At 73.4% G+C, this 49,919-nt stretch carries 49 protein-coding genes and 2 pseudogenes; 22 read left to right on the forward strand and 29 right to left on the reverse strand.

The window, feature by feature from the left end; genetic code table 11:
• Positions 1–281: 281 nt before the first annotated feature.
• From ABZ659_RS23195 to ABZ659_RS23210, 4 genes and pseudogenes are all read left to right on the forward strand, one after another.
• Positions 282–692: a hypothetical protein gene (locus ABZ659_RS23195; protein WP_360223272.1), complete on the forward strand. Its 411-nt coding sequence runs from the start codon at positions 282–284 to the stop codon at positions 690–692.
• 66 nt (positions 693–758) lie between these two features.
• Complete coding sequence (locus ABZ659_RS23200) at positions 759–3,095, forward strand: FHA domain-containing protein (protein WP_360223275.1); 2,337 nt, start codon at positions 759–761, stop codon at positions 3,093–3,095.
• 3 nt (positions 3,096–3,098) lie between these two features.
• Positions 3,099–3,596: pseudogene (locus tag ABZ659_RS23205) on the forward strand (hypothetical protein); the annotation flags it as partial.
• 515 nt (positions 3,597–4,111) lie between these two features.
• Positions 4,112–5,086 carry a serine/threonine-protein kinase gene (locus tag ABZ659_RS23210; protein WP_360223278.1) on the forward strand — a complete coding sequence of 325 codons (975 nt, stop codon included), beginning with the start codon at positions 4,112–4,114 and terminating at the stop codon, positions 5,084–5,086.
• A gap of 9 nt (positions 5,087–5,095) precedes the next feature.
• On the opposite strand, the gene ABZ659_RS23215 is transcribed toward ABZ659_RS23210, so the two are convergent.
• Complete coding sequence (locus ABZ659_RS23215; RefSeq protein WP_360223281.1) at positions 5,096–6,370, reverse strand: streptophobe family protein; 1,275 nt, start codon at positions 6,368–6,370, stop codon at positions 5,096–5,098.
• A gap of 164 nt (positions 6,371–6,534) precedes the next feature.
• Between ABZ659_RS23215 and ABZ659_RS23220 the strand changes: the two genes are divergently transcribed.
• Both ABZ659_RS23220 and ABZ659_RS23225 read left to right on the forward strand, forming a co-directional pair.
• A complete protein-coding gene (locus tag ABZ659_RS23220) occupies positions 6,535–7,707 on the forward strand; it encodes a DUF6777 domain-containing protein (RefSeq protein ID WP_360223284.1) in 1,173 nt (390 codons plus the stop codon).
• A 172-nt stretch (positions 7,708–7,879) separates the two neighbouring features.
• Positions 7,880–8,344 (forward strand): ATP-binding protein, encoded by a 465-nt coding sequence (locus tag ABZ659_RS23225; RefSeq protein WP_360223287.1) that lies wholly within the window; start codon positions 7,880–7,882, stop codon positions 8,342–8,344.
• Between the two features lie 38 nt (positions 8,345–8,382).
• On the opposite strand, the gene ABZ659_RS23230 is transcribed toward ABZ659_RS23225, so the two are convergent.
• Entirely contained in the window at positions 8,383–9,270 is an 888-nt protein-coding gene (locus ABZ659_RS23230) for an RNA polymerase sigma factor SigF (RefSeq protein ID WP_360223290.1), read from the reverse strand.
• 333 nt (positions 9,271–9,603) lie between these two features.
• Here ABZ659_RS23230 and ABZ659_RS23235 point away from each other — a divergent pair, with 333 nt between their 5' ends.
• Positions 9,604–10,077 (forward strand): helix-turn-helix transcriptional regulator, encoded by a 474-nt coding sequence (locus ABZ659_RS23235; protein WP_360223423.1) that lies wholly within the window; start codon positions 9,604–9,606, stop codon positions 10,075–10,077.
• 60 nt (positions 10,078–10,137) lie between these two features.
• Here ABZ659_RS23235 and ABZ659_RS23240 read toward each other — a convergent pair whose 3' ends face one another.
• Together ABZ659_RS23240 and ABZ659_RS23245 are read right to left on the reverse strand one after the other, a co-directional pair.
• Positions 10,138–10,740, reverse strand: coding sequence for an ATP-dependent Clp protease proteolytic subunit (locus ABZ659_RS23240; RefSeq protein ID WP_360223293.1), 603 nt, complete (start codon positions 10,738–10,740; stop codon positions 10,138–10,140).
• A gap of 2 nt (positions 10,741–10,742) precedes the next feature.
• The gene (locus tag ABZ659_RS23245) at positions 10,743–11,396 is read right to left on the reverse strand and encodes an ATP-dependent Clp protease proteolytic subunit (protein WP_360223296.1); all 654 of its coding nucleotides are present in this window, start codon (positions 11,394–11,396) and stop codon (positions 10,743–10,745) included.
• Between the two features lie 224 nt (positions 11,397–11,620).
• Between ABZ659_RS23245 and ABZ659_RS23250 the strand changes: the two genes are divergently transcribed.
• A complete protein-coding gene (locus ABZ659_RS23250; RefSeq protein WP_360223299.1) occupies positions 11,621–12,103 on the forward strand; it encodes a VOC family protein in 483 nt (160 codons plus the stop codon).
• An 18-nt stretch (positions 12,104–12,121) separates the two neighbouring features.
• On the opposite strand, the gene ABZ659_RS23255 is transcribed toward ABZ659_RS23250, so the two are convergent.
• Positions 12,122–12,667: an NUDIX domain-containing protein gene (locus ABZ659_RS23255; protein WP_360223302.1), complete on the reverse strand. Its 546-nt coding sequence runs from the start codon at positions 12,665–12,667 to the stop codon at positions 12,122–12,124.
• Positions 12,668–13,063: 396 nt separating this feature from the next.
• Between ABZ659_RS23255 and ABZ659_RS23260 the strand changes: the two genes are divergently transcribed.
• The 6 genes from ABZ659_RS23260 to ABZ659_RS23285 all read left to right on the forward strand — a co-directional run bounded on the left by ABZ659_RS23260 (position 13,064) and on the right by ABZ659_RS23285 (position 17,733).
• The gene (locus ABZ659_RS23260) at positions 13,064–13,948 is read left to right on the forward strand and encodes an AraC family transcriptional regulator (protein ID WP_360223305.1); all 885 of its coding nucleotides are present in this window, start codon (positions 13,064–13,066) and stop codon (positions 13,946–13,948) included.
• Positions 13,945–14,079 (forward strand): hypothetical protein, encoded by a 135-nt coding sequence (locus tag ABZ659_RS23265; RefSeq protein ID WP_360223308.1) that lies wholly within the window; start codon positions 13,945–13,947, stop codon positions 14,077–14,079. Before ABZ659_RS23260 ends, ABZ659_RS23265 begins: the two co-directional genes overlap by 4 nt.
• Positions 14,080–14,111: 32 nt before the next feature.
• Positions 14,112–14,816, forward strand: coding sequence for a ribonuclease H (locus ABZ659_RS23270; RefSeq protein ID WP_360223311.1), 705 nt, complete (start codon positions 14,112–14,114; stop codon positions 14,814–14,816).
• A 99-nt stretch (positions 14,817–14,915) separates the two neighbouring features.
• A complete protein-coding gene (locus ABZ659_RS23275; protein ID WP_360223314.1) occupies positions 14,916–16,157 on the forward strand; it encodes an FAD-dependent monooxygenase in 1,242 nt (413 codons plus the stop codon).
• A 4-nt stretch (positions 16,158–16,161) separates the two neighbouring features.
• Positions 16,162–17,145 carry an aldo/keto reductase gene (locus tag ABZ659_RS23280; RefSeq protein ID WP_360223317.1) on the forward strand — a complete coding sequence of 328 codons (984 nt, stop codon included), beginning with the start codon at positions 16,162–16,164 and terminating at the stop codon, positions 17,143–17,145.
• Positions 17,146–17,235: 90 nt separating this feature from the next.
• Positions 17,236–17,733 (forward strand): DUF6328 family protein, encoded by a 498-nt coding sequence (locus ABZ659_RS23285; protein WP_360223320.1) that lies wholly within the window; start codon positions 17,236–17,238, stop codon positions 17,731–17,733.
• Positions 17,734–17,750: 17 nt separating this feature from the next.
• Here ABZ659_RS23285 and ABZ659_RS23290 read toward each other — a convergent pair whose 3' ends face one another.
• The 9 genes from ABZ659_RS23290 to ABZ659_RS23330 all read right to left on the reverse strand — a co-directional run bounded on the left by ABZ659_RS23290 (position 17,751) and on the right by ABZ659_RS23330 (position 28,003).
• Positions 17,751–18,176: an SsgA family sporulation/cell division regulator gene (locus tag ABZ659_RS23290; RefSeq protein WP_360223426.1), complete on the reverse strand. Its 426-nt coding sequence runs from the start codon at positions 18,174–18,176 to the stop codon at positions 17,751–17,753.
• 75 nt (positions 18,177–18,251) lie between these two features.
• Positions 18,252–19,238: an LLM class F420-dependent oxidoreductase gene (locus ABZ659_RS23295; RefSeq protein WP_360223323.1), complete on the reverse strand. Its 987-nt coding sequence runs from the start codon at positions 19,236–19,238 to the stop codon at positions 18,252–18,254.
• Positions 19,239–19,278: 40 nt separating this feature from the next.
• Complete coding sequence (locus tag ABZ659_RS23300) at positions 19,279–20,910, reverse strand: serine/threonine-protein kinase (protein ID WP_360223326.1); 1,632 nt, start codon at positions 20,908–20,910, stop codon at positions 19,279–19,281.
• A 129-nt stretch (positions 20,911–21,039) separates the two neighbouring features.
• A complete protein-coding gene (locus tag ABZ659_RS23305) occupies positions 21,040–22,002 on the reverse strand; it encodes a threonine/serine dehydratase (protein ID WP_360223329.1) in 963 nt (320 codons plus the stop codon).
• 18 nt (positions 22,003–22,020) lie between these two features.
• Positions 22,021–22,698, reverse strand: coding sequence for an AIM24 family protein (locus ABZ659_RS23310; protein WP_360223332.1), 678 nt, complete (start codon positions 22,696–22,698; stop codon positions 22,021–22,023).
• A gap of 49 nt (positions 22,699–22,747) precedes the next feature.
• Positions 22,748–24,082 (reverse strand): CAP domain-containing protein, encoded by a 1,335-nt coding sequence (locus ABZ659_RS23315; protein WP_360223336.1) that lies wholly within the window; start codon positions 24,080–24,082, stop codon positions 22,748–22,750.
• A 401-nt stretch (positions 24,083–24,483) separates the two neighbouring features.
• Positions 24,484–24,843: a UBP-type zinc finger domain-containing protein gene (locus tag ABZ659_RS23320; protein ID WP_360223339.1), complete on the reverse strand. Its 360-nt coding sequence runs from the start codon at positions 24,841–24,843 to the stop codon at positions 24,484–24,486.
• Positions 24,840–26,330, reverse strand: a complete 1,491-nt coding sequence (locus ABZ659_RS23325) for an ATP-binding protein (protein WP_360223342.1) — start codon at positions 26,328–26,330, stop codon at positions 24,840–24,842. The genes ABZ659_RS23320 and ABZ659_RS23325 overlap by 4 nt, the downstream gene beginning before the upstream one ends.
• Complete coding sequence (locus ABZ659_RS23330; RefSeq protein ID WP_360223345.1) at positions 26,327–28,003, reverse strand: FAD-dependent oxidoreductase; 1,677 nt, start codon at positions 28,001–28,003, stop codon at positions 26,327–26,329. The genes ABZ659_RS23325 and ABZ659_RS23330 overlap by 4 nt, the downstream gene beginning before the upstream one ends.
• A 163-nt stretch (positions 28,004–28,166) precedes the next feature.
• On the opposite strand from ABZ659_RS23330, the gene ABZ659_RS23335 reads away from it, so the two are divergent.
• Positions 28,167–29,042 (forward strand): universal stress protein, encoded by an 876-nt coding sequence (locus tag ABZ659_RS23335; protein WP_360223348.1) that lies wholly within the window; start codon positions 28,167–28,169, stop codon positions 29,040–29,042.
• A gap of 15 nt (positions 29,043–29,057) precedes the next feature.
• Here ABZ659_RS23335 and ABZ659_RS23340 read toward each other — a convergent pair whose 3' ends face one another.
• The 3 genes from ABZ659_RS23340 to ABZ659_RS23350 form a co-directional block, all read right to left on the reverse strand.
• Positions 29,058–30,278 carry a DUF4032 domain-containing protein gene (locus ABZ659_RS23340; RefSeq protein WP_360223351.1) on the reverse strand — a complete coding sequence of 407 codons (1,221 nt, stop codon included), beginning with the start codon at positions 30,276–30,278 and terminating at the stop codon, positions 29,058–29,060.
• Positions 30,279–30,287: 9 nt separating this feature from the next.
• Complete coding sequence (locus tag ABZ659_RS23345) at positions 30,288–31,085, reverse strand: MBL fold metallo-hydrolase (RefSeq protein WP_360223354.1); 798 nt, start codon at positions 31,083–31,085, stop codon at positions 30,288–30,290.
• A gap of 66 nt (positions 31,086–31,151) precedes the next feature.
• Positions 31,152–31,790: an alpha-ketoglutarate-dependent dioxygenase AlkB gene (locus ABZ659_RS23350; RefSeq protein WP_360223357.1), complete on the reverse strand. Its 639-nt coding sequence runs from the start codon at positions 31,788–31,790 to the stop codon at positions 31,152–31,154.
• A gap of 124 nt (positions 31,791–31,914) precedes the next feature.
• Here ABZ659_RS23350 and ABZ659_RS23355 point away from each other — a divergent pair, with 124 nt between their 5' ends.
• Both ABZ659_RS23355 and ABZ659_RS23360 read left to right on the forward strand, forming a co-directional pair.
• Positions 31,915–32,580, forward strand: a complete 666-nt coding sequence (locus tag ABZ659_RS23355) for a TetR/AcrR family transcriptional regulator (RefSeq protein ID WP_360223360.1) — start codon at positions 31,915–31,917, stop codon at positions 32,578–32,580.
• Positions 32,556–34,229 (forward strand): FAD-binding dehydrogenase, encoded by a 1,674-nt coding sequence (locus tag ABZ659_RS23360; RefSeq protein ID WP_360223363.1) that lies wholly within the window; start codon positions 32,556–32,558, stop codon positions 34,227–34,229. Before ABZ659_RS23355 ends, ABZ659_RS23360 begins: the two co-directional genes overlap by 25 nt.
• 31 nt (positions 34,230–34,260) lie before the next feature.
• Here ABZ659_RS23360 and ABZ659_RS23365 read toward each other — a convergent pair whose 3' ends face one another.
• Entirely contained in the window at positions 34,261–34,611 is a 351-nt protein-coding gene (locus ABZ659_RS23365) for a DUF488 family protein (RefSeq protein ID WP_360223366.1), read from the reverse strand.
• A 101-nt stretch (positions 34,612–34,712) separates the two neighbouring features.
• Here ABZ659_RS23365 and ABZ659_RS23370 point away from each other — a divergent pair.
• Positions 34,713–35,057, forward strand: a pseudogene (locus ABZ659_RS23370) (DUF6098 family protein); the annotation flags it as partial.
• Positions 35,058–35,159: 102 nt separating this feature from the next.
• Here the strand turns inward: ABZ659_RS23370 and ABZ659_RS23375 are convergent.
• The gene (locus ABZ659_RS23375) at positions 35,160–36,065 is read right to left on the reverse strand and encodes a LysR family transcriptional regulator ArgP (RefSeq protein WP_360223369.1); all 906 of its coding nucleotides are present in this window, start codon (positions 36,063–36,065) and stop codon (positions 35,160–35,162) included.
• A gap of 89 nt (positions 36,066–36,154) precedes the next feature.
• Here ABZ659_RS23375 and ABZ659_RS23380 point away from each other — a divergent pair, with 89 nt between their 5' ends.
• A complete protein-coding gene (locus ABZ659_RS23380; RefSeq protein WP_360223372.1) occupies positions 36,155–36,766 on the forward strand; it encodes a LysE/ArgO family amino acid transporter in 612 nt (203 codons plus the stop codon).
• Positions 36,767–36,781: 15 nt separating this feature from the next.
• Here the strand turns inward: ABZ659_RS23380 and ABZ659_RS23385 are convergent, their stop codons facing one another.
• Positions 36,782–37,237 (reverse strand): cyclic nucleotide-binding domain-containing protein, encoded by a 456-nt coding sequence (locus ABZ659_RS23385; protein ID WP_360223375.1) that lies wholly within the window; start codon positions 37,235–37,237, stop codon positions 36,782–36,784.
• Positions 37,238–37,529: 292 nt separating this feature from the next.
• Positions 37,530–37,748 carry a hypothetical protein gene (locus tag ABZ659_RS23390; protein ID WP_360223378.1) on the reverse strand — a complete coding sequence of 73 codons (219 nt, stop codon included), beginning with the start codon at positions 37,746–37,748 and terminating at the stop codon, positions 37,530–37,532.
• Positions 37,749–37,890: 142 nt separating this feature from the next.
• Between ABZ659_RS23390 and ABZ659_RS23395 the strand changes: the two genes are divergently transcribed.
• Together ABZ659_RS23395 and ABZ659_RS23400 are read left to right on the forward strand one after the other, a co-directional pair.
• Positions 37,891–38,331: an ATP-binding protein gene (locus ABZ659_RS23395; protein WP_360223381.1), complete on the forward strand. Its 441-nt coding sequence runs from the start codon at positions 37,891–37,893 to the stop codon at positions 38,329–38,331.
• Between the two features lie 251 nt (positions 38,332–38,582).
• Positions 38,583–39,416, forward strand: a complete 834-nt coding sequence (locus ABZ659_RS23400) for an RNA polymerase sigma factor SigF (RefSeq protein ID WP_360223384.1) — start codon at positions 38,583–38,585, stop codon at positions 39,414–39,416.
• A gap of 66 nt (positions 39,417–39,482) precedes the next feature.
• Here ABZ659_RS23400 and ABZ659_RS23405 read toward each other — a convergent pair whose 3' ends face one another.
• From ABZ659_RS23405 to ABZ659_RS23420, 4 genes are all read right to left on the reverse strand, one after another.
• A complete protein-coding gene (locus tag ABZ659_RS23405; RefSeq protein WP_360223387.1) occupies positions 39,483–40,859 on the reverse strand; it encodes an NAD(P)/FAD-dependent oxidoreductase in 1,377 nt (458 codons plus the stop codon).
• An 81-nt stretch (positions 40,860–40,940) separates the two neighbouring features.
• Positions 40,941–41,342, reverse strand: coding sequence for an STAS domain-containing protein (locus tag ABZ659_RS23410; RefSeq protein ID WP_360223390.1), 402 nt, complete (start codon positions 41,340–41,342; stop codon positions 40,941–40,943).
• A gap of 107 nt (positions 41,343–41,449) precedes the next feature.
• Entirely contained in the window at positions 41,450–41,884 is a 435-nt protein-coding gene (locus ABZ659_RS23415; protein ID WP_360223393.1) for an ATP-binding protein, read from the reverse strand.
• Between the two features lie 157 nt (positions 41,885–42,041).
• Positions 42,042–43,949 carry an AMP-dependent synthetase/ligase gene (locus ABZ659_RS23420; protein WP_360223396.1) on the reverse strand — a complete coding sequence of 636 codons (1,908 nt, stop codon included), beginning with the start codon at positions 43,947–43,949 and terminating at the stop codon, positions 42,042–42,044.
• 166 nt (positions 43,950–44,115) lie between these two features.
• On the opposite strand from ABZ659_RS23420, the gene ABZ659_RS23425 reads away from it, so the two are divergent.
• A complete protein-coding gene (locus tag ABZ659_RS23425) occupies positions 44,116–44,349 on the forward strand; it encodes a DUF6480 family protein (protein ID WP_360223399.1) in 234 nt (77 codons plus the stop codon).
• Positions 44,350–44,396: 47 nt separating this feature from the next.
• Here ABZ659_RS23425 and ABZ659_RS23430 read toward each other — a convergent pair whose 3' ends face one another.
• The 4 genes from ABZ659_RS23430 to ABZ659_RS23445 form a co-directional block, all read right to left on the reverse strand.
• Complete coding sequence (locus ABZ659_RS23430) at positions 44,397–45,485, reverse strand: glutamate--cysteine ligase (protein ID WP_360223402.1); 1,089 nt, start codon at positions 45,483–45,485, stop codon at positions 44,397–44,399.
• Between the two features lie 49 nt (positions 45,486–45,534).
• Positions 45,535–47,760, reverse strand: a complete 2,226-nt coding sequence (gene glgB / locus ABZ659_RS23435) for a 1,4-alpha-glucan branching enzyme (protein WP_360223405.1) — start codon at positions 47,758–47,760, stop codon at positions 45,535–45,537.
• A gap of 4 nt (positions 47,761–47,764) precedes the next feature.
• Complete coding sequence (locus tag ABZ659_RS23440; protein ID WP_360223408.1) at positions 47,765–49,195, reverse strand: maltokinase; 1,431 nt, start codon at positions 49,193–49,195, stop codon at positions 47,765–47,767.
• Positions 49,196–49,223: 28 nt separating this feature from the next.
• On the reverse strand, positions 49,224–49,919 hold a 696-nt coding region (locus ABZ659_RS23445; RefSeq protein ID WP_360223411.1), incomplete at its 5' end, for an alpha-glucosidase C-terminal domain-containing protein.

The raw sequence follows: 49,919 nt of genomic DNA on the forward strand, positions 1-49,919 counted from the left end.
GCAGTGACGGCAAGCACGTGACGAGGACCGGGGGCCACCTCCCGCGCTTCGACTCCGCCCGTGCCCTGATGCGGCTCATCGCCGAGCACGTCCGGGGCCTCGGCGGCGCTCCGTCTCTTTCTGGCCAACCGGGCCCCGGAATATGCCAGGAGAGTGGCCGGAATGGCGTGGTGACACTGGTTCAAGAGTGAAGATACTCAACGTCAGGGACGGTTCACGCAACGGAGTCGTACGGAGGAGAGGCACCACCCGCAGCGACTGACGCATCGGGGGAGGCGAACGTGCACGACGAATTCCTGTGCCACGTCACCGCGTACGGCATCTGTGACGGGCGCCGCATCGGCGTACCGCTGGGCACCTACCGGGCACCCACCCTGGCCCTGGCCCTGTGGTGGCTGCGCGACCGCGCCATCTGGATCGCCGAGCGGCTCGACCCGCACCCCGAGCGGGAGGTGTTTCCGCCCGGCGCGCTGGTCCCGGTCGCCGCCGGGGTCGCCGACGTGCCCGCGCTGCTGCGCGCCTGGAGCGCCGACGTGGCCCAGCAGGAGCTGGTCGCCGACGAGTTGGCCACCGGACGGCTGGTGAGGATCGCCACCAGCGACGACACCACCGAGTACGAACTCCTCGCGGAGTCGGTGGACGCGCTGCGGATGCAGCGCACCATCCCGGCGCTGGTGATGCCGGTCGGCTGAGCCCGGCCGTGGTGGGGCATTCGAGTGACCGGGCAGCCAAGAGGACGAATCGGTAGAATTCCAGGCATGGCGAAGCCCGCCGGTACGACGGCACCCGAACTCGTCCTGGAGACCGATACGGGCGCGACGGTGATCACCCCCACCCGCGACTACCACGTCGGTCGTGACCCCCTCAGCGACATCGTCCTCGACGACGCCCGGGTCTCCTGGCACCACGCGGTGCTCCGGCCCGAGGGCGATCACTGGACGCTGGCGGACGAGCACAGTACGAACGGCACCTACGCCGACGGCCGCCGGGTCGACGCGTCCGGCGTCGGCCCCGGCAGCGTGATCCGCTTCGGCAACGCCACCGACGGCCCGCGCGCCGTCGTGCTCGGACCTCCCGCGCCCCCCGTGGAACGCCCCTCCGCGGTCCACGAACCCGCCCTCACCCACACCTTCCGCAGACCCACCAGCGTCCGCCCCCTGCCCACCCGCACCATCCGCATCGGCCGCGGCCCCGACAACGACCTGGTCGTGGACGACCTGATCGTCTCCCGCCACCACGCCGAACTGCACACCCAACCCGACGGCACCTACGAGATCGTCGACCTCGGCAGCCACAACGGCACCTACCTCAACGGCGTGCGGGTCGAGGAGCACGCCGTCGTCCGGCAGGGCGACATCGTCGGCGTCGGCCACTCCGACTTCTGCCTCGTCGGCGACCAGCTCCAGGAGTACGTCGACACCGGCGAGGTCTCCCTCGACGTGCAGGACCTCACCGTCGCCGTCGAGCGCGGGAGCAAGGTCCTGCTGGACCACGTGTCGTTCCCGGTGGGGGAGAAGTGCCTGCTGGCCGTGGTCGGCCCGAGCGGCGCGGGCAAGTCCACCCTGCTCAACGCCCTCACCGGGCAGCGCCCCGCCGACCACGGCACCGTCCTGTACGACGGCCGCGACCTCTACCACGACTACGCCGAACTGCGGCAGCGCATCGGCCTCGTCCCGCAGGACGACATCCTGCACGCCCAGCTCACCGTCCACGCCGCCCTGTCCTACGCCGCCGAACTGCGCTTCCCGCAGGACACCGCCAAGGCCGAGCGCCGGGACCGCGTCGACGAGGTGATCCGCGAACTGGGCCTGGAACAGCGCGCCCGGCAACCCGTACACAGCCTCTCCGGCGGCCAGCGCAAGCGCGTCAGCGTCGCCCTGGAGCTGCTGACGAAACCGTCCCTGCTCTTCCTCGACGAGCCGACCTCCGGACTCGACCCCGGCATGGACCGCTCCGTGATGCACATGCTGCGCGGCCTCGCCGACGACGGCCGCACCGTCATCGTCGTCACCCACAGCGTCCTCAGCCTCGACGTCTGCGACCGGCTCCTCGTCCTCGCACCCGGCGGCAAGGTCGCCTTCTACGGCCCGCCCGACGACGCCCTGTCCTTCTTCGGCTTCACCCAGTGGCCGGAGGCCTTCGAGGCGTTCGAACACGACCAGGACCGGGACTGGGCCGGGCAGTACCGGGGCTCTGCGCAGCACCGCAAGTACGTCACCGCCTCCGCGCAGCCCCAGGTCCCCCGTGAGGGGCCCGTCCTCGTCGGCCCGCCGCCCCGGCCGCGCGGCTGGACCGGACAGCTGCGGACCCTCGTACGCCGGTACACCGCCGCGCTCAGCGCCGACCGCACCTTCCTCGCCATCATGGTCGCGCTGCCGTTCGTGATGGGCGCCATGGCCCGCGCCCTCGCGGGCGGCGAACTGACCCGGCGCACGGCGATGAACGCGCTGCTCATCCTCTGCGTCGGCGGCGTCCTCACCGGCGCGGCCAACGCGGTCCGCGAGATCGTCAAGGAACGCGTGATCTACCAGCGTGAACGCGCCGTCGGCCTGTCCAGATCGGCGTACCTGATGTCCAAGGTGGTCGTGCTCGGCACCGTCACCGTGCTCCAGGCGGTCGTCCTCACCCTGGTCGCGCTGCTCGGCGTGGACCTCGACGCGCCCGGCGGCGAGGGCGTGGTGATGCCGCCCCTTGTCGAGATCACCGTCGCGGTGGCCCTGCTGGCCTTCACGGCCATGATGCTCGGGCTGCTCATCTCCGCGCTGGTGCGCAAGGAGGAGGTGACGATGCCACTGCTGGTGCTGCTCGCCATCGTGCAGGTGGTGTTCTGCGGCGCGCTGCTGCCCCTGGACGGCGTGCCGGGGCTCCAGCAACTGGCCTGGCTGGTGCCCTCGCGGTGGGCGCTCGGCGCGATGGCGGGCACGATCGACATCGCCCGGATCGTACCCACCGACATCACCGACGACCCGATGTTCCGGCACGCCGCGGACGTGTGGCTGCTGAACGTGGGGATGCTCGTCGTGCTGTCGGTGCTCTTCGGCCTCGTGGTGTCCCGGCTGCTGCGCCGCCAGGAACCCCACGTGATGCGGAAGTAGCCGATGAGCACCCCCGGATTCCGGCCCACGCACGTCGTCCCGCGGGACGGGATGCCCGCCTGGGAGGCGCCCGACCCGGCCCGGCCGACCGTGTCCCTCGACCCGTTGCTGCCGGTCGTCCTGGCCGAGCGGCGCGGCGAGTGGGGGCGGGTGGAGTGCGCCAACGGCTGGTCCGCCTGGGTCGACGGCCGCTGTCTGGTCGCCGTACCCGACGACCCGCCCACCACGGGCGGTCCGCTCGCCGCCGACGCCGACCCGCGGCCCCTGCTCGCCCGCGCCGAACGGGCGCTGGCCGGGTACCGGGCCGCGGTGGAGGACCTCGCGGCGGGCCGCCTCGACGGCGAGTCCTTCCAGCACCGCACCAACGGACTGCGCCTCGGCGTGGTGGCCGACGGCGGGTCCCTCTGGCTCTACGACGCCGACGAGGGCCGCTGGCTCTACAGCGACGGCACCCGCCTGAGCACGTACGCCACCGACGACGCCCCACGCGCGGCCGCCGAGCCCCGCGCCGCGACCGACGAGGCGGCCCCGCGCATCGCCCCGGAGCCCCGGGGAGCGACCGGTGCGCTCCCGCCCACCCCGGCGGAGCCCTCGCCGACCCCGGCGGAGCCCTCGCCGACCCCGGCGGAGCCCTCGCCCACCCCGGCGGAGCCCCCGCCGACCACCGTGAAGCCCCGGGGCGCCACCGCTGGGCCCCCGTCCACGACGGTGGAGCCTCGGGATGGAACCGCTGGTCGTCCGCCTGCCACCGTCCAGCCCTCGCCCACGACGGTGGAGCCTCGGGATGGAACCGCTGGTCGTCCGCCTGCCACCGTCCAGCCCTCGCCCACGACGGTGGAGCCTCGGGACGGAACCGCTGGTCGTCCGCCTGCCACCGTCCAGCCCTCGCCCACGACGGTGGAGCCTCGGGACGGAACCGCTGGTCCTCCGCCCACCACCGCGCAGCCCCCGCCCGCCCCTGATGAGGACCCCCGCTACGCTCCCACCCGGGTCGTGCGCCCCGACGGTGACCGCTGATGACGGCGGAGCAGCCGCTCCCGCTGGCCGGGCGGCACACGGACCTCGTCGGCCGCCAGGTCGCCGGTTACCGCATCGAGGAGGAGATCGGCCACGGCGGCATGGCCGTCGTCTACCGCGCCCGCGACCTGCGCCTGGACCGCACCGTCGCGCTCAAGCTGCTCGCCCCCGAACTCGCCCGCAACACCACCTTCCGGCTGCGCTTCACCCGGGAGTCGAGGGTCGCCGCCGCACTGGACCACCCGCACATCGTGCCGGTCTTCGAGGCGGGCGAGACGGAGGGCCTGCTCTACATCGCCATGCGCTACGTCCCCGGCAGCGACCTGCGCCACCTCCTCGACCGCGACGGCCCGCTGCCGCCCGGCACCGCCCTGCGCATCGCCGCCCAGATCGCCTCCGCGCTCGACGCCGCCCACGAACACGGCCTCGTGCACCGGGACGTCAAACCGGGCAACGTCCTGGTCGCCCGCGGCACCGACAGCGACCACCCCGAGCACGTCTACCTCACCGACTTCGGCCTGACCAAGAAGTCCCTGTCGCTGACCGGCCTCACCACCGTCGGCCAGTTCGTCGGGACCCTCGACTACGTCGCCCCCGAGCAGATCTCCGGCCGCCCCGTCGACGGCCGCTGCGACGTCTACGCCCTCGCCTGCGTCGTCCACGAACTCCTCACCGGGCACCCGCCCTTCCGCCGCGACGACGACATGGCCCTGCTCTGGGCCCACCAGTACGACGACCCGCCCCCGCTGACCACCGCCCGCCCCGACCTGCCCGACGCCGTCGACCCCGTCTTCGCCCGCGCCCTGGCCAAGACCCCCGACGACCGCTACGACTCCTGCCTCGCCTTCGTCACCGCCCTGCGCGACGCGGCCCGCTCGGCCCCGCGGCCCGCCAGCCACCCCCCGACCCGGCTCGACACCGGCGCCGTACCCCCGCGCTGGGCGGAGCCGGTGTTCCGGCGGCGCGCGTACTGACCCCACGCCTCAGGGGCGTACCGTGGGGACCTCGCCGCGGCGGCGGCCCAGCAGCCGGGCCAGGAAGGCGCCGAGGAAGCCGGTCACCAGGCCCCACAGCAGGGCGAGCCCCAGGGCCGACCACAGGCGGGGGCGCAGGAACAGGTCTCCGGCGAGGCCGCCGCCCAGGTCGCCGATGCCGAGGACCGACAGGCCGTAGTGGGCGGAGATCCGGCAGACCAGGCAGACCATCAGCACCGTCAGCGCCAGCGCGACCGCCATGTGCAGCGCGTGCTGCCAGGGCCGGATCCGGGCCGGTGAGCGCGCCGCCAGCAGGAACGCCGCCGCCAGCAGCAGCACCGCGTCGGCGACCAGCAGCCACCACACCCGGCCGTCGTGCTCGGAGAGCGTACGGAGGTTGAGTTCCGCGATGTCCGGCACCCGCAGCACCTGGTCGAGGACGTGCGGCATCGGCAGCCCGAACGGCCCCTCCACCCGCCCGTTCCAGGTGGCGCCGAGCCCGATCGTCAGCGCCAGCCACACCAGGTTCGGCAGCCCCAGCAGGATCACCGCGAACGTCTCGGCGACATGGCCGCGCGTCGCCGCGACCACCAGCCCGATGACGACGCCCAGCACGACGTAGGCGAGCAGCAGCGCCACCATGGCGTACGCGGCAGGGCGCACCGACTCCTCGAACCGCAGCAGCCGCGGCGGCAGCGGGGTACGGGAGACCAGCAGCGCCAGCACCAGCACCCCCGCCAGCCACAGCAGCCCGAACAGCAGCGTCACCGGCACGTTGGTGGTGAACCCGACCTCGGGACGGATGCCGAACAGGTCACCGAGGTCACCGAGCCTGTCGTCACCCAGGTCGATCTGGAAGGTCTGCCGCGCGGCGAGCGCCAGCGCCAGCACCCCCAGCAGCCACAGCACCGCGATCCGGCCCGCCCACCCGGCCAGTTCCCCGGTGGCCGCGACCGCCCGGTGCCGCAGCGGCCGGACGAAACCGGCGGCGATCACCAGCGCGCCGGTCAGGGCGACCGACAGCGGCAGCACGGTCAGCCCCGCGTCGGTGCCCGCGATGCCCCCGGCGTCCCCGGACAGCTCCACACTGCCGCCGACCGCGGTGACCACCGTCGCCGCGACCACCCGGGGGAACGCCCCGTCCGGCAGGTCCGTCGCGCCCGCCGCCCACAGCCCGAGCGCGGCGACCACCCCCATGGCGAGCAGTCCCGCCAGCGTGGTGAGGAGGGCCTCGGCCCAGCCGTGCCGGGCCACGGCCTGGTCGGAAGGGGTTCGCGCGATCACGGTTGCCACGCTAAGCAGGCTCCGCCCACTCCGCCCGCCCGGAGGTCCGTCCGGAGGTCCGTCGGCGTCGGCTTGCGGGCGGCCCGGCACCGGGGCAGACAATGGACTGGAGGGGGCGGGGTTGGTCCGGGGCCCTGTGCCCCTCGTCGGGAAGAAGTAGCTGAGTGAGCGTCGAACCGCCGTCGTCCGGCCGCCCCACGGGTCCCCCCTCCGGTCCGCTGTCCGGCGGCTCCGGGCAGCCGCCCTCCGGACCGCCAGCCCCGCCCCCGGGCGGCGGCTCCAGCACCCCGCAGCCACCCGGACCCGGGCGCCCGTGGTGGCGCTCCGTCCCCCGGGTCGCCGCCGTCACCGCCGCGGTGGTGGCCGCCGTGATCATCGCCGTCGTCCTCACCCGCCCCGGTGGCGGTTCGGGCGGCGGCTCCGGCAGCGCCACCGGCGACGAGGGCGAGATCTTCCTGCAGTCCGCGGGCAAGGCGGGCCCCGACCCGTTCACCGACTCCAGCGCCACCGACAGCTCCGTGCCGCCCGTCACCCCGTCCGCCACCACCGAGTCCGCCCCGGCCAACACCGTGCGGGGCGTCGACGGTGACGCCCCCGGCCTCTACGGCGGCACCCGGGACACGGCCAGCTGCGACGTGGAGAAGCAGATCACGTTCCTCCGCGAGGACGAGGCGCGGAACCGGGCCTTCGCCGAGGTCGCCGGGGTGAAGCCCACCGAGGTCCCCGCCTACCTGCGCTCCCTCACCCCGGTGCAGCTGCGCATGGACACCCGCGTCACCAACCACGGCTACCAGGACGGCAAGGCCACCAGCTACCAGGCCGTCCTGCAGACCGGTACCGCGATCCTCGTCAACGACCGCGGCCTGCCCCGGGTGCGCTGCGCCTGCGGCAACCCGCTCACCGACCCGGTGCCGCAGCGCACCACCCCGAAGCCGACCGGCGACTCCTGGCCGTCGTACCGGTCCTCGAACGTCGTCGTGGTGGAGCCCGCGCCCGAGCCCGTCGAGGTGTTCACGCTGTACGACCCCGACAGCGGCGACTGGTTCGGCCGCCACCGGGGCGACACCGGCGCCGAGGACCGCCCCACCGAGCCCCCGAAGGACTCGGCCACCCCGTCGACCACCCCGACCACCCCCACCGCGCCGCCGTCCACCCCGACGCCACCGTCGACCGGCACGACCGGACCGGGGACCCCGGAGACGTCCGGGGAACCGGTGCCGCCGGAGACCACGACGCAGGAGCCGCCGCCGGGCAGCGACACCCCCACCACCTCGGGATCCACCCCCGACAGCCCTGACAACCCCGACACGCCGACGAGCGCCGACCCGGGAGTGTGACGACCGTGTCACCCGGTCCGGGACTGGGGGGCGCGACTCGGGGTATGCGGACTGGTGCAACATCGTCCGGCAAGGCCGGAACCGTCGGCCCGCGGAACTCGCGGGCGGCGGGAACTCAGCAGCACGTTCAGCAAGCTCCGACAGCTTCGCAGGCTCCGAAGAGAGAACACGCATGATCGACCACCGGGACGGGGCAGTGGTATCGACTGGGTTCGACGTACCGGTGGAACCACTGTGGCGCGCGGCGCACTTCACCGGTGAGCCCGGCAGCATCGCCGAGGCACGCGCGTTCGCCGCGCTCTTCCTCGAACAACTCAGGACGGAGTGGTGCGCCGACATAGGCGAGCGCTGCGAGGGCACCGCGCTGCTCGTGGTCAGCGAGCTGGTCACCAACGCCGACCGGCACAGCAACGGCCCGTACATCCTGGAGCTGGAGGGCACCGACAGCGCGGTGGCGGTGTCGGTGTACGACAGCAGCGACGCGGTGCCGCTGCGCTATCCGCGCGACCCCGAGCGCGTCGGACGGCACGGTCTGGAGATCGTGCACGCGGTGGCCGAGGAGGTCGCGGTCGAGCGCGTGCCGGTCGGCAAGCGCGTGCGCGCCGTGCTGCGGCTCGACGGCGACCCGGTGCCGTAGGGGACGGCCCGCCGGGCCGTCCCCTACGGCACCGGGGGTCAGGCGCAGCCCAGTTCGCCGAGCATCCCCTCGCGCAGTCGCACGATGATCCGCTTCAGCAGCCGGGACACGTGCATCTGGGAGCAGCCGAGCTGCTCACCGATCTCGGCCTGGGTGGCCTCCTCCACGAACCTCATGTGCAGGATGCGCCGGTCCCGTTCGTCGAGTTCCGCCATCAGCGGGGCGAGGGACTGGAAGTCCTCCACCAGCCGCAGCCCGTGCTCCTCCACCCCGATGAAGTCGGCGAGGACCGCCTCGCCGGACTCGGGCCCGTCGCCGGTGAGGGCGGCGTCGAGGGAGGAGGAGTTGTAGCCGTTGGCGGCGATCTGCGCCTCGACGACCTCGTCCTCGGAGATGTTCATCAGCGTGGCCAGCTCGGCCACCGTCGGCTCCCGGTCCAGCCTGCTGGCCAGCTCCTCGCGCGCCTTGGCCAGCTCCACCCGCAGCTCCTGGAGGCGGCGCGGTACGTGCACCGCCCAGGTGGTGTCGCGGAAGAACCGCTTGATCTCGCCGACGATGTACGGCAGGGCGAAGGAGGTGAACTCGACCTCGCGTGCCAGTTCGAACCGGTCGATGGCCTTGATCAGGCCGATCATGCCGGTCTGGACGATGTCCTCCATGTCGTCGCCGCGGCCCCGGAACCGTCCGGCGGCGAACCGCACCAGCGACACGTTCATCTCGATCAGCGTGTTGCGGGCGTACTGGTACTCGTGGGTGCCCTCCTCCAGCTCCGCGAGGCGCCGGAAGAACTGGCGTGACAGGGCCCGGGCGTCGCGGGGTGCGACCGACCGCGGGTCCACGACCTCCGGCACCAGCCCCTTGCCTACCCTGCCCTCGGCACCGTTCTGCTCGAACTTCGCCTCCGACCGGCTCACGGCGGTGTCCATTGGCTCTCCCCGGAAAGTCATGGTTCGACGTCTGCCCTTTCTACGGGCTCGACTGCGTACGGGACCAGCGGCATTGCTGCCCGAGGCCAGGTACCCGCAACCGGAGGACCTATGCACCGCTTCCGCGAACTCCGCGCCGAGCCCACGGCGGGTTCGCCCCCTCCGGATACCCGGGGTCGGGGGGCACATGCGGTCGGTGCGCCGGGATGGCGAGAATCACCCGCACCGGCCCGGGCGGCGACCGCGACCCCGGCCGCGGATTCCACCGAGAGCGGAACGCCGTCCTCTTCCCGTGCCGCGCGGGACTCCTAGGCTGGGAGGGTGAGCAACCAGGTGAGCGGCCCCACGCCGAACGAAGCCCGCGTCATTCCTCTGCGCCCGCGTCCGCTACGTCCGCGATCCGGGCAACCGCAGCCCACGCGACCAGAACCCCTACGCCCGGAGTCCGCCCGGCCCGAGCCGGTGCGGCCGGACGCCGTACGCCGACCGGAGGCCGCGCGTGAACCGCTGTGGCGGGACCTGGTCGGAGACGTCCTGCGCCGCGAGCGGTTGGCGCAGGAGCGCACCCTCAAGGACGTCGCCGACACCGCCCGGATCTCCGTGCCGTACCTGTCCGAGGTGGAGCGGGGCCGCAAGGAAGCCTCCTCGGAGGTCCTCGCGGCCGCCGCCGGTGCCCTCGACCTGACTCTCGGTGACCTGCTGTCCCTGGCCCACCGGGAACTGACCCGCGTCACCAGCGCCACCCCGGTCCACCGGGGCCGCGGTCCGGGCGGCTCGCCGTACGGCGGTCTGTGCCTGGCGGCCTGAGCAGACGCCGACGGCCCCGCTGACGTCAGCGGGGCCGCCGGTCTCCGGCTCGCGGTCCGCTCAGACGGTCACGAGGCGTCGGCTCAGGACCTCGTCGGCCAGGCCGTACTCCACCGCCTCCCGCGCGGTGAACACCTTGTCGCGGTCCATGTCGGCGCGCAGGGTGGCGAGGTCGTGGTGGGTGTGGCGGGCCAGCACCTCCTCCACCTGGGCGCGGATCCGCACCATCTCCTTGGCCCGGAGGGCCAGGTCGGAGATCATGCCCCGCTGCCCGCCCGACGCGGGCTGGCCCAGCAGCACCCGCGAGTGCTCCAGCACGAACCGCCGTCCCGGGTCCCCGCCCGCCAGCAGCACGGCCGCCGTGGAGGCCGCCTGGCCGACGCAGAACGTCGAGATCGGCGCCTGGACGAACGTCATCGTGTCGTAGATCGCCATCAGCGACGTGAACGAGCCACCCGGCGAGTTCAGGTAGACCGCGATCTCCTGCTCCGGCGCCGACGACTCCAGGTGCAGCAGCTGCGCGATGACGACGTTGGCCACGCCGTCGTCGATCTCGGTGCCGAGGAAGATGATCCGCTCCGACAGCAGGCGGCTGAAGACGTCGTAGGACCGCTCGCCCTGCGGGGTGCGCTCCACCACGTTCGGAATCGTGTACGTCCCCATCGCTACAGTCCGATCCGTCGTCGGGCGGCGGCGGGGCGCACGTCGGCGAGCGACTCGACGACGTGGTCCACCATGCCGTACTCCTTGGCCTCCTCGGCGGTGAACCAGCGGTCGCGGTCGCCGTCGCGGGCGATGGTCTCCGGGGTCTGCCCGGTGTGCTCGGCGGTGAGCCGCTCCATGGTCCGCTTGGTGAAGTCCAGGTGGTCCGCCTGGATCTCGATGTCCGCGGTGGTCCCGCCGATCCCCGCGGACGGCTGGTGCATCATGACGCGCGCGTGCGGCAGCGCGAACCGCTTCCCGGCGGTGCCGACGCTCAGCAGGAACTGGCCCATGCTGGCGGCGAACCCCATGGCGAGCGTCGACACGTCGTTGGGGATCAGCCGCATGATGTCGTAGATCGCCAGGCCCGCGTGGACCGAGCCGCCGGGGCTGTTGATGAACAGGCTGATGTCGGTACGCGGGTCCTCCGCCGACAGGATCAGCAGCTGGCTGCACACCCGGTTGGCGGAGACCTCGTCGACCTGGGTGCCCAGCAGCACGATCCGCTGACCGAGGAGCTGGGCGGCGAGCTGGTCGTCGTACGGGGTGGGAGGGGTGTCGCCCTCCTCGGCCCGGGGCAGCAGCCCCCGCACCGGGCCCGTGGTGAGTGGAGACATCGGAAGTCGCTCCTCGTCGTGGTGGCCGTCGTGGTCGTGAACCGCGGTCGACCCCACTGTGGGCCGGGAACAGGAGCCTCCGGGCCTTTCTAGGCCCCTGGCAGATTCGCCGACGGCAGACCGCGCACGGCCGGGGCCGAGGCGGCGATGAGTTTCCGGACCGGCACCGGTCCTACAAACGACCGTGTTCCACACACCCACACCGCACCCGGGAGGTACCACCCATGAGCCGCGACGGATTCACCACCTGCCTCTGGTTCGACGGCCAGGCCCAGGAGGCCGCCGAGTTCTACGTCTCCGTCTTCAAGGACTCCGGCATCGAGCGGGTCGCCCACTACCCCGAGGGCGCGCCGGGTCCCGCCGGGTCCGTGATGACCGTGGAGTTCACCGCCAACGGCCACCGGTTCGTCGCGCTGAACGGCGGACCGCAGTTCACCTTCAACGAGGCGATCTCCTTCCAGATCTTCTGCGACGACCAGGACGAGGTCGACCACTACTGGTCCCGGCTCACCGAGGGCGGCGGCGAGCCCGGCCCCTGCGGCTGGCTCAAGGACCGGTTCGGGGTCTCCTGGCAGGTCATCCCGGAGCGACTGCCCGCCCTGGTCAGCGACCCCGACCCGCAGAAGGCGGCCCGCGCCACCCAGGCGATGCTGAAGATGGGCAAGCTCGACATCGCCACCCTGGAGAAGGCCCACGCCGGCGAGTGAGCCGCTGTACGACCGGGGCTACGGGCCGTTCTCCGCCAGCGGACGACCACGGCCCGGCCCCGGTCGCCGGACCGCGCGATACCGGCTGAAGGCCTCATGGCTGTCGGGAGTGAACCTCCACTCCCGCAGCGCCGACAGCAGCTCCGGCTCCGTCAGCCAGCCGTACCAGGCGACCTCACGGCGATCGGGAACCACGGCCTCCGACACCAGGGCTTCGTGCACGCCGAGCCAGTGCGGGCTCAGACCGCCACGGTTGAGGAACGTGAACAGCAGACGTGGCCGCACCCGAACGCCCAGCTCCTCGCCGAGTTCCCGCGCGGCGGCCTGTTGGTAGGACTCACCGGCCGTCACGGCCCCACCGACCATGACCTCGTAGTGCCCCGGGAAGCGCGACAGCCGCTCCGACCGCCGGTGGACGAGGATCCGCCCCCGCTCGTCACGGCACACCGTCACGGCGACCCGGTGCGGCCACCCCTCCAGAATGGCCTGCCGCCTGCTGACCACCACCCCCCACGCGTGATCCCGCTCGTCGACCCGCTCCACCAGCTCATCCACGGCCCCCACCCTGGCAGAGCCCACCGACAACGCCGCTTCCGGGCGCCGAGCCGCCTGCGGACCGGACGTCTCAACCGGTGAGGTGCCGTGCGGGCGGGGTGGTGTCCTCGGGGCGGCGAGGGAGGCGGGTAGGCGTGGGGCCTCCTCGGAGGGGCGGTGGGTGCGGCGGTGTAGACGGTCACGTGTAGGTCGGGGCGGCGGTCAGGTCCAGGGATTCCTACCCTCGTCACCTCCCTGAGCCTCGACGCGCGCCTTCGACGCGTTCAAGGGAGCAACGAACCACCGCCGGGACGGTCACCGCCGCCCGGTTCGCGGCGCGGCACCCGACCGGAGCGGGCACAGGATGTCGGGTGCGGCAGGCTTGCCCCTTCCTAACGTGGGCGACCGGAGGAAAGGAGGCCGGGGTTGCTGGAGCGGCTGAACCAGGCCATGGAGCACATCGAGGACCACCTCGACCAGCGCGTCGAGGCGTCCGGGCTGGCCCGGATCGCGATCATGTCCGAGTACCACTTCCGGCGGCTGTTCTCGTCGCTGGCGGGGATGCCGCTGTCGGAGTACGTCCGGCGTCGGCGGCTCACCGTCGCCGGAGCCGAGGTGCTCGGCAGGGAATCGACCCTGCTGGAGATCGCGGTCCGCTACGGCTACTCCTCGGGGGAGGCCTTCGCCCGGGCGTTCCGCGCCATGCACGGGGTCGGTCCCGGCGAGGCCAGGCGCACCGGCGCGGCCCTCAACGCGCAGCCCCGGCTGTCCTTCCGGCTCACCGTCGAAGGGAACAGCACCATGCGGTACCGCATCGTCGAGAAGGAAGCATTCCGGGTCGTCGGGAAGAAGGCCCGCGTCCCGCTGATCTACGAGGGCGTCAACCCGCACATCGTCGAGCACGTCCGGAGCGTCTCGCCGGAGACGATGGCGCGGATCGTCGCCCTCTCGGACCAGGACCCCGAGGGCGTGGTGTCGGCGACCGTGCGCCGGTCGGACGGCTTCGAGGAGGGCAGCGAACTCGACTTCTACCACGCCGTGGTGACCGGGGCCGCCGACGTGCCCGACGACCTCGACGTGCTGGACTGCCCCGCGGGCACCTGGGCCGTGTTCGAGAACACCGGGCCGTTCCCGCGGGCACTGCAGCAGATGTGGGGCGACGTGGCCGCCCAGTGGATCCCCTCCAACCCCTACGAGTACCGTCCGGGGCCGGAGATCCTGCGTACGCGCCCGACCGGGGACGACCCGGCGCGCTCCGACGCGCAGCTGTGGATCCCGGTGACCCGCACCCGGGCGGCTCCACGTCCGTGACGTCGTCGTGGCACGCCGGTACGGCACTCCGCGACGGCGCCGCGCTCACCGATCCGCAGGGCGCCCGCTTCTCGGTGGTCGACACCTCCACCACCGCGGGCGACCCACCGGGGACCACCGACGTGTCCTGACCTCGGCGACCGGGCCCCCGGCCCGCCGTGGCATGATCGGAGCCATGCGTGAACGTGTGGTGGCCGCGTGCGACGGGGCTTCGAAGGGGAACCCGGGACCGGCGGGCTGGGCCTGGGTCGTCGCGGACGAGACGGAGACCCCGGCCCGCTGGGAGGCCGGGGGGCTCGGCAGGAACACCAACAACGTCGCCGAACTCACCGCCCTGGAACGGCTGCTGACGGCGACCGACCCGGAGGTGCCGCTGGAGGTCCGGATGGACTCCCAGTACGCGATGAAGGCGGTCACCACCTGGCTGCCCAACTGGAAGCGCAACGGGTGGCGCACGGCCGCCGGGAAACCGGTCGCCAACCAGGAACTCGTCGTCCGCATCGACGCGCTCCTCGACGGACGCGACGTGGAGTTCCGCTACGTCCCCGCCCACCAGGTCGACGGCGACAAGCTGAACGACTTCGCCGACCGCGCCGCCAGCCAGGCCGCCGTCGCCCAGCAGGCGGCGGGCAGCGCCCTCGGCTCACCGGAGCCGCCGTCCGCGCCGGACACCCCGCCGGCCAAGAACCCGCGCCGCAAGCCCACGGGCACCGCCACCGCGGCCAAGCGCGGCGGCTCCCCCCGCACGATCAAGGCCAAGTTCCCCGGCCGCTGCGTCTGCGGACGCTCCTACGCGGCCGGTGAGCCCATCGCCAGGAACGACCAGGGCTGGGGCCACCCGGAGTGCCGTACCGCGGCGGCCGGATAGCGGGCGGCGCGCCCGCCCCGACGGAGCCGGAGGCCCGCCACCCCGCTGTTACTCTGCGCGTCGAGACGACTTCGCCGAGTGACGAACGAGGAGTGTGACGTGAAGGTCGCCTGCGTCGGCGGCGGGCCCGCCAGCCTGTACCTGTCGATCCTGCTGAAGCTCCAGGACCCGTCCCACGACATCACCGTCCACGAACGCGACCCGGAGGGCTCCACCTACGGCTGGGGCGTCACCTACTGGCGCGGGCTCCTCGACAAGCTGCACACCCACGACCCCGAGTCGGCGCGCGCCGTCGCCGCCTCGTCCCTGAGCTGGACCGAGGGCGTCGCGCGCATCCACGGCCGCACCGTCCGGCACCCCGGCGACCAGGGCTTCGGCATCGGACGCCACCGCCTCCTGGAGATCCTCGCGGCCCGCGCCGACTCCCTCGGCGTACGCCTGGAGTACGGCCAGGAGATCACCGCCGACGACCCGCCCGGCTGGGCCGACCTGGTGGTCGCGGGCGACGGCGTCCGCAGCGCCCTGCGCACCCGCCACGCCGACCACTTCGGCACCCGCGCCAGCACCGGCCGCAACCCCTACGTCTGGCTCGGCACCACCAAGGTCTTCGACGCCTTCACGTTCGCCTTCACCGAGACCGCGCACGGCTGGATCTGGTGCTACGGCTACCCGTACGGCCCCGACCGCAGCACCTGCGTCGTCGAGTGCGAGCCCGCCACCCTGGCCGGGCTCGGCCTGGACCGCGCCGGTGAGGACGACGGACTCGCCCTGCTGGAGGGCCTGTTCGCCGACGTCCTCGACGGCCACCGGCTCATCGCCCGCCCGTCCGCGCACGGCCCGGCCCGGCAGTGGCAGACGTTCCGCACCCTCACCAACCGCACCTGGCGCCACGGCAACCTCGTCCTGGTCGGCGACGCCGCCCACACCACCCACTACTCCATCGGCGCCGGGACCACCCTCGCCCTGGAGGACGCCGTCGCCCTCGCCGGAGCCCTGCGCCGGCACCCCGCCCTCCCGGACGCCCTCGCCCACTACGAGCGGCACCGCAAGGCCGCCCTCCTGCCCGCGCAGAGCGCCGCCCGCCACAGCGCCCTCTGGTACGAGAGCCTGCCGCGCTACACCGCCCTGCCGCCGGAGGAGATGTTCGCGCTCCTCGGCCAGCGCCACTCGCCCCTCCTGCCGCACCTCCCGCCCCGGCTGTACCACCGCCTCGACCGCGCCGCCGGGCGGCTGACCGCCGTACGCCACCTCAAGCGACGCCTCGGCCCGGCCCTCGCCCGCACCCTGCACGCGCGAACCCTGGCCTCCCGGGAGCGCTCCCACGAGCGGATGGCAGACTGACGCCATGGAAGAACGCGCAATGAACAGGCTGGGTCAGCGGGTCTCCGTCGTCGGCCTCGGCACCTGGCAGCTCGGCGCCGACTGGGGCGACGTCGACGACAAGGAGGCCCTCGCGGTCCTGGAGGCGGCGGCCGAGTCGGGAGTGACCTTCTTCGACACCGCCGACGTCTACGGCGACGGACGCAGCGAGCAGACCATCGCGGCGTTCCTGCGCGCCCGGCCGGACCTGCGGATGCTGGTCGCCACCAAGATGGGCCGCCGGGTCGACCAGCTCCCCGGGAACTACGTCCTGGACAACTTCCGGGCCTGGAACGACCGCTCCCGCCGCAACCTCGGCGTCGACCGGATCGACCTGGTGCAACTGCACTGCCCGCCCACCCCCGTCTACTCCACCGACGAGGTCTTCGACGCCCTTGACACCCTGGTCGAGGAGGAGCGCGTCGCCGCCTACGGCGTCAGCGTGGAGACCTGCGCGGAGGCGCTGACCGCGATCGCCCGGCCGAACGTGGCCAGTGTGCAGATCATCCTCAACCCGTTCCGGATGAAGCCGCTGCGCGAGGTCCTCCCGGCCGCCGCCGAGGCGGGCGTCGGCATCATCGCCCGCGTGCCGCTCGCCTCCGGGCTGCTGTCCGGGAAGTACACGAAGGACACCGTCTTCGCCGCGAACGACCACCGCACCTACAACCGGCACGGCGAGGCGTTCGACCAGGGCGAGACCTTCTCCGGCGTGGACTTCGCCACCGGCGTGGAGGCCGCCGCCGAGTTCGCCGCCCTCGCCCCCGAGGGCTGCACCCCCGCCCAGCTCGCGCTGCGCTGGATCATCCAGCAGCCCGGCGTCACCACCGTCATCCCCGGCGCCCGCTCACCCGAGCAGGCCCGCGCCAACGCCGCCGCCGCGGCGCTCCCCGCGCTTCCGCCGGAGACCCTGACGGCGATCGGGGACCTGTACGACCGGCGGATCCGGGAGCAGGTCGAGCACCGCTGGTAGCCGCCGGCCGGACGGGCTGACACAAAAGCGCCTCTCCGGGGAACCCGCTGTGACAGAAGACCTGAGGTCGGCTCGCACCGGGAGGACACCGTGACCGTCACCGACGACAACGTCAGTCGGAGCAGGGGGCGCAACGAGACGGAGGAGGAGAGGGCCGACCGGATGTGGCAGGAGCTGATCCAGGAGGTCCGGGTCGCCCAGACGGGCGTGCAGATCCTGTTCGGCTTTCTCCTCACGGTGGTGTTCACCCCGGTCTACCGCGACCTCACCGACGCCAACCAGACGATCTACATCGTGACCGTCATGCTGGGGGCCGCGGCGACCGGGGCGCTGATAGGTCCCGTGTCGCTGCACCGCATCGTCTCCGGCCGCCGGGTGAAGCCGCAGGCGGTGCGGCTCGCCTCCCGGCTCACCCACGTGGGCCTGGTGCTGCTGCTCGCCACCATGACCTGCGCGCTGCTGCTCATCCTGCGGGTGGCCACCGACGACCCCATCGTGCCGTGGCTGGTCAGCGGCGTACTGCTCTGGTACCTGCTGTGCTGGTACGCGCTGCCGCTGTGGACCCGGCGCCGGCACACCAGCCGCTGAACCGGCCCGGCCCCGGCTCAGCCGTCGGTGATGACCTCCGCCAGGAAGTCGTCCACGTGGACCCGCTCGCTGCCCGGGGCGACCACCTCGTAGGTCCTGCGCAGGAAGGCGGCGACGGCCGGCGCCCACGCGTACACCACCGCGTGGTGCCGGGCACCGTCCGGGTGGCTGTCGCCGAAGAACTCCATCCGCAGCTCCTCCCACCGGCTGCTGCCGGTCGGGCTGAACCGCACGTCACCCACCCCGACCGGGCCGCGCAGCCCGTCGGAGAGCATCTGCCGGTCGAGCCGCCACCGGGCGAGCACCCGGCCGTCGTGGCTGAACACCGCGGTGACCGCGAACGGGTCGGCCGGGTCGTAGCTGAGGTGGGTCAGCACCGGGAAGCGGTTCGTGCCGCCCGCCTGGAGCTGCATGACCAACGTCTGCTGCACGAACGGATTCACCACGGGGCCCTCCCTGAGCGCGACACGGAAACCGGTACACAGCGGCACGGGTATCCCGGCTCGCGCCCTCGATGCTCAGCCGGCCGGGTGATCGCCGAACGCCTCCCGCAGCGCGGGCAGCAGCGTGTCCTTCGACCACCGGAGGAACGGCTCCTGCGCCTGGCCGCCGATCTGCACCAGCGCGACCTCGGTGAAACCGGCCTCGGCGTAGGGCCGTACCGCCTCGACGAAGTCGTCCGGGTCGGCGCCGCAGGGGATGGACGCGGCGACGTCGTCGGGGGTGACGAACTGGGTGGCGGCGTCGAAGGAGTCCGGGTGCGGCAGCTCCGAGTTCACCTTCCAGCCGCTGCCGAACCAGCGGAACTGGTCGTGCGCCCGCTTCACCGCCGTGTCCCGGTCGGTGTCGTGGCAGACCGGGAGCTGGCCCACCCGCGGCTTGCCCGCGCCGCCGTGCCGGTCGAACGACTCCAGCAGGTGCGGCTTCGGCTCGGTGGCGATGACCAGGTCCGCCAGTCGTCCCGCGAGGGCGCAGGACTGCTCGCCGGAGACGGCGACGCCGATCGGCGGCGGCTCGTCGGGCACGTCCCACAGCCGGGCCGACTCCACGTCGAAGTGCGGGCCCCGGTGGTTGACGTGGCCGCCCTGGAAGAGGTCCCGGATGATCCCGACCGCCTCCTCCAGCATCTCGTGGCGTACGTCGACCGACGGCCAGCCGCCGCCGGTCACATGCTCGTTGAGGTTCTCACCGGAGCCGAGGCCGAGCCGGAACCGCCCCTCGGACAGCAACTGCACCGTCGCCGCCTTCTGTGCCACGACCGCCGGGTGGTAGCGGAAGGTCGGGCAGGTCACGTAGGTCATCAGCGGGATGCGGCGGGTCGCCTGCGCGGCGGCGCCGAGCACGCTCCACGCGTACGGCGCGTGGCCCTGCGAGCGCAGCCACGGGAAGTAGTGGTCGGAGGTCACGGAGAAGTCGAACCCCGCCTCCTCGGCCCCCACGACATGGTCGACCAGCTCACGGGGGCCGGCCTGCTCGGTCAGCATCGTGTATCCGATTCGCACCATAGGCGGCGAGTCCCCCGGGGTCCGGACGGGGAAACGGCCGTCAGCGGGAGACACCCCGGAAGGTACGCAGGAAGGCGTCGAGTGCCTGCCGGTTGGCGGTGGCGCCGAAGTCGTCGGCGGGCGTCGTCCAGCGCAGCGAGAAGCCGCGGCCCTCACCGACGAGGAAGCCGCGGCCGAAGGTGCGCAGCGTGCCGCCGCGGACCTCGGCGAGCCACTCGAAGTCGGCGGCCCGCCGTCCCTGGTACGTCGTCGCCCGGATGTCCCCGATCCGCCGGAAGCCCCCGGCCCGCCTCAGGCCCGGTTCGACGTCCTGCCGCCAGACGGCCACCGGGTCGGGGCCGAGGCGCTCGCTGTAGGTCACGGTCAGGGTGCGCGGATCGTCCCGGGCGCCGAGCACCACGCGGTAGGCGAGGCCCGGCACGCGCGTGGTGCGCAGCGGTCCCCAGCCCTCGGGCAGGGCGACGGAGAACCCCTCCGGGGCGTCGTAGCGGCGGAAGCCGAGCGGGAGGACCGTGGGGGAGGGCGTGGGAGGCGTGGCGGGCGTCGGCGTGGTGGCCGTGGGGGTGGGCCTGGTCGGCGCCGGTGCGGCGGGGCGGGACGCTGAGGGGCTGGGGGAGCGGGACGGGGACGGGGGCGGTGTGGTGCCGGTGGGGGAGGCGGACGGCTCCGGCCGGGTACGCGCGGCGGTGGGGTCGGTGCGGGTCAGCTGGTGGGTGGTGGCGAGGACGGCGACCGCGACGCCGATGACCGCCAGCGTCGTCCCGGTGACCATGGTCCGGCGGCTCCAGCCCCGCCCGCCCTGGTGCGCGCGGTGCGGCCGGGACGCGGCCGCGGCGGGCGGCGGGGCCTCGGCGTCCGCGCGCAGCACCCGCGCCAGCGCCTCCCGGACCACCGGCCGGGTCAGCCGGTCCCGGCCGTCCCTGCGCAGCAGCCCCTGCACGACCCGGGTCAGCGGACCGGCCCGCAGCGGGGTGCGCAGCGGCAGCCGGTCGACGCCCCTGAGCGTGCTCTCGAACCGCCCCCGCTCCCGGAACGGCGGACGCCCCTCCACGGCCGCGTAGAGGATCGCGCCCAGCGCCCACAGGTCGGCCGCGGGCCCCACCCGCTCGTCCCGGGCCTGCTCGGGCGAGGCGTACGACGGTGCCGTGAGCCGGGGCGCGAGGGTGGCGCCCGCCAGCCCGAACCCGCAGACGACGACCGGGCCCCGCTCGGGCACCAGCACCTGGCCGGGGCTGAGTTCCCCGTGGGTGATGCCCGCCCCGTGCGCGGCCTCCAGCACCTCCAGCAGTTCGAGCCCGATCCGCGCCACCCGCGCGTGGGAGAAGGCGTCCCCCGCCGCGAGGAGTTCGCCGAGCGGCGTACCGGTGACCCGGTCGGTGACGATCCACAGCGCCTCCGGCTCCGCGACCGCGTCCAGGACGGTGGCGACCCGGCCGGGGCAGCTCAGCGCCATCGCCTCGGAGGTGCGCCGCACCCGGCCGACGGCCTGCCGCGCCGCCTCCGCTCCGGTGTCCGGCGGCAGTCCGACCCGGGTCACCAGACAGGGGCGCCCGGAGTGGGTGTCCTCCCCGTACCAGCACACGCGGTTGGTCTCGCCGTGGACGACCTCCAGCAGCCGGTACCGCCCGGCGACCGAACCGCCCCCGGTGACGTGCGCCTCGCCCATGGCCATCCCTCGCTGAACCCCGGCCTCACCCTTTCCCAGTGGTACGCGGGCGGTGCGGCCGGGCGTTCAACGGGCACGGCATCTTCTGCGGCCAACCGCACGCAGAGAACACATATTTGACAGGACGTCACTGAACTACGCGCGCAGTCCGAACCGTTCCGACCAGTCGAGGACATCGCCGGTCGTCACGTTGCCGCCGCACACCACCAGACCGAGCCGGGCGCCCGTGCCGACCCGCTCCAGCACCCGCCGGGCGGCGGGCAGCAGGCACCCGGCGGCCGGTTCCGCCCACACCTTCGCGTGCTCGGCGAGGTCCAGACAGCCCTGGACCGCCTCCCGGTCCGGGACCACCAGCACCTCGGTGACCAGCGCGGACACATGGTCGTACGTCAGCTGGGAGACCGTCGGCGCGCTGAGCGTGGTGACCACCGACGACAGCGGCACCTGGAGCGGACCGCCCGCCGCCAGCGCCCGTGACATCGCCTCGGCGCCCTCGGTCTCCACGCCCCAGACCCGCACCCCCGGGCGCCGCGCCCGCAACGCCGCCGCCACCCCGGCGATCAGCCCGCCGCCCCCGATGCTGACCAGGACGTCGGTGACCTCGTCGGCGTCGTCGGCGAACTCCAGGCCCACCGTGCCCTGCCCGGCGATCACCACCGGGTCGTCGAACGGGTGCACCAGGGTCAGGCCCTCGTCACGCAACCGCCCCATCAGGGCGAACGCCTCGTCCATGCCGTCCGTCAGCCGGACCGAGGCCCCCGCGTCCCGGGCGATCCCGACGGACCGGGCGGGTGCCGTGCGCGGCATGACCACCGTCGCCTTCACGTCCAGCGCGGCCGACATCACCGCCAGCGCGACGCCGTGGTTGCCCCCGCTGACCGCCACCACCCCGGCGGCCCGCTCGGCCCCGCTCAGCGACAGCAGCTTGGCCGTCGCGCCGCGCGACTTGAACGAACCGGTGCGCTGGAGCAGCTCCAGCTTGGTGGTGACCGGGGCGCCGAGCAGCGCGGACAGGCCGGGGCTGGGCAGGGTGGGGGTGCGGACCACGTGTCCGGCGATCCGCGCGGCGGCGGCCTCGATCTCCGGGATGCCTATCACAGCGTGTTCACCTCTCGTTCAGCGCTGCTGGGGGGTGTGCGGCTTGGCCTCGCTCGGCCGGACCACCACGTACCCCTGACCCTGGAGCATCAGCTGTACGGCCTCCCCGCTGCCGCCGCGCAGCATCGAGCCGATGGACTGCGAGCGGTGCAGCGAGGTCTGGAGCCCCGCCGTCCAGCCGACGACGGCGTCCGTGTCGACGTACACCGGGTACTGCGGGGAGACCGGGATGACCAGCGGAGTGCCCTCGCACACCAGCCCCAGTCTGCCCTGTCCCGAGAAGACGCTGTTGAACAGCCCCCCGCCGGTGATCCCGGCGCCCTTCACGGTGGCGATCCGGTACGCCAGTGTGGCGTCGAAGCACAGCACGTTGCGGCCGTTGACGGTGAACTCGTCACCCGCCTCCACCTCGACGATGAAGCAGTTCTGCGCCTCCTGCGCGAACCAGGCCTCGCCCTGCCCGCGCACCGCCATCAGCGGCAGGCCCTCACCGGTGACCGCCCGCTTGAGCATCCCGCCCACGCCCTGGCCCTTGCGCTCGAACTGGAGGTTGCCGCGGAACGCGATCATCGCGCCCTGGCGGGCGAGCATCTCCCCGTTCACCGCGTACTTGACGCACTTGGAGTTCTCGATCGTCATGCCCGGCGCCGTGGCGAACTGGGCCATGTGCTCACTGGAGAAAAGGTCACCCTTCATGGGTGCATCCTGTCGCGGAGGGGTTCGTTCCGCCAAGATCGGACCGGTATCAGGCGCCGAACAGCTGGGTCCAGTACGTGCCCGCCCGCCCGCCGCCCGCGAAACCTATCCCGACATGGGTGAAAGCGGGCTTGAGGATGTTGGCGCGGTGGCCGGGGCTGTTCATCCAGCCCGTCACCACCTCGGTGGGGGAGCGCTGGCCGCAGGCGATGTTCTCGCCGATCGTGCGCCGGGCCGAGCCCGCGGCGGCGGCCCGGTCCCAGGGGTGACTGCCGTCGGGGGAGGTGTGGGAGTAGAAGTCCCGGGCCACCATGTCCGCGCTGTGCGCCTGCGCGGCGGCCGTCAGCAGCGGGTCCACGGTGAGCGGGCGCAGTCCGGCACGGGCCCGCTCGGCGTTGGTCAGGTCCACGACCCGGCCCGCCGTGCGCTCCAGCTCGGCCGGAGTGAGGGGGCGCGCCCACAGCGCGGTCCAGTACGTGTCCCCGGAGCGGTGGTCGGCGGCCCGGCCCAGCGCGGCGTGGGTGAAGGCCGGGTCGTGCAGGGTGCGCCGGGCGTGGTCGGTGCCCAGGCAGTACTCGACGAACTCGGCGGGGGTGCGCGGGCCGGATACCAGGTGCTCGCCGACGGTGAGGTACGGGAATCCGGCGGCCGTGACCCGTCGGTACACGGAGATGCCGTCATGCCCCTCGACGCCGAGCCGCCCGGCCGCCGCCATCGCCCCGGCGTGCTCCCGGGCCGCCACGGCGAGCCGTGCGTCCAGCACGACGGGCGGCGAACCGGCGCGGGCCCGGGCGGCGTTGACCAGACCGAGGAACCCGTCGGGTTCGCCGCCGGGCCGCGGGGCGGGTACGGCGGGGGAGAGGGGGGCGACGAGGGTGCCGGGCCCCGGGCCGGGGCCGTTGTCGTCGTCCACGACGTCCACCCCGAAGTCCCGTGCCAGCCCCGCCAGTCCGTCCGCGTACCCCTGGCCCAGGGCGCGGAGCTTCCACTGGCCGGCGCGGCGGTACAGCTCGGCGAGCAGCAGCACCGTCTCCCGGTCCGGGCTGCGCGGGGTGAACCGGGCGACCGTGGCGCCGCGGGCGTCGGTGACGTGCAGGACGGGGGCGGGCAGGGCGCCCAGCGTGGTGCCGGGGTCGGCGGGGCTGACGACGACGGTGACCCGGGTGGCCCCGGCGCGCAGCCGGGTCGGCTCCACGGTGAGGGTGTCGCCGTCCAGGCGGGCGCCGGGTGCGGTGGGCTGGTTGTAGAACACGAAGTCCGCGTCGCCGCCCACCGTGCCGCCGTCGTCGGTGATCAGCGCGGACACGTCGAACGGGCCGGGCACCCGCACCGTCACGGCACCCCCGGGCAGGGGCAGGTTGCCCCCGGGAATCAACTCGCTCATCGCGCCGCCCTGGTGTCGTCGTCCGGGCCCAACGAATCCGCCCGGACAACGTCTACCAGGGCACGGGGGTTCCCCGCACCACCCCACCCCACACCGACCCACACTCGGCGCGCCGTCCCACACGACGCCCGGCCTTGCTCGCCGTTCCACTTCCGCTGAACGGCCGCCCCCGCTCCACGCCCGGCCTTGCTCGGCGTGCCGCCCCCGCTCCACGCCCGGCCTCGCTCGGCGCGCCGCCCCCGATCCACACACGGCCCCGCTCGGCGTGCCGCCCCCGATCCACACATGGCCCCGCTCAACACGGCGACCCCGCCCAGCACACGGCCCCGCTCAACGCGGCAGCCTCGCCCGGCGCAGCACCCCCGCTCCCCGCGAGGCCCGGCGAGGAGTGGCCGTCCCGCTCAGCGCAGCGTCTCCGCCCAGTCCGCCGGTACCCGGCCCGCCGGTCCCGGGGCGGGCTGGTCCTCGGGGTGGCTTTCCGGTGGGGCCAGGTCGGGGCCGGACTCGTACAGCTCGTTCTTCTCGAAGTCCCAGAACCAGCCCTCGCCCGGCTCGAAGCTGCGCATCACCCGGTGTCCGGTGGCCCGGTAGTGGGCGGAGGCGTGCTGCGCGGGGGAGGAGTCGCAGCAGCCGACGTGGCCGCAGGCCGCGCACCGGCGCAGGTGGAACCACCAGCCGCCGTCGGCGTCGCACTCGACGCAGCCGGGCCCGCTCGGCGGCACGCTCGGGTCGATCGCCTCGGTTCCGCTGTCAGTCGTCATGCCGGTTCCTCGCGCCTTTCGTCGTCGGTCGTTTCCAGGGTGTCCGGCGTGTCGCCGTCCGCGGCGGTGAGCGGAAGCAGCACCTGGAACCGCGTGTCGCCCGGTTCGGACTCCACCTGGAGACTGCCGTGGTGCTTGTTGACGATGATCCGCCAGGAGATGTCCAGTCCCAGCCCCGTGCCCTGCCCCACCGGCTTGGTGGTGAAGAAGGGGTCGAAGATACGGGACCGGATCTCCGGCGCCACCCCGCACCCGGTGTCGCGGAACTCCACCAGCATCCGGTCGTGGTCCAGCGCCGTCCGCACGGTCAGCGTGCCGTCCCCGCCGACGCTGTTGATCGCGGCGACCGCGTTGTCGATCAGGTTCGTCCACACCTGGTTGAGCTCCGCCGGGTACGCCGGGACGTTCGGCAGCGTGCGGTCGTACTCCTTCACGACCTTGATCCGCTTGCCGATCTTGGCGGAGAGCATCAGCAGCGTGCTGTCGAGGAGTTCGTGGACGTCGGCCATCCGGTAGGGCGCCCGGTCCAGCTGCGAGTACTGCTTGGCGGCGTCCACCAGATGGGAGATACGGGTGGTGGAGTCGGCGATCTCGTCCATCAGCAGCTCGGTCTCGACCGTGTAGTTCAGCCAGCCGATCGCGCCCGGCAGCACCTCCGGGTCCACCGCCGCCGCGACCTGGTCGAGCCAGTCCAGGTCGAGCCCGGCCTGCACGAAGGTCGGCGCGAGCCGCCAGCCGTCCGGGATGCCGTGGTCGTCGAGCCAGTCGCTGACCGCGTCCTCCCGGTCGGACGCCTCCAACGGGCTGAGCACCGGCGCCTTGGCGACCCGCTCCGCGGTGCGCTCCTGGATCTCGATGAGGTTCGCCAGCGCCTCGCGCGGATACGGTCCCGCGGAGATCACGCTCAGCTTGTGCCGCATCTTCGCGACCCGCTCCCGCAGCGTCGCCGTCGCCCGTACCGCCGCCGCGGCCGGGTTGTTCAGCTCGTGGGTCAGCCCCGCGGACAGCGAGCCGAGCGCCAGCAGCCGCTCCCGCTGCCCGATCACCCGCTGGGTGCTCTTCGAACCGAAGAACAGCCCCTCCAGCAGGTGCACCGCCATCGGGAACCACTCCTGCATGATCGCCGCGAAGGTGTCGGCGGGCAGGACGAAGAACCGCGTCGGTTCCGTGACGTGCATGGAGCCGTTGTAGACCTGCCGCACCCGGTCGCCGATGTACGCCTGCATGGCGCCCCCGTACACCCCGCGCTGCGAGGTACGGGACACCTCGACGTCGTCGCCGCCGACCCTGCGGTACAGCACGACCGTTCCCTCGAGCATGACGTAGAAGCAGGTCGCCGGGTCGCCCTCGACGTACACCGGGCCCGGTTCGAACCGCTCCACGCGGCCCTCGGCGCACAGCCGCCCCAACTGCTCGGCGTCGAGCTTCTCGAACAGGAACAGCGAGCCGATCTCCCGCGGGCTGCACGGCAGGACCCGCCCGCTCACGACTGCTCCAGGTAGCGGTGGACGAGCATCACGGCCATGGCTCCCTCTCCGACGGCGGACGCGACACGCTTGGCGGACTCGGCGCGGGCGTCGCCCGCCACGAACACGCCGGGGATGTTGGTCTCCAGGTGGTACGGCGGCCGGTCCAGCTCCCAGCCCGCGGGCGGCCGTCCGTCGGGCGTCAGGTCGGGCCCGGCCAGGATGAAGCCGCGCTCGTCGCGCAGCACCGTGCCGGCCAGCCAGTCCGTCAGCGGGGCGGCGCCGATGAAGACGAAGCACCACTGCGCGTCGACGAGTTCGGTGTGCCCGCTGCCGACGTCGCGCAGGGTCAGCTGCTCCAGGTGGTCCGCGCCGTGCGCCGCCTCCACCACCGTGGAGCAGCGCACCGAGATGTTCGGCGACTCACCGATCTGCTCGATCAGGTAGTGCGACATCGACGCCGCCAGCGACTCCCCGCGCACCAGCAGCGTCACCGACTTGGCGCCCCGGGACAGGTACATCGCCGCCTGCCCCGCGGAGTTGGCGCCGCCGACGATGTACACGTCCTGGCCCTGGCAGGCGGGTGCCTCGGTCAGCGAGGAGCCGTAGAAGACGCCGCAGCCGGTGAGGTCGGCGGCGCCGGGGGCGTCGAGCTGCCGGTAGGACACGCCGGTCGCGAGGATCACGCTGTGCGCGGCGACCGCCGAGCCGTCGCTGAACCGCACGATCCGCGCGCCGCCGCTCACCTCCAGACCCGTCACCTCGCGGGCGGTGAGGATCTCCGCGCCGAACTTCGCCGCCTGCCGCCGCGCCCGGTCGGTGAGCTGCGCGCCGGACACGCCGTCGGGGAAGCCGAGGTAGTTCTCGATCCGGGAGCTCTGCCCCGCCTGCCCACCGGTCGCCGACCGCTCCACCAGCACCGTGCGCAGCCCCTCCGAGGCCCCGTACACGGCCGCGCCGAGCCCGGCCGGGCCGCCGCCGATGACGACCAGGTCGTAGAAGTCGGCCGTCGGCGTGGTCGCCAGGCCCACCTCGGCGGCCAGCTCCGGCGGCTCCGGCTCCACCAGCGGCGTGCCGTCCGGGGTGATCACCAGCGGCAGCCGCCGCCCGTCCGCGCCCGCCGCGGCCAGCAGCCGCCGCCCCTCCGGCTCGTCGGAGGAGTACCAGCGGTACGGCACCTGGTTGCGGGCCAGGAACTCGCGCACCTCCGAGGACCGCGCGGACCAGCGGTGCCCGACCACCTTGGTCGCCGGGACCGGCCGGTAGTCGCTGCTGCGCCACGCCTGGAGCAGGTCGTCCAGGACCGGGTACAGCTTCTCCTCGGGCGGGTCCCACGGCTTGAGCAGGTAGTGGTCGAGGTCGACGACGTTGATCGCGTCGATCGCCGCGTTGGTGTCCGCGTACGCGGTCAGCAGCACCCGCCGGGCGCCCGGGTAGACGTCCAGCGCCTGCTCCAGGAACTCGATGCCGTTCATCTGCGGCATCCGGTAGTCGGCGAGGATCACCGCCACCAGGTCGCCGCGCAGCTTCAGCTCCCGCAGCGCGTCGAGCGCCGACTCGCCGGACTCCGCGCGCACGATGCGGTACGACTCGCCGTAGCGTCGCCGCAGGTCCCGGGCGACAGCTCGGGAGACCCCCGGATCGTCGTCGACGGTCATGATGACGGTCCGCGCCGTGTCGGCGGCCTGTGCCATACGTCTCCCACCCCGGGCGTTCGGATGTTCCCGCCCATCGTATGTTCGATGGCCCCCGTACGCTCGGGAAAAGTCCGCCGGGCCACGCCCCCGCCCGGCGCCGTCCGGGCGTAGGGAAGACTGGACCCGTACGGCAGGTGAGGACACGAGGAGGCACCCGGAGATGACGCGCCCGATCACGGCAGGCGTGGACGGAACGGAGGAGAGCCACGCCGCGCTCGCCTGGGCGGCCCGCGAGGCCGTGCGCCGCGGGACGGCGCTGCGGGTGGTGCACGCCTGGCGGTACGAGTCCCGCGAGGGCCTCGACGCGCAGGGCCGGGACGCCCAGGAGCGGTGGGTGCGGGACGCGGTGGGGCAGGCCGTGCGCGAGGTGCGCGAACGGCACACCGGCCTCGACGTCGCCGCGGACGTCGTCGAGGGCGGCGCGGTGGAGACGCTGCTCGCCGCGGCGGACGACGCCGGGACGCTGGTGCTCGGCTCGCGCGGGCACGGGCGGCTCGTCGGCTTCCTGCTCGGCTCCGTCGGCCAGCAGGTGGTCGCGGAGGCGGCGTGCCCCGTGGTGCTGGTGCGCTCCGGCGACCGCACGGCGGGCGAGGTGGCCGCCCGGGAGGTCGTCGTCGGCCAGGAGGGCGGCCCCGAGGACAGCGCCGCCGCGCTGCGGTTCGCCTTCGAGACGGCCGCCGCCCGGCAGGCCCCGGTGCGTGCCGTACGGGCCTGGACGCTGCCGCCGGTGTTCGCCTACAGCCCCGCCTCCCTGAAGCTCCTCGACGACGCCGGGGGTCCGGAGCCGTACGAGAGGAAGGCGCTGGCCGACGCGCTGGAGCCGTGGCGCGCCCGCTTCCCGGACGTGCACGTCGTGGAGCACGTGGAGATGGGCAGCGCGGGCCAGGTGCTGCTGTCGGTGGCCGGGCGCGCCCAGCTCATGGTGGTGGGCCGCCGCGCCACCCGCACCGCCGTGGGCGCCCGGATCGGCTCGGTCGCCCACGGGGTGCTGCACCACGCGGAGTGCCCGGTGGCCGTGGTCCCGCACCAGGCCTAGGCGACCAGGGCCCGGTCACTCCGGCTCGGCGGACTCCAGCGTCTCCCGGGCGCGCGGCAGGATGTTGTCGATGTAGTCCTTCACCGCCGTGTCGAGGCCTATGTCGTGCTGTGCCCGCTCGGACAGGTACCAGCGGTGTTCGAGGAGCTGGTGGTAGATCTCCGCCGGGTCCATCGCGCCGCGCAGTTCGACGGGCACGGCGCGCACGGTCGGCCGGAACACCTGCCGCACCCAGCGGTGGGCGAGGACCTCGGGGCGGGCTTCGGTGGAGTCCTCCTGGGTGGCCATCCAGCTCTCCAGGTCGCTCAGCAGCCGCCTGGCCTGGTTCTCCTCGGTGTCCAGTCCCGTCAGCCGCAGCAGCTGCCGCTGGTGGTGCCCGGCGTCCACGACCTTCGGCACGAAGGTGACCGTGTCGCCGTTGGAGGAACTCTCGATCTGCATCTCGGCCACGTCGAAGCCGAGGTCGTTGAGCCGGCGGATGCGGCGCTCGATGTAGTGGTACTTGCCCGCCGGGTAGACGGAGGTGCGGGTCAGCTCCCGCCACAGCCTGTGGTACCGCGCGCAGATCTCCTGCCCGAACTCGATCGGGTCCACCGACGGGTGCAGCGCCCCGGACGCCTCCAGGTCCAGCAGCTCACCGCTGATGTTGACGCGGGCGAGGTCGAGGTCGTAGTCGCGCTGGCCGTCGCTGAGCCGCGGGTGCAGGTCGCCGGTCTCGGCGTCCACGAGATAGGCGGCGAAGGCGCCCGCGTCCCGCCGGAACAGCGTGTTGGACAGCGAGCAGTCGCCCCACGCGAACCCCGTCAGGTGCAGCCGCACCAGCAGCACCGCGAGGGCGTCCATCAGCCGGTGCATGGTGGCGGGCCGCATCGTCGTCTCGAACATCGACCGGTACGGCATCGAACCGCCCAGGTGCCGGGTGACCAGCACCGGCTCCAGCGGCTCCCCGGCGGCGTCCACGCGCCCGGTGACCACGGCGAGCGGGTCCACCGCGGGGATGCCGAGCCGGTCCAGGTCGCGCAGCAGCTCGTACTCGCGCAGTGCCGGGCGCTCGGCGAGTTCCTTGACGGCGATCACCTCGTCGCCCGCGCGGGCGTAGCGCACCACGTGCCGGGAGATGCCGCGCGGCAGCGGCACGAGGTACTCCTCGGGCCACTCCTCCAGCGGGACCTGCCAGGGCAGGGCGAGCAGGAGCGCGGGGTGCTCCGGGTTGGTGGCGCTGATCTGCAAAGCCATGGCCGAACCTTAAGGGGTCCCTTCCCGCGACCTGATCGGACGCTCAGAGGGAAAGGACCCCTGAGCCGCCCGCTCCCGCGCCTGACGGGCGGCGTCCCGTACCGGGCCGTGGTACGCGGGCCCGTGGCCCGGCAGCAGCAGGTCGCCGTCCAACTCCTCGAACACGGCCAGCGAGGCGACGGCCCGCGCCCGCTCGTGGTGGAACATGCCGGGCAGCAGCTGGGGGCCGCTGATCCGGCTGGTGGGATGCCCGCTGACCAGCGCGTCCCCGGAGACCACCACCCCCGCGCCCGGCACCTGGAAGGCGCAGTGGCCCAGGGTGTGCCCCGGCGTCGGCACCGGTACCGGGCGGCCGGGCAGGTCCAGCGGGCCCGGCGCCGGGAACGGCTCGGGCGCGGTGACCGGCACCTGCCGGGTGCCGCCGGAGCGCAGCGCGTGCACCGCCCACGGCAGCACGCCCGGCCGCCAGCCGTTGGCCAGTACCCGCCCGACGGACACCTGGTGCAGGAAGTCCCGGCGGGCATGCGGCACCTCCGCCTCGTGCAGGTACACCGGCGTCCCGTGCGCGGCGCGCAGGTACTCGGCCGAGCCCAGGTGGTCGTTGTGCGCGTGCGTGACGAGCACCGCCGCGACCGCCTCCGGCGCACTGCCCACCTGCGCCAGCGAGTCGAGCAGCGCCGCCCGGTCGCCGGGGTACCCGGTGTCGACCAGCGTGACCGCGTCCCCCTCTCTGAGGATGACCCAGTTGGTGCTGCCGCCGCGCACCAGATAGGTGCCGTCGGCGACCTGCCGCACTACTGCCCGCATGATGGTCCCGCCCGTTGAGTCCCACGTCCGCCGGGGGACAGCAAAGCAGACCCCGCACGGGCGGGCTCAGCGCACCCCGCGCGGGCGGAACTGCACGCTGACCCTGCCGCCCGCGACCCGCGCCGACTTGGGTACGCAGTGCTCCCAGGTCCGCTGGCAGGACCCGCCCATCACGATCAGGTCGCCGTGGCCCAGCGGGCGGCGCACGGTGCCGCCACCGCCGTGCAGCGGGCGCAGCAGCAGGTCGCGCGGGGTGCCCAGGGAGAGGATGGCGACCATGGTGTCCTCGCGGGCGCCCCGCCCGATCCGGTCGCCGTGCCAGGCGACGCTGTCCCGGCCGTCGCGGTAGTAGCACAGGCCCGCGGTGGTGAACGGCTCGCCCAGTTCCCCGGCGTAGTGCGCGGTCAGGGCGTCGCGCGCGTCCGCCAGCACGGGGTGCGGCAGCGGCTCGCCCGTGCCGTAGAACGCCAGCAGCCGGGGGACGTCCACGACCTGGTCGTACATCGCGCGGCGCTCGGCACGCCACGGCACGTCGGCCACCAGGCGGGCGAACAGGTCGTCCGCGCCGCTCAGCCAGCCGGGCAGGACGTCGATCCAGGCGCCCGCGTCCAGCTCGGTGCGGCGGATCCCGTCGAGGGGGCCGAGCGTGGGCTGGTCGGTCTCGTCGGTCTGGTCGAAGAGGGAGCCCTGGAGGTGCACGGTCATGCCCCCAGCGTACCGCTAATCGAACGAAGGTTCGGAAGGGCGGGGAAGCCGCTTGGTGCGAACCCTTTGAATACGTTCATGTATCGGATACGTTCTCGTATCGGACGAGGGAGGCGAGCGCACGGTGGCACAGCGCACGGTCGGGCGGGTGACCAGACGGCGGGTCCGGACGCGGGCCAACCTGCTGGACGCCGCGTTCGCCGTGTTCGCGGCCAAGGGGTTCGGCCGGGTCTCCATCGAGGAGGTCTGCGAGGCGGCGGGCTACAGCCGGGGCGCCTTCTACTCCAACTTCGCCACCCTCGACGAACTGTTCTTCGCGCTCTACCGGCAGCGCGCCGACCTGATCGCCGAGCAGGTCGCCGAGGCGCTCGCACTCGACGGCCCCGAGCTGGACGTACCGGCCTCCGTCGACCGGGTCACCGAGGTGCTGCTGCTCGACGTGGACTGGCTCCTCGTCAAGACGGACTTCCTGGCGCACGCCGCCCGGGACCCGGACGTCGCCGCCAGCCTCCTCGAACACCGCCAGCGGCTGCGGCGGGCGATCGCCGACCGGCTCGGCCGGTCCACCGTGTTCGGTGCGCTGCCCGCCGCGCTCGGCGGCACGGACGGCGCCGCCTGGGCGGTCGTCGCCGCGTACGACGGGGTCACCACCCAACTGCTCCTGGACAAGGACGTCGAGCGCGCCCGCGCCTGGCTCAGGCAACTGCTCACCGCCCTGCTGACCGACGGCAGCGGCGCCCCCGTACAAGGAAGGGAACGGTCGCCATGGACGCCGACGTCATCGTCGTAGGAGCGGGCCTCGCGGGACTGGTCGCGGCGCACGAACTCACCAGCCGCGGCAGGAAGGTCGCCCTCGTCGACCAGGAGAACGCCGCCAACCTCGGCGGACAGGCCTTCTGGTCCTTCGGCGGGCTGTTCCTCGTCGACTCGCCGGAACAGCGCCGCCTCGGCATCAAGGACTCCTTCGACCTCGCCTGGAACGACTGGCAGGGCAGCGCCCGGTTCGACCGCGTGGACGACGAGGACTCCTGGGCGGTGCGCTGGGCCCGCGCCTACGTCGAGTTCGCGGCCGGGGAGAAGCGGTCCTGGCTGGAGGGGCACGGCATCAGGCTGCTGCCCACCGTCGGCTGGGCCGAGCGCGGCGACCTGCGCGCCGACGGCCACGGCAACTCGGTGCCCCGCTTCCACATCGCCTGGGGCACCGGCACCGGCGTCGTCGAACCGTTCACCGCCTACGCCGAGCGGGCCGCCCGCGAGGGACTGCTGACCTTCCACCACCGCCACCGCGTCGACGGACTCCTCATCGAGGACGGCGCCGCCCGCGGCGTCCGCGGCACCCTCCTCGCCCCCGACGACGCCCCACGCGGCGTCGCCTCCAACCGCGACGCGGTCGGCGACTTCGAACTGACCGCCCAGGCGGTGATCGTCACCTCCGGCGGCATCGGCGCCAACCACGACATCGTCCGCCGCTACTGGCCCGAACGGCTCGGCACCCCGCCCGCCGAGATGGTCACCGGCGTCCCCGCCTACGTCGACGGGCGGATGCTCGACATCAGCGCCGAGGCGGGCGTCCGGCTGGTCAACCGGGACCGCATGTGGCACTACACCGAGGGCGTCCGCAACTGGGACCCCGTCTGGCCCGGCCACGGCATCCGCATCCTGCCCGGCCCGTCCCCCCTCTGGTTCGACGCCCTCGGCCGCCGCCTGCCCGACCCCTGCCTGCCCGGCTACGACACCCTGAGCACGCTGCGCCATCTGCGCACCACCGAGGACATCGCGGAGTACGACCACTCCTGGTTCATCGTCACCCGGAAGATCATCGAGAAGGAGTTCGCGCTGTCGGGCTCCGAGCAGAACCCCGACATCACCGCCAAGGACCGGCGGGCCGTGCTGCGCGACCGGCTGCTCGGCAAGGGCGCGCCCGCCCCCGTGCAGGCGTTCGTGCGCGGCGGCGCCGACTTCGTGGTCGCCGACACCCTCGAACAGCTCGTCGAGAAGATGAACGGGCTGACCGGCAAGGCCCTCCTCGACCCCGCGGGGATCCGCCGCCAGGTGACCGCCCGCGACGCCCAGCTGGACAACCCGTACGCCAAGGACTCCCAGGTCCAGGGCATCCGCAACGCCCGCCGCTACATCGGTGACCGGCTCGGCCGGGTCGCCGCCCCGCACCGGTTCCTCGACCCCGAGGCCGGTCCGCTCATCGGCGTGAAGCTGCACGTCCTCACCCGCAAGACCCTCGGCGGCATCCAGACCGACCTGGACTCCCGCGCCCTCGGCGCCGACGGCACCCCCGTCGACGGGTTGTACGCCGCGGGCGAGGTCGCCGGGTTCGGCGGCGGCGGGGTGCACGGGTACAACGCCCTGGAGGGCACGTTCCTCGGCGGCTGCCTGTTCTCCGGGCGGGCGGCGGGGCGCGCGGCGGCGGAACAGACGGGGTGACGGGACGGGGCCTGCGGAATCAGGAGGGGGCCTACGTGTCCAGGAGCCGCGCCAGCACCGCGGCGTGGCTCCGCTCCGGGGCCTTCGACGCCGTCAGCAGTGTCACCGTCCCCGCGCGGGCCGACTCCCGCAGCCGGGCGAGGGCGTCGGCGGCCTCGCCGGCGGTCAGTTCCGCCTCGTAGCGTTCGGTGAACTCCTCGTACGACCCCTCGCCCGCGTGGTACCAGCGGCGCAGCTCGGTGGAGGGGGTGGCCGCCTTGGGCCACTCGTCCACCCGGGCCGCGTCCTTCGCCAGGCCGCGCGGCCAGAGCCGGTCGACCAGGACGCGCGTCCCGTCGCCGGGTTCGGGCGGTTCGTAGATCCGGCGTACACGGACACTCACGGCGGCCCCCCTTCCTTCCTGGGTCTCCCGTGCTCTCCTGTGCTTCCCTCTTGTGACGGACGGGTACCCCGTGGCCCTGACGGGACGAGGGAGGTCACGGGATGAGTGGCTGGGAGGATCTGCCGGTCGTGGACACGCTCGGTGAGCTGGCCCGGCTCGTCGGGCACCACCGGGGCCTGTACGTCCGCTGGTCGCGCGGCCCCGGGACCGACCTGGCCGGGGTGTCCGGGGTGTCCGGCACCGACGACCTCACGGGCGTGGCCATGCCGGGCCTGTCCGCGAACCCGCTCGACGTCGAGCCGTGGTGGGGGGACAACAGGTCCGTCGGCCTGGGGGTGGCCCGCCGTCTGCACGACTACTCCCACCTGCCGCGCGAGAAGGGCCCCGGGGTGCGGCCCTGGGTCCTTCAGAGCCGCGAGACCGGGCGCGGGCCCGACAACGAACCGCCCACGCCTTGCGCAGATGTTGCCGACGGTCGTCGCCATGCGGTGTGCACACGCCAACGGCCGATCTGCCGGTACGAGGTGGGTGAAGCTCCCCCGAACGGTTCACTTCGGGGCGCGCAGCGACTCGGCGGCCTGCGCGGCCACCGCCTCGGCGAGCACCGCGAGCGCGGGCGAGTGCAGTCTCCACTGCTGCCAGTACAGCGGACTGTCCACCGCCCGGTCCGGTGCGAAGGCCACCACCCGCCCGGCGCGCAGCAGGGGTTCCGCCTGGGCCTCGGGGAGCATCCCCCAGCCCATGCCGGAGGCGACGGCCTCCGCGAACCCCTCCGAGGTGGGCACGTGGTGCCGTCGGGCGCTCGCGGCGGCGCGCCCGTGGGTGAGGCGGCGTACGAAGCCGTCCTGGAAGTCGTCCCGCTCGTCGAAGACGACCACGGGCGCCACCAGGAGCGCCTCCGCCAGCGGACCGGCCAGATGCCGGGCGGCGTAGTCCGGGGTGGCCACCGGCAGGTAGCGCATCCGCCCCAGTGCCCGCACCGAGCAGCCGGGGACCGGGTCGGGCGAGGAGGTCACCGCGGCCATCACCACGCCCTCGCGCAGCAGCGCCGCCGTGTGGTCCTCGTCCTCGCGGCGCAGCGCGAAGGTGAGCGGCGGCTCCTCGGGGACGCGCCGCAGGGCGCCGAGGAACCAGGTCGCCAGCGAGTCCGCGTTCACCGCCACCGACAGCCGGGTGGGTTCCCCGGCGCCGCTCAGCCCCAGTTCGGCGTGGGCGTCGCGCTCCAGGCGGGCCAGCTGCCGGGCGAGCCGCACGAGCACCTCGCCGGACTCCGTCGGCCGCACCGGCTTGGTGCGCAGCAGCAGCACCCGGCCGGTGCGCTGCTCCAGCGCCTTCACCCGCTGGCTGACCGCGGACGGCGTCACGTGCAGCGCCGCCGCCGCTGCCTCGAAGGTGCCCTCGTCGATCACGGCCCGCAGGGTGCGCACCTGGTCGAGGGGCAGTTCCTCGGTCACGTTCCCTCCAGGGCCGCTCTTCAGGAAGGCTAATGATAGGTAAGAATCTTTAGCTGTACTTCCACTGGTCGGTTGCTTAGCGTCCTGACATGCCCAACGCCCTGACCGCCGCAGCCGCCGGATTCGGTACCGGACTCTCCCTCATCGTCGCCATCGGCGCGCAGAACGCCTTCGTCCTGCGCCAGGGGACACGCCGCCAGGCCGTCCTGCCGGTGGTGGTGATCTGCGCCCTCTCCGACGCCGTGCTCATCGCCCTCGGGGTCGCCGGGATCGGCGCGGTGGTCGTGGCCTGGCCCGAGGCGCTCACGGTGGTCGCCTGGACCGGCGGCGCCTTCCTGCTCTGCTACGGCGCCCTCGCCGCCCGTCGGGTGCTGCGGCCCGGCGCGCTGCGGGCGGACGGCGCCGCCGCCACCTCCACGCGCCGGGCGGTGCTCACCTGTCTGGCGCTGACCTGGCTCAACCCGCACGTGTACCTCGACACGGTGTTCCTGCTCGGCTCGGTCGCCGCCGACCGCGGCCCGCTGCGCTGGACCTTCGGGCTCGGCGCGGCGCTGGCCAGCCTGTGCTGGTTCGCCGCGCTCGGCTTCGGCGGGCGGCTGCTCGGCCGCTGGCTGGCCCGGCCCGCCGCGTGGCGGGTGCTGGACGCCCTGGTCGCCGCGACGATGATCACCCTCGGCGGGATGCTGATCGCGGGCGCCTGACGTGCCGGGGGCCGGTCAGAGGACGCCGCGCCGGGGCGCCGCGTAGCGGTCCATGAGCTGACCGCGGGTCATCTCCAGTCGGTGGGCGAGGATCTCGGCGACGGTGCGCACCAGCAGGAACCCGAGGCGGGGCTCCTCCTCGCAGAGCGCGAGCACCGCGTGCGCGTCGAACTCGTAGGCCCGTACAGGGCTGAACGCCTCCGCGCCGAAGTCCCAGCGGTACGGCGGGAACAGCCAGGACCAGCCCAGCAGGTCGCCCGCGCCGAGGTTGGCGACGGTCACCCGCTGGAGCGCCGTCACGCGCTGGTCGAGGGAGACCGCGCCCGAGCGGATCACCCAGAACCGGTCGGCGGTGCCGTCCGCCTCGAAGATGCGGGCGTCCTCCGCGAAGGACACCTCGCGGGCCAGGTCCATCAGGCGCTGCCGCTGCGGCGCGGGGAGGGCGGTGAGCAGTTTCGTCGCTTTCGTCATGGCGCGGGGCTCCTCACCAGCGAAGGAATCCGTGCTGTCCCTATGCCCCATTGGAGCCTCCCACGGCCCGTCGCGCATCCGGCGGGGGAAAGCCGTCAGGAGAGCTGCCGGGAAGCCGTCGGGAAAGCCATCGGGAAAGGGAGAAGCCCTGGCTGGACGGGGGAAGCCAGCCAGGGCCGCACTAGCGGCGCGGAGGAGGAGGGGGATCCGTCAACTCCGTCGCCAGCTATGAGTGAACAATAAACCATCTTCCGTGCTTGTATGCGGTCAGAACCGGGTTACGTGACCCGATTCACTTCACGGCGCGCTTCCCCGGCGTCAGGATCTCGTCCAGCACCCGCGCCACCGCCTCGTAGGCGAGCACCCGCACCGCGGCCTGCTCGGCCTCGCCCGGATCCGTCGCCCCGAGCGCGTCGCGCCGCGCCCGCCAGGTCCGCTCCTCGTCCCGCGCGCAGGCCCTGGCCCGCTGGAGCCGACGCAGCAGTTCGTCTGAGTCCACGACATCGGTCATACGTCCCGCGTACCCCGCGGCGGCCCATCGATGGCGGTCGGCCGGGCATGTTTGGCGCGGCCCCGGAGGGTGAGCCGAACAAGGGAGACACAAGGGAACTCGCGGGGGGGACCCCGCGTCCGGCGAGCCAGGGAGCGAGAGGATGCCCGCGCAGCACTGGACCGACGAGCCCTCGTCCGATCCGCACTCCGGATCCGGGGCCGACGACGACTGCCGCCCGGCCGACGTACGCACCGCCGTGCGGTGCGCCGTCGCCTGCCGGTGCCGCGCCACCGGCACCCCCTGCGACGAGGACGCCCTCTCCGACGCGCTCCTCGTGGCCTCCGAGCTGACCACCAACGCCATCCTGCACGGCGGCGGCGTCACCGGTGTGGACGTCGACGTCGACGAGCACGACGTCCGGGTCTCCGTCTGCGACCGCAGCGACCGCCGGCCGGTGCTGACCCCCGCGCTCGACGACGGCGGGCGGCGCCGCAGCGGCGGACGCGGCTGGCCCATCGTGTGCCGACTGGCGCGCGCCGTGAACGTCTCCGAACTGCCCTCCGGCGGCAAGCGGATCACCGCCGTCGTCCCGGTCTTCTGACCCGGCGCGCGGGCGCCCGGCACGGCTCGGGCGTGACCCCGGCAGGGTGCGCGCGCCCCGATTTCCGCGGGCTTTGCCCGGCCCCCGTGTTTGATCGCCTGGGGGAGGGGCAGACGCAAGTTCGTGCTTCGGACCGGAGGCGCGCCGGCGGGGAGCGGTATGACCGCTCCGGCCCTCCGAGATCTCCGGACGGCATTCCCTCTCCCCGCGGTCATTCCCTGAGACGACACCACGTTCGGGAGCAATTCCGCATGGTCACCGACATGTCGACAAGCCGAACCGGCACGCTCGCACGAACCGCCACGGCACCCCGGCGGCAGCACGACGACGCCCCCGACACCGCGGCCCGGTTCAGCAGGCTGGCCGCCCTGGACGAAGGGCCGGAACGCGACGCCCTGCGCGACGAACTCGTCGAGGCGTGGCTCCCCATGGCGCACCGCATCGCCAGCCGCTTCCGCGACCGCGGCGAGTCCGTCGAGGACCTGCGCCAGGTCGCGGCGCTCGGTCTGGTCAAGGCGATCGACCGCTACGACCCCTCCCGCGGCGCCTTCGAGAGCTACGCCGTGCCCACCATCACCGGCGAGGTCAAGCGGCACTTCAGGGACCGTATGTGGGCCCTGAGGGTGCCGCGCCGGGTCCAGGAACTGCGCAACAAGGTGCGGGTCGCCCGCCGCGACCTCACCCAGAACCCCGGCAGTCCCGAGCCGACGGTGGCCGACCTGGCCGAGTACACCGGCCTCTCCGAGGACGAGGTCAACGCCGGTCTGGAGGCGCTGGACAGCTTCAGCACCCTCTCCCTGGACGCCGAGTTGTCCACCGACGACGACGGCTACAGCCTCGCCGACACCCTCGGCGGCCCCGACTCCGCCTACGACACCGTCGTGGACCGCGAGTCCGCCAAGGAAGGGCTGCGGCGGCTGCCCGAACGGGAGCGGGCCATCCTCTACATGCGGTTCTTCGAGGACATGACCCAGAGCCGGATCGCCGACCAGCTCGGCATCTCCCAGATGCACGTCTCCCGGCTCATCAGCCGCAGCTGCGCCCGGGTGCGCGCCGAGGCCCTCGGCCCCCGCCGGGCCGCCTGAGGCACGACGGCGGCGCCCCGGAAGCCGGTCATCAGGCTTCCGGGGCGCCGCCGTGCGTACGCCCGCTCAGTCCTCCCCGCGCGACACCCGCCCCACGTGCTCCGCGACCTCCTCCGGCGTCAGGTAGGCGTCGGTGTACTCGAAGTCCTTCAGCTTGGCGGGCTTGCGGGCCTGGAAGCCGGTGCGGACGAAGTCGTCGCCCGCGACGGCGTTCAGCGCCCAGTTGGTCGCCACCCGGGCCTTGGCGACGTTGGTGCGCAGCGCCGACCAGTGGTACCCGCGGGCCACCACCTGCGCGGGCAGCCCCCGCAGCTCCACGCCCAGCGGCTTGGACACCGCGTCCCGGCCGCCGAGGTCCACCACCAGACCCAGGTCCCGGTGGTGGTACGGCCGCTGCGGCTGGCCGCGCAGGGTGGCGAGGACGTTGTCGGCGACCAGCTTGCCCTGTCGGGTCGCGTGCTGCGCGGTGGGCGGGCAGACGGCGCCCTCCTCGCCCTTGTCGAGGTCCGGCACCGCGGCGGCGTCACCCAGTGCGAACACGCCGTCGTGCCCCGGCAGGCACATCTCCGGGGTGACCGCGAGCCGCCCGCGCACGGTCTCCGCGCCCAGCGTGCCGATCAGCGGGCTCGCCACCACCCCGGCGGTCCAGATCAGGGTGTGGGTGGGCACCACGCGGCCGTCGGTGAAGGTGACCTCGTCGGGGCCCGCCTTCTCGACGGAGACCCCGAGCGAGATCTCGATGCCCCGGCGGCGCAGGATCTCCTGGGCGCTGCCGCCCAGCTTCTCGCCCAGCTCCGGCATCAGCTTCGGGGCGATGTCGATCAGATGCCACTTGATCAACCCCGGGTCGAGCCGCGGATAGCGCCGTACCGCGTTGTACGTCAGCCGGTGCAGACAGGCGGCCGTCTCGGTGCCCGCGTAGCCGCCGCCGACCACCACGAACTGGAGCCGGGCCGCCCGCTCGGCCGGGTCCTGGCTGGCGTCGGCCAGGTCCAGCTGGGAGATGACGTGGTCGCGGATGTAGGCGGCCTCGGCGAGCGTCTTCAGGCCGAACGCGTTGTCGGTGAGGCCGGGGATGTCGAAGGTGCGGGTGACACTGCCGGGCGCCAGCACGATGTAGTCGTAGGGCTCGTCGACGATCCGGTCGGTGATCGTGCGGACGACGCACACCTTCGCCTTCAGGTCCACGCCGATCGCGCCGCCCGGGATGATGCGGGTGCGGTACCTGCGGCTGCGGCGCAGTGACAGCGCGATCGACTGGGGGGTCAGCACCCCGGAGGCGACCTGGGGCAGCAGCGGCAGATAGAGCTGGTAGGCGACCGGCGTCACCAGGGTGACGTCGGCCTCGTTGGGCGTGAGTCGGCGCTCCAGCCGACGGACGCACTCCACTCCTGCGAAGCCTGCGCCCACCACCAGGATCCTGGGTCGTGTCACGGTGTCCATCCCTTCTGCGGCTCCGGACCGATCCCACCGCGCCCGGCGCCGCCCCGCCAGTCGGGCGCGGCAGCCAGACGAACGGCACGGTCAGGTCTCGGGCGTGAACACCTCCGGCTCGGCCCCGGCCTGCCCGTCGATGACGGCGAGGGCCTCCGCGACGTCCACCGAGATCGGCACGGTGATGCTGACGCCCGTCAGCTCCAGCACCCGCCGTACGGCCGGGGCGGGGTCGATGACCTGGACGACACCGTCCAGACGGCGGGTCTCCTGGTACACGCGCAGGATGATGTTCATGCCGGACGAGTCCATGAACGGGACCTCGGAGAGGTCCAGCAGGAAGTGCCGCCGCCCGTGGTGCAGCTGGTTGGCCAGCTGGGCCTGGAGCTCGGTGGCGGTATCCACGTCCAGATGGCCCGCCACGCTCACCAGCGCGACGTCGTCGCGGGGCAGCGTGACCTCGACGGACAGCGGGTTCTCGGCCAGGGCCACGGGGTACCTCCCGGGTCGGTGGGGATGCGGACTGCGCCTCCGCATACCCCCGATGCCGCCACGTATCCGGCTCAACCGCTACGTGAGACGATCACCACGTGTCCCGTTCACCACGGAAGGAACACATGGACGTCCTTGCCGTCCGCCCGCGTGACCACGCTGACCTGGTCGCAGAGCGTGTGGACCAGGTGCCAGCCGATGCCGCCACCGCCGTGGTCCGGATCGAACGGGCGCGGCCGGGGCACCGTCGTACTGGTGTCGTGCACGGTGACGTGCACCCCGTCGAACGTGCGGCGCAGCAGCAGCCGGAACGGACCCGGCGCGAACTGCACCGCGTTCGCCGCCAGCTCGTCCACCACCAGCAGGATGTCGTGCCAGCACTCCGGTGCCGCGGGCGGCGCGACCCGCGCCAGCTCGCGCAGGAAGCGCTCCGCGGCCAGTCGTGCGCCCGTCACGTCCTGCGGCTCACCCGCGAACGTGGCGGTACGGCTTGGAATACCCTGCGCGGCCAGTGTCTCGTCCCAACGCGGCTCAGTTGACATCTCACCTTCCGGCTCACCGATAGCGGGGCCGCCCCTTCCGTCGTACCGTCGGCGAAGTGGTCGCCACCTGTCTCCTGTGGCGCCACTGACGCGAGTTCCCGATGGCGCGCGGGCTACGCGTCCGCCGTCCGGTGGAGCGCGCCCCCGCGCCCGCCGCTCACCGGAACACATCGTCCGGATCGTCCCAGTACGCCGGGTCCTCCGGTGGCGCGGCGAGCCGGGTCGGACGGGACCGGGCCTCGTACATGGCGTCGATCTCGTCCGCGTAGTGCCGCACGATCGCGTCCCGGCGCAGCTTCATCGACGGCGTCAGCAGACCGCTCGCCACGTCGAACGGGGCGGGCAGCACCCGGAACACCCGGATGGACTCCTGCCGCGACACCACGCTGTTCGCCATCGCCACGGCCCGCGCGATCTCCTCCCGCAGCGCGTTCTCCTCCCGCGCCTCCCGGCTCGGCGCGTCGCCCGGCAGCGCCAGCGCCGCCCGCCAGTGCGCCAGGAACTCCGGGTCCAGCGTGAGCAGCGCCCCCACACAGGGCCGGTTGTCGCCCACCACCACCGCCTGGTGGACCAGCGGGTGCATCCGCAGCCGCTGCTCCAGGGCGGCCGGGGCGACGCTCTTGCCGCTGCTCGTGATGATGACGTCCTTCTTGCGGCCGGTGATCGCCAGATAGCCCTCATCGTCCAGCCGCCCCAGGTCACCGGTGGCCAGCCAGCCGCCGCGCAGCGCCGCCCGGGTCGCCGTGTCGTCGCCGACGTAGCCCTGGAACACCGACGGGCCGCGCACCAGCACCTCCCCGTCCGCCGCCACCCGCAGCTCCATGCCCGGCAGCACCTGGCCCACCGTCCCCGACTTCTCCCGGCCCAGCGGCTGCATGGTGACCCCGCCGCAGGTCTCCGTCAGGCCGTAGCCGTCGTGCACGTAGATGCCGATGCCCTCGTAGAACAGGGACAGCTCGCGGTTGAGCGGGGAGCCGCCCGAGGTGGCCCGGCGCACCCGGCCGCCGAGCGTGTCCCGCAGCCGCCGGTACACCGTCCGCTCGTACAGGGCGTGCTGCACCCGCAGTTCGAGCCCGGGACCGGCGCCACGGCCCAGCCGCTGCCGCTCGGTGGCCGCCGCGAACGCCCGCGCCGTCTCCGCGGCCCGCTCGAACAGGGCACCGCGCCCGGCCTGCTGCGCCGTCCGCAGGAAGGTCTTGTACAACTTCTCGAAGACGGACGGCACCCCGTAGAAGTACGTCGGCCGGAAGGTGCGCAGCGCCGACGACAGGCACTGGTCGCCCAGGTCCGGCTCATGGCCCATCAGCAGCCCGCCGCGCACACACAGCCCCTGGATCATCAGGCCGTACACGTGGGAGAACGGCAGGAACGCCAGCACCGCCCCCTGCTCGCCCGGCGCCGCCGCGGTGTGGCCCCACCCGGCCAGCAGGGTGTCGCAGACACTCGCCAGACCACGGTGGCTCAGCGCGCAGCCCAGCGGGCGGCCCGAGGTGCCGGAGGTGTAGGCGACGACCGCGGTGGAGTTCGGCAGCACGATCCGGCGCAGCGACTCCACGGTGGCGATCGGCACGTACTCGCCCCGGCCGACCAGGTGGTCCAGGGCGCCCGCGTCCAGCTGCCACACGTGCCGCAGCCTCGGCAGCCCGTCGCACACCGAGCCGACCGTCATCGCCGCGTGCTCGTCCTCCACGACGACGCCCACACAGGCCGAGTCCCGCAGGATCCACTCGACCTGCTCGCGCGAGGACGTCGGGTAGATCGGGACGACCTCGGCGCCGACCGCCCACAGCGCGTAGCTCAGGACCGTCCACTCGTACCGGGTACGGGCCATCACCGCCACCCGCATCCCCGGCGTGATCCCCGACGCGACCAGCCCCTTCGCCAGGTCCACCACCTGGTCGCGCAGCTCGACGGCGGTCACCCGCTCCCAGGCCGTCGCCCCCGGGCCGGGACGCCGGGCGAGTACGGGCAGGCCGGGGTCGCGCGCCGCCGTCTCGAAGACACTGTCGGCGAGCCCGCAGGTCAGCGGCGTGACGGCCGGGGGAGCGAGGGCGAAGTCGCTCATGCGCTGCTCCTGGGGGGTACGGGCTGTGACGGCGCCGACGAGCACAGTCATCGACGGTGCTCGAATCTAGTCCAGGTCGGACCGGATGGTGACCGGATCCGAGAAGTGCTCCCCATCGGTGATCCGTACGCCGGTGAACCGGGCCGGTTCGGGGGACTCGGAGCGCATGACGCACATCAGTCCAGACCCCGAACCCGAGCGCTCCACCGGCCTGGAGCCGGGCGGCTCGGTCCCCCCGGGCGAGACCCCGCCGGCGGAGAGCAGTATGCCCGAGGCGGGCCCGCAGGAGACCCACAACCCGACCAAGGGCTGGGCCAAGGGCCCGCTCACGCTGATCCTCGTCCTGGTGGTGCTGGTCGCCGCCTTCTTCCTGGCGTACGGCATCTCGCTCCTGCTCTGAGCCGCCGGGACGTACGGGCGGCCCGCCGGAGCCGGGGTCCCGGAACGTCACTCCTGGGTGTGCCGCACACACTCCACGACGACGTCCCGCAGGCTCCCCGTGCGCTCCAGCAGCTCGCGCTGCACCCGGGCGCCGTTGCCCCGGCGCAGCAGCTCCGCGCAGCCCGCGTGGACCCGGTCGAGGTCGCCGCTGTCGGCGAGCGCCCCGGCGGCGTGGTCCACCAGGTCCCGCACCACGTCGCCCGCGGGAGCGGGCCGCATGGTCGCCGGATGCAGCAGGTCCCCGGTCAGCCCGGAGCGGGCGGCCCGCCAGTCGGCCAGCCGCAGCAGGCTCACACTGTGGTCCACCGGCGCCCGCCCCGCCCGCCACTCCCGCGCCGCCGTCTCCACCAGCCCGCGGGCGAGCGTGGCGACCAGCACCGCGGTGGACGCGTGCAGACACACGTCCGCCACCCTGATCTCCACCGTCGGGTAGGTCCGGGACAGCCGGGCGTCGAAGTACACCATGGCGCCGTCGAGGACGGTCCCGGTGGCCAGCATCTCCGTGACCCGGCGCTCGTACTCCGCCGCCGAGCCGAAGACCTCCGTCGGCCCGGCCGACGGCCAGCGCTGCCACACCCGGCTGCGGTAACTGCTGTAACTGGTGTCCCTGCCCTGCCAGAACGGCGAGTTGGCGCTCAGCGCCGCCAGGACGGCCAGCCAGGGGCGTATCCGGTCGACGACCGCCACGCCCTCCTCGTCCGACTCCACGGCGACGTGCACATGGCAGCCGCACACCAGTTGCTCGTGGGTGGCGATGCCGTATTCCTCGGCCATCCACCGGTAGCGGCGGCCCGCACCCACCGCCGGGCTCACCGGCAGCGGCGAGGTGGCGAGCGCGGCGACCGCGCAGCCGGTCTCCCCGGCGTGCCGGGCCGCCTCCTTCCGGCAGCGGACGATCTCCGCGCCCAGGTCCGCCATCTCCGACTGCGGACGGGTGGCGAACTCCACCATCTGGTCGTGCAGCTCCTTCTCGAACACCTCCTGGCCCGCGTCCTCGTGCGAGGCGCGGGCCAGGACGGCGGCGGACCGGGCCTGTGGCTCCCCGGTCTCGGGACCGACCAGGAGGAGTTCCTCCTCCACTCCGACAGTTCGCATCTTCTCCGACTGCCCCGGAAGGCTGTTCGAACACCTGCCGGAGGCGGGACTACGCGGGCTCCAGCCACACCGTCGCCAGCGGCGGCAGCGTCAGGGCGAGACTCACCGGCCGGCCGTGCCATGCCGTGGGCTCCGGCTTGAGCGGGCCCGGGTTGGTCACGTCACCGCCGCCGTAGCGGGCGGCGTCGGTGTTCAGGGCCTCCTGCCAGGCGGGCACGTCGTCCGGGACGCCGAGCCGGTAGTCGTGCCGGACCACGGGCGAGAAGTTGGACACCGCGAGCAGCGGGTTGCCCGCCGCGTCGTAGCGCAGGAACGCGAAGACGTTGTCGTCGGCGGCGTCGCACTCCACCCACTGGAAGCCCTCGGGCCGGGTGTCGCGCTCCCACAGCGCCGGGGTGACCCGGTACCGGTCGTTCAGGTCCCGCACCAGGTCCCGCACGCCCTCGTGGTCGCCCCGGGCCACGTACTCCGGGTCCAGCAGCCACCACTCCGGGCCGTGCTTCTCGGAGAACTCCCCGCCCTGCGCGAACTCCTGCCCCATGAACAGCAGCTGCTTGCCGGGGTGCGCCCACATGTAGCCCAGGTACGCGCGGTGGTTGGCGCGCCGCTGCCACCAGTCGCCGGGCATCTTGGAGACCAGCGCCTGCTTGCCGTGCACGACCTCGTCGTGGGAGATCGGCAGCACGTAGTTCTCGCTGTAGGCGTAGATCATCGAGAACGTCATCTCGTGGTGGTGGTACTTGCGGTGCACGGGCTCCTTGCTCACGTACTCCAGCGAGTCGTGCATCCAGCCCATGTTCCACTTCAGCCCGAACCCGAGCCCGCCGTGCTCGGTCGGCTTGGTCACCCCGCCCCACGCGGTGGACTCCTCGGCGATCGTCACCACGCCAGGCGCCCGCCGGTACACGGTGGCGTTCATCTCCTGGAGGAACCGCATCGCCGCCAGGTCCTCCCGGCCGCCGTACTCGTTCGCCGCCCACTGGCCGTCCTCGCGCGAGTAGTCGAGGTACAGCATCGAGGCGACCGCGTCGACGCGCAGCCCGTCGATGTGGAACTCCTCGCACCAGTACACGGCGTTCGCGACGAGGAAGTTGCGCACCTCGGTCCGCCCGAGGTCGAACTCGTACGTCCCCCAGTCCGGGTGCTCCGCGCGCCGGGAGTCCCCGGGCTCGTACAGGGGCTCCCCGTCGTAGCGGGCCAGCGCCCAGTCGTCCTTGGGGAAGTGCGCCGGGACCCAGTCCATGATCACGCCGATGCCCGCCTGGTGCAGGCGGTCGACGAGGTACCGGAAGTCGTCCGGGGAGCCCAGCCGCGCGGTCGGCGCGTAGAAGCCGGTGACCTGGTAGCCCCAGGAGCCGCCGAAGGGGTGCTCGGCGACCGGCATCAGCTCCACGTGCGTGAACCCGAGGTCGCTGACGTACCGCGGCAGCTCCTCGGCCAGCTCCCGGTAGCCGAGCCCCGGCCGCCAGGACGGCAGGTGCACCTCGTACACCGACATCGGCGCCTCGTGCACCGGCCGGTCCGCGCGGTGCGCCAGCCACTGAGCGTCGCCCCACTCGTGCCGGGAGACCGTCACCACGGACGCCGTGTCCGGCGGGGCCTCGGTGCGCCGCGCCATCGGGTCGATCTTCAGGAACCGGTGGCCGTAGCGGGAGTGGATCTCGAACTTGTACCGCGTGCCCTCCCCGACCCCGGGCAGGAACAGCTCCCACACCCCCGAGGCGCCCATCGAGCGCATCGGGAACGCCGTCCCGTCCCAGTGGCAGAAGTCCGCGGCGACCCGCACGCCCTGCGCGTTCGGCGCCCACACCGTGAACCGGGTGCCGGTCACGCCCTGGTGCGTCATCGGCTCCGCGCCGAGCGCCTTCCACAGCTGCTCGTGCCGCCCCTCCCGGATCAGGTGCAGGTCCAGGTCCCCGATCGCGGGCAGGAAGCGGTACGGGTCGTGGACCTCGTGCTCGTCGTCGCCGTACCGCACCACCAGCGTGTACGCCGGGACCTCCGGCAGCGGCAGGACGGCGGAGAACAGCCCGTCGCCCTCCGAGACCAGCGGCGTGCGCTCGCCGTCCACGACGACGCCCACGGCGTCGGCGAACGGGCGCAGCGTCCGCACCGCGATCCCGCCGGGCACCGGGTGGGCGCCGAGCAGCGCGTGCGGGTCGTGGTGGGCGCCCGCCAGCAGGCGCCCGCGGTCCACCGCGTCCAGCGGCGGGGCGGCTCCGGTGACCTGGGGCGCGGAGGGCTCGGGAATCAGGGTGTCGTCGCGCAGAGCCACGGCGTCAGTCTCCTCTCACGGCGAGTCGTTCGATCGCCGCCATCGGTACGGGGAGCCAGTCCGGGCGGTGCCTGGCTTCGTAGAGCACTTCGTAGACGGCACGGTCGGTCTCGTAGGCGCGGAGCAGACCGTGCTTGGCGCGCGGGTCCCAGCCCGCGCTGGTGGCGTAGCCCGCGCAGTACGCCTCGCGGCAGCGGCGCGCCCACTCCGGACGCCACGGGCGGCGCTGGCGGGCGGCGTAGTCGAAGGAGCGCAACATGCCCGCGATGTCCCGGACGGGGGAGTGGGCGCTGCGCCGTTCGGCGAGCGGCCGGGACGGTTCGCCCTCGAAGTCGATGACGAACCAGTCCCGCCCGGCCCGCAGCACCTGGCCGAGGTGCAGGTCGCCGTGGATGCGCTGGGCGGGCGGCCCCGGATCGCACGCGGTCAGCGCGCTGAACGCGCCGCGCAGCCCCGGTACGTACGGCCGCAGCGCGGGCACGCTCCGCGCGGCGGCGTCGAGGCGCTCGGCCATCGCCGCCGCCGTCCGGCCCGTCTCACCGCGGCCCCCGGCCGGGAACGCCGCGGCCAGCGCGACGTGCACGTCCGCGGTGGCCCGGCCCAGCTCATGGGCCTGCGCGGTGAAGTCGTCGCCGGTGGCCAGGGCGTGCAGGGCCAGCGTCCAGCCGTCGGAAGCGGCGGGCAGGAACGGCTGGAGCACGCCGAGGGTGGCCTCCTGCGGCTCGGTGGTACGGAACCAGGCGACCGGCGCCGGGACCCGGCCGCAGCCCTGCGCGGCCAGCGCGACCGGTACCTCGAGGTCGGGGTTCACCCCGGGCTGGATGCGCCGGAACATCTTCAGGATGAACTCGTCGCCGTACACCAGCGAGGAGTTGGACTGCTCGGCGTCCAGCAGCCGCGGCGCCAGTCCCGCGGGCACCGGGGTGGCCGGGTCGGCCTCGAAGCGCAGCGGGCCCAGGGTGCCGGGGTGGCGCAGCCGCTCCAGGAGCAGATGGGCCGAGCGCGGGTCCTGGAAGGCGTCGTAGACCGCCATCCCGGCCAGCGGACCGACGTCCGCCCTGCCGATCAGGGCCCGGCCCAGGCGGGGCGACAGATGCTGCTGGATGCCGATGAGGAGCTGGTAGCAGTCACCGGCCGGGGGAGTGCCGCCGGGGGCGGGGACACCGCCCGCCGGGTTCGCGTGGCCGCCCGGGTTCCCGGACAGCACGCCCGTGGGATCGGCGTGCGTGCCGGTGTGGCCGGTGTGCACCAGCAGGTGCAGACACCCCGGGTACAGCTCGGTCATGGACAGCAGACGCAGGTCCGTGACCGGCCGGTGTTTCCCGGCGAACCAGCGCTGGTGCGGCAGCCAGTCCCTGAGCAGTTCACCCAGCGAGGCCAGCCGCTGCTGCCCGGCGCCGGTGCTGCTCGGCTGCAGGGATGCGGTCTTCGGCATGGTCACGCGTCCTTTCCTCGGCGCACGCTCACAGGCGGCGGCCGATGCGGGATGCGACTCGGACGAGCCGGAACCAGTAGAAGCCGTGGCCCCCGAGGGTCAGCAGGTACGGCAGTTCGCCGATGGCCGGGAACCGCACCCCGCCGAACAGCTCGACCGGGTGCCGTCCGGCGAACTCCCGCAGGTCCAGCTCGGTCGGCTGGGCGAAGCGGGCGAAGTTGTTCACACAGAGCACCAGGTCGTCCTCGTACTCCCGGAGGAACGCGAGGACCGCCGGGTTGGAGGACTGCAACTCCGTGTACGAGCCGAGTCCGAAGGCGGGGTTCTGCTTGCGGATCTCGATCATCCGGCGGGTCCAGTGCAGCAGCGACGAGGGCGACGCCATGGACGCCTCGACGTTGGTGACCTGGTAGCCGTAGACCGGGTCCATGATCGTGGGCAGGGACAGTCGGCCCGGATCACAGGTGGAGAAGCCCGCGTTGCGGTCCGGCGTCCACTGCATGGGGGTGCGGACGGCGTCGCGGTCGCCGAGCCAGATGTTGTCGCCCATGCCGATCTCGTCGCCGTAGTACAGGATCGGCGAACCCGGCAGCGACAGCAGCAGCGCGGAGAACAGTTCGATGGTGTGCCGGTCGTTGTCGAGGAGCGGGGCGAGCCTGCGGCGGATGCCGATGTTGGCGCGCATCCGTGGGTCCTTGGCGTACTCCGCGTACATGTAGTCGCG

The sequence above is a fragment of the Streptomyces sp. NPDC006997 genome, from assembly GCF_040635175.1.
In the GTDB taxonomy this organism is placed as follows: Bacteria; Actinomycetota; Actinomycetes; order Streptomycetales; family Streptomycetaceae; genus Streptomyces.

What these genes read in the sequence shown, in the direction of transcription:
- ABZ659_RS23385 (WP_360223375.1), bottom strand. Translation starts at nt 37,237, where the DNA reads ATGACGAAAGCGACGAAACTGCTCACCGCCCTCCCCGCGCCGCAGCGG.
- ABZ659_RS23335 (WP_360223348.1), top strand. Translation starts at nt 28,167, where the DNA reads ATGACGCGCCCGATCACGGCAGGCGTGGACGGAACGGAGGAGAGCCAC.
- ABZ659_RS23250 (WP_360223299.1), top strand. Translation starts at nt 11,621, where the DNA reads ATGAGCCGCGACGGATTCACCACCTGCCTCTGGTTCGACGGCCAGGCC.
- ABZ659_RS23345 (WP_360223354.1), bottom strand. Translation starts at nt 31,085, where the DNA reads ATGCGGGCAGTAGTGCGGCAGGTCGCCGACGGCACCTATCTGGTGCGC.
- ABZ659_RS23440 (WP_360223408.1), bottom strand. Translation starts at nt 49,195, where the DNA reads ATGCCGAAGACCGCATCCCTGCAGCCGAGCAGCACCGGCGCCGGGCAG.
- ABZ659_RS23240 (WP_360223293.1), bottom strand. Translation starts at nt 10,740, where the DNA reads ATGGGGACGTACACGATTCCGAACGTGGTGGAGCGCACCCCGCAGGGC.
- ABZ659_RS23280 (WP_360223317.1), top strand. Translation starts at nt 16,162, where the DNA reads ATGGAAGAACGCGCAATGAACAGGCTGGGTCAGCGGGTCTCCGTCGTC.
- ABZ659_RS23360 (WP_360223363.1), top strand. Translation starts at nt 32,556, where the DNA reads ATGGACGCCGACGTCATCGTCGTAGGAGCGGGCCTCGCGGGACTGGTC.
- ABZ659_RS23340 (WP_360223351.1), bottom strand. Translation starts at nt 30,278, where the DNA reads ATGGCTTTGCAGATCAGCGCCACCAACCCGGAGCACCCCGCGCTCCTG.
- ABZ659_RS23315 (WP_360223336.1), bottom strand. Translation starts at nt 24,082, where the DNA reads ATGAGCGAGTTGATTCCCGGGGGCAACCTGCCCCTGCCCGGGGGTGCC.
- ABZ659_RS23310 (WP_360223332.1), bottom strand. Translation starts at nt 22,698, where the DNA reads ATGAAGGGTGACCTTTTCTCCAGTGAGCACATGGCCCAGTTCGCCACG.
- ABZ659_RS23320 (WP_360223339.1), bottom strand. Translation starts at nt 24,843, where the DNA reads ATGACGACTGACAGCGGAACCGAGGCGATCGACCCGAGCGTGCCGCCG.
- ABZ659_RS23245 (WP_360223296.1), bottom strand. Translation starts at nt 11,396, where the DNA reads ATGTCTCCACTCACCACGGGCCCGGTGCGGGGGCTGCTGCCCCGGGCC.
- ABZ659_RS23390 (WP_360223378.1), bottom strand. Translation starts at nt 37,748, where the DNA reads ATGACCGATGTCGTGGACTCAGACGAACTGCTGCGTCGGCTCCAGCGG.
- ABZ659_RS23230 (WP_360223290.1), bottom strand. Translation starts at nt 9,270, where the DNA reads ATGGACACCGCCGTGAGCCGGTCGGAGGCGAAGTTCGAGCAGAACGGT.
- ABZ659_RS23405 (WP_360223387.1), bottom strand. Translation starts at nt 40,859, where the DNA reads ATGGACACCGTGACACGACCCAGGATCCTGGTGGTGGGCGCAGGCTTC.
- ABZ659_RS23420 (WP_360223396.1), bottom strand. Translation starts at nt 43,949, where the DNA reads ATGAGCGACTTCGCCCTCGCTCCCCCGGCCGTCACGCCGCTGACCTGC.
- ABZ659_RS23350 (WP_360223357.1), bottom strand. Translation starts at nt 31,790, where the DNA reads ATGACCGTGCACCTCCAGGGCTCCCTCTTCGACCAGACCGACGAGACC.
- ABZ659_RS23425 (WP_360223399.1), top strand. Translation starts at nt 44,116, where the DNA reads ATGACGCACATCAGTCCAGACCCCGAACCCGAGCGCTCCACCGGCCTG.
- ABZ659_RS23430 (WP_360223402.1), bottom strand. Translation starts at nt 45,485, where the DNA reads ATGCGAACTGTCGGAGTGGAGGAGGAACTCCTCCTGGTCGGTCCCGAG.
- ABZ659_RS23395 (WP_360223381.1), top strand. Translation starts at nt 37,891, where the DNA reads ATGCCCGCGCAGCACTGGACCGACGAGCCCTCGTCCGATCCGCACTCC.
- ABZ659_RS23225 (WP_360223287.1), top strand. Translation starts at nt 7,880, where the DNA reads ATGATCGACCACCGGGACGGGGCAGTGGTATCGACTGGGTTCGACGTA.
- ABZ659_RS23300 (WP_360223326.1), bottom strand. Translation starts at nt 20,910, where the DNA reads ATGGCCATGGGCGAGGCGCACGTCACCGGGGGCGGTTCGGTCGCCGGG.
- ABZ659_RS23295 (WP_360223323.1), bottom strand. Translation starts at nt 19,238, where the DNA reads ATGGTGCGAATCGGATACACGATGCTGACCGAGCAGGCCGGCCCCCGT.
- ABZ659_RS23400 (WP_360223384.1), top strand. Translation starts at nt 38,583, where the DNA reads ATGGTCACCGACATGTCGACAAGCCGAACCGGCACGCTCGCACGAACC.
- ABZ659_RS23380 (WP_360223372.1), top strand. Translation starts at nt 36,155, where the DNA reads ATGCCCAACGCCCTGACCGCCGCAGCCGCCGGATTCGGTACCGGACTC.
- ABZ659_RS23270 (WP_360223311.1), top strand. Translation starts at nt 14,112, where the DNA reads ATGATCGGAGCCATGCGTGAACGTGTGGTGGCCGCGTGCGACGGGGCT.
- ABZ659_RS23330 (WP_360223345.1), bottom strand. Translation starts at nt 28,003, where the DNA reads ATGGCACAGGCCGCCGACACGGCGCGGACCGTCATCATGACCGTCGAC.
- ABZ659_RS23210 (WP_360223278.1), top strand. Translation starts at nt 4,112, where the DNA reads ATGACGGCGGAGCAGCCGCTCCCGCTGGCCGGGCGGCACACGGACCTC.
- ABZ659_RS23415 (WP_360223393.1), bottom strand. Translation starts at nt 41,884, where the DNA reads ATGTCAACTGAGCCGCGTTGGGACGAGACACTGGCCGCGCAGGGTATT.
- ABZ659_RS23200 (WP_360223275.1), top strand. Translation starts at nt 759, where the DNA reads ATGGCGAAGCCCGCCGGTACGACGGCACCCGAACTCGTCCTGGAGACC.